36 protein-coding genes are annotated in these 43852 nt (G+C 42.3%); 11 read left to right on the top strand and 25 right to left on the bottom strand.

The window, feature by feature from the left end; translation table 11 throughout:
• Positions 1-62 precede the first annotated feature (62 nt).
• The 10 genes from HQK88_13930 to HQK88_13885 form a co-directional block, all read right to left on the bottom strand.
• Positions 63-683, bottom strand: coding sequence for a 4'-phosphopantetheinyl transferase superfamily protein (locus tag HQK88_13930; protein ID MBF0617901.1), 621 nt, complete (start codon positions 681-683; stop codon positions 63-65).
• A gap of 89 nt (positions 684-772) precedes the next feature.
• Positions 773-1471 carry a thioesterase gene (locus tag HQK88_13925; GenBank protein MBF0617900.1) on the bottom strand — a complete coding sequence of 233 codons (699 nt, stop codon included), beginning with the start codon at positions 1469-1471 and terminating at the stop codon, positions 773-775.
• Positions 1472-1488: 17 nt separating this feature from the next.
• On the bottom strand, positions 1489-1662 hold the full coding sequence (locus HQK88_13920; protein ID MBF0617899.1) for a hypothetical protein: 174 nt from the start codon (positions 1660-1662) through the stop codon (positions 1489-1491).
• The gene (locus HQK88_13915; protein ID MBF0617898.1) at positions 1659-2885 is read right to left on the bottom strand and encodes an ABC transporter substrate-binding protein; all 1227 of its coding nucleotides are present in this window, start codon (positions 2883-2885) and stop codon (positions 1659-1661) included. Before HQK88_13915 ends, HQK88_13920 begins: the two co-directional genes overlap by 4 nt.
• Before the next feature lie 12 nt (positions 2886-2897).
• Positions 2898-3764, bottom strand: a complete 867-nt coding sequence (locus tag HQK88_13910) for a prohibitin family protein (protein ID MBF0617897.1) — start codon at positions 3762-3764, stop codon at positions 2898-2900.
• Positions 3748-5388: a cyclic peptide export ABC transporter gene (locus tag HQK88_13905; protein MBF0617896.1), complete on the bottom strand. Its 1641-nt coding sequence runs from the start codon at positions 5386-5388 to the stop codon at positions 3748-3750. Before HQK88_13905 ends, HQK88_13910 begins: the two co-directional genes overlap by 17 nt.
• A gap of 116 nt (positions 5389-5504) precedes the next feature.
• Positions 5505-6851 carry a sigma-54-dependent Fis family transcriptional regulator gene (locus HQK88_13900; protein MBF0617895.1) on the bottom strand — a complete coding sequence of 449 codons (1347 nt, stop codon included), beginning with the start codon at positions 6849-6851 and terminating at the stop codon, positions 5505-5507.
• A gap of 2 nt (positions 6852-6853) precedes the next feature.
• A complete protein-coding gene (locus tag HQK88_13895; GenBank protein MBF0617894.1) occupies positions 6854-8491 on the bottom strand; it encodes a PAS domain-containing protein in 1638 nt (545 codons plus the stop codon).
• Between the two features lie 2 nt (positions 8492-8493).
• The gene (locus tag HQK88_13890) at positions 8494-9588 is read right to left on the bottom strand and encodes a type II secretion system F family protein (GenBank protein ID MBF0617893.1); all 1095 of its coding nucleotides are present in this window, start codon (positions 9586-9588) and stop codon (positions 8494-8496) included.
• Positions 9589-9677: 89 nt separating this feature from the next.
• Complete coding sequence (locus tag HQK88_13885) at positions 9678-10109, bottom strand: MerR family transcriptional regulator (GenBank protein MBF0617892.1); 432 nt, start codon at positions 10107-10109, stop codon at positions 9678-9680.
• A 269-nt stretch (positions 10110-10378) separates the two neighbouring features.
• Here HQK88_13885 and HQK88_13880 point away from each other — a divergent pair, with 269 nt between their 5' ends.
• From HQK88_13880 to HQK88_13865, 4 genes are read left to right on the top strand one after another with little or no spacing between them, the layout of a single operon-like run.
• Positions 10379-10828 carry a ribosome maturation factor RimP gene (locus HQK88_13880; protein ID MBF0617891.1) on the top strand — a complete coding sequence of 150 codons (450 nt, stop codon included), beginning with the start codon at positions 10379-10381 and terminating at the stop codon, positions 10826-10828.
• A complete protein-coding gene (nusA, locus tag HQK88_13875) occupies positions 10825-11925 on the top strand; it encodes a transcription termination/antitermination protein NusA (protein MBF0617890.1) in 1101 nt (366 codons plus the stop codon). The genes HQK88_13880 and nusA overlap by 4 nt, the downstream gene beginning before the upstream one ends.
• Positions 11926-11949: 24 nt before the next feature.
• Positions 11950-12267: a hypothetical protein gene (locus HQK88_13870; GenBank protein ID MBF0617889.1), complete on the top strand. Its 318-nt coding sequence runs from the start codon at positions 11950-11952 to the stop codon at positions 12265-12267.
• 1 nt (position 12268) lies between these two features.
• A complete protein-coding gene (locus HQK88_13865) occupies positions 12269-13060 on the top strand; it encodes a prepilin peptidase (GenBank protein ID MBF0617888.1) in 792 nt (263 codons plus the stop codon).
• 319 nt (positions 13061-13379) lie between these two features.
• Here HQK88_13865 and HQK88_13860 read toward each other — a convergent pair whose 3' ends face one another.
• Together HQK88_13860 and ligA are read right to left on the bottom strand one after the other, a co-directional pair.
• A complete protein-coding gene (locus HQK88_13860) occupies positions 13380-14090 on the bottom strand; it encodes a hypothetical protein (protein ID MBF0617887.1) in 711 nt (236 codons plus the stop codon).
• Positions 14091-14501: 411 nt separating this feature from the next.
• A complete protein-coding gene (ligA, locus tag HQK88_13855; GenBank protein MBF0617886.1) occupies positions 14502-16553 on the bottom strand; it encodes an NAD-dependent DNA ligase LigA in 2052 nt (683 codons plus the stop codon).
• Positions 16554-16862: 309 nt separating this feature from the next.
• On the opposite strand from ligA, the gene HQK88_13850 reads away from it, so the two are divergent.
• Positions 16863-17105 carry a DUF2283 domain-containing protein gene (locus HQK88_13850; GenBank protein ID MBF0617885.1) on the top strand — a complete coding sequence of 81 codons (243 nt, stop codon included), beginning with the start codon at positions 16863-16865 and terminating at the stop codon, positions 17103-17105.
• A 112-nt stretch (positions 17106-17217) separates the two neighbouring features.
• On the opposite strand, the gene HQK88_13845 is transcribed toward HQK88_13850, so the two are convergent.
• From HQK88_13845 to HQK88_13795, 11 genes are all read right to left on the bottom strand, one after another.
• The gene (locus HQK88_13845) at positions 17218-18486 is read right to left on the bottom strand and encodes a tetratricopeptide repeat protein (GenBank protein MBF0617884.1); all 1269 of its coding nucleotides are present in this window, start codon (positions 18484-18486) and stop codon (positions 17218-17220) included.
• On the bottom strand, positions 18480-20567 hold the full coding sequence (locus HQK88_13840; protein MBF0617883.1) for a CHAT domain-containing protein: 2088 nt from the start codon (positions 20565-20567) through the stop codon (positions 18480-18482). Before HQK88_13840 ends, HQK88_13845 begins: the two co-directional genes overlap by 7 nt.
• Positions 20568-20768: 201 nt before the next feature.
• Positions 20769-22763: a molybdopterin-dependent oxidoreductase gene (locus HQK88_13835; GenBank protein ID MBF0617882.1), complete on the bottom strand. Its 1995-nt coding sequence runs from the start codon at positions 22761-22763 to the stop codon at positions 20769-20771.
• Positions 22764-22791: 28 nt separating this feature from the next.
• Complete coding sequence (locus tag HQK88_13830) at positions 22792-23379, bottom strand: 4Fe-4S dicluster domain-containing protein (protein MBF0617881.1); 588 nt, start codon at positions 23377-23379, stop codon at positions 22792-22794.
• A 13-nt stretch (positions 23380-23392) separates the two neighbouring features.
• Complete coding sequence (locus tag HQK88_13825; protein MBF0617880.1) at positions 23393-25273, bottom strand: SLBB domain-containing protein; 1881 nt, start codon at positions 25271-25273, stop codon at positions 23393-23395.
• Positions 25260-25763, bottom strand: a complete 504-nt coding sequence (locus tag HQK88_13820) for an NAD(P)H-dependent oxidoreductase subunit E (protein ID MBF0617879.1) — start codon at positions 25761-25763, stop codon at positions 25260-25262. The genes HQK88_13825 and HQK88_13820 overlap by 14 nt, the downstream gene beginning before the upstream one ends.
• 15 nt (positions 25764-25778) lie before the next feature.
• Positions 25779-27767: an anaerobic carbon-monoxide dehydrogenase catalytic subunit gene (gene cooS, locus HQK88_13815; protein ID MBF0617878.1), complete on the bottom strand. Its 1989-nt coding sequence runs from the start codon at positions 27765-27767 to the stop codon at positions 25779-25781.
• 79 nt (positions 27768-27846) lie between these two features.
• The gene (gene cdhC, locus HQK88_13810) at positions 27847-30045 is read right to left on the bottom strand and encodes a CO dehydrogenase/CO-methylating acetyl-CoA synthase complex subunit beta (GenBank protein MBF0617877.1); all 2199 of its coding nucleotides are present in this window, start codon (positions 30043-30045) and stop codon (positions 27847-27849) included.
• A gap of 134 nt (positions 30046-30179) precedes the next feature.
• Entirely contained in the window at positions 30180-31523 is a 1344-nt protein-coding gene (locus tag HQK88_13805) for an acetyl-CoA decarbonylase/synthase complex subunit gamma (GenBank protein ID MBF0617876.1), read from the bottom strand.
• Between the two features lie 38 nt (positions 31524-31561).
• Positions 31562-32503 carry an acetyl-CoA decarbonylase/synthase complex subunit delta gene (locus HQK88_13800; protein MBF0617875.1) on the bottom strand — a complete coding sequence of 314 codons (942 nt, stop codon included), beginning with the start codon at positions 32501-32503 and terminating at the stop codon, positions 31562-31564.
• A gap of 76 nt (positions 32504-32579) precedes the next feature.
• The gene (locus HQK88_13795; GenBank protein MBF0617874.1) at positions 32580-33359 is read right to left on the bottom strand and encodes a dihydropteroate synthase; all 780 of its coding nucleotides are present in this window, start codon (positions 33357-33359) and stop codon (positions 32580-32582) included.
• A 280-nt stretch (positions 33360-33639) separates the two neighbouring features.
• Between HQK88_13795 and HQK88_13790 the strand changes: the two genes are divergently transcribed.
• The 6 genes from HQK88_13790 to HQK88_13765 all read left to right on the top strand — a co-directional run bounded on the left by HQK88_13790 (position 33640) and on the right by HQK88_13765 (position 41065).
• A complete protein-coding gene (locus HQK88_13790) occupies positions 33640-34821 on the top strand; it encodes a DUF2079 domain-containing protein (protein ID MBF0617873.1) in 1182 nt (393 codons plus the stop codon).
• A gap of 375 nt (positions 34822-35196) precedes the next feature.
• Positions 35197-35856 carry an HAD-IA family hydrolase gene (locus HQK88_13785; protein MBF0617872.1) on the top strand — a complete coding sequence of 220 codons (660 nt, stop codon included), beginning with the start codon at positions 35197-35199 and terminating at the stop codon, positions 35854-35856.
• 6 nt (positions 35857-35862) lie between these two features.
• Positions 35863-36915, top strand: coding sequence for a pseudaminic acid synthase (pseI, locus tag HQK88_13780; GenBank protein ID MBF0617871.1), 1053 nt, complete (start codon positions 35863-35865; stop codon positions 36913-36915).
• Positions 36916-37196: 281 nt separating this feature from the next.
• Positions 37197-38600: a sigma-70 family RNA polymerase sigma factor gene (locus HQK88_13775; GenBank protein MBF0617870.1), complete on the top strand. Its 1404-nt coding sequence runs from the start codon at positions 37197-37199 to the stop codon at positions 38598-38600.
• A 95-nt stretch (positions 38601-38695) separates the two neighbouring features.
• The gene (locus HQK88_13770; protein MBF0617869.1) at positions 38696-40360 is read left to right on the top strand and encodes a hypothetical protein; all 1665 of its coding nucleotides are present in this window, start codon (positions 38696-38698) and stop codon (positions 40358-40360) included.
• A gap of 9 nt (positions 40361-40369) precedes the next feature.
• On the top strand, positions 40370-41065 hold the full coding sequence (locus tag HQK88_13765; GenBank protein ID MBF0617868.1) for a serine/threonine protein phosphatase: 696 nt from the start codon (positions 40370-40372) through the stop codon (positions 41063-41065).
• A 35-nt stretch (positions 41066-41100) separates the two neighbouring features.
• Here the strand turns inward: HQK88_13765 and HQK88_13760 are convergent, their stop codons facing one another.
• Both HQK88_13760 and HQK88_13755 read right to left on the bottom strand, forming a co-directional pair.
• Positions 41101-43596, bottom strand: a complete 2496-nt coding sequence (locus HQK88_13760) for a response regulator (GenBank protein MBF0617867.1) — start codon at positions 43594-43596, stop codon at positions 41101-41103.
• Positions 43597-43707: 111 nt separating this feature from the next.
• On the bottom strand, positions 43708-43852 hold a 145-nt coding region (locus tag HQK88_13755; GenBank protein MBF0617866.1), incomplete at its 5' end, for a hypothetical protein.

The raw sequence follows: 43852 nt of genomic DNA, 5'->3' as shown, positions 1-43852 counted from the left end.
GACAGCCATTGAGAAACTGGAGCCAGACTGTCTCTCAACTTGCTTTATTTTTTGAGGGTAGGCTAAAATTGGATATTACCGTTTAAGGTGATTTCACACTTGACACAGTTTATTGAATATATCCGAATCCCATCTCCGATTGAAAAATCAGTGGCAGCATAACAAATATAACGGCTGTCTATAAAAACCTCTGTGAGATACCATTTGTAGCCATAAAGTATGGCTTCACCCTGCTTTTCTGTTTTTACATCCGATAGCGGAATGGAAAGCCCTCTGCCCTCTGCTTTAATGACACTTTCTTTCATAGTCCAGTACTTGTAAAAACTCTTGCAACTGCTGTCAGTGGCTATCTCCTTCCACTGCAAGGTATCCATATACTTTTGAAATCCGTCTGTATCAATGGGCTTTATAAATTCTATATCTATTCCTACTCGTCCATCATCGGTTATGATACAGACGACACAGCCATCAGTGTGAGATATATTAAAATCGATTCCTGAGTCTTTGAAAAACGGCCGTCCCCATTCATTTATCAATATGTCATGTAGTGTCAACTTGAAGTCTTTAAAGAATTTATCAATACCTGAAGCTAGCAGCAATCTGCCATAGAGAGCCGCCTCTCTGTCTTGCCACCTCAGGAATCTGCGAATATTTTGCCGGTCCTTTTCAGGTAACAAATTCATATATGAGTCAAAAAGCGCTTCTGGAAGTTGTTTGTTGAAACGGATATATTGTATAAAGATCATATGACAATTTTATTATCAGATTTGAATTAACACTGAATATTTCCAAGCGTATCGGTAATTATTCTCCCTATTTCCGGTAAATGGTCATAGATAAAAAAATGGGAACCGGGAAATTGTAATAATTTTATCTTGTGAACTGTCTCATCCTGCCACCTTAGGACGTCTCTGTAACTTATCTCTTCATTAAGACCTCTCATTACTGTCATGGGCAGATTGAGGGGCGCCGATGGTTCATAGTCATAGGTCTCTACAGCTTTAAAATCAGCCCGTATTATTGGCTCAAACAGCTCCATAAGTTCATCGTTTTGAAGCACCTCATCCGGGCATCCGTCATATTTTCTAAGAAGTGCGATAAATTCGCTCTTTGAGAGTTTGTGGCGGTCACGTCTGCGGTTTTCTATAGACGGCGCCTCACATCCACTTATAAATAAGTGTTCCGGAAGCGGTTTATTTTCCTGAGTCAGCTTCTTTACCAGCAGATAGGCTAACCATCCCCCCATGCTGTGTCCCCAGAAGGCGTACCTGCCGTTTATTTTGTCCTTCATCTGGAGGTACAGCCCCTCTGCCATGTCGTAAATGTTTGTCTGTAACGGAGTGCCGTATTTTCGTCCGCGTCCCTGGAGTTCAAGCGGAGATATTTCTATAAAATCACCAATATGAGACTGGAAATCTCTGTAAGAGTATGAACTGCCGCCCGCAAATGGTAAACAAAACAGGGTAAACATATTTGCGGTGCCTGTAATCAGCAGCAACCTGGTTTTTTCCGTTTATCGGAGGCAAAAAACAGGATTATTCCAATAAATGGTGAAAAAAGAAGAGAAGCAAAAAAATATCCCCAAAATCCAAGCTTTCTGTTAGCTCCAAACATAGCTATAATCAGACTTCCCAATACGTATAAGATTATATACTCAATCATTTTTGAACCTCCTTGTGAATATCTTTTAAGTGTTCATCAAAAAACTTTTTTATGCCTTCATATGTTTCATCTTTATCGTAATTAAGCAAAGTAAACTCACCATTGCGCAATTTCTCAAAGTAAATCCTTTTATCACCTATATCACCATTTTCTTTCATATCATAGTAACCTAAAACACTTTCCCAGCCCTCAATAAATCTGATGTTTGATGCGATTACCTCAGGTGTTGTCGTGCCGCCTTTAGTAAAAGCATAAATTATAAGCTCTACATCGTCATATCCGAGAGCTGCCATTTCATGCGGCTGCCTTTTATATTTTGCCTCAAAGTGTCTTATAAACTCTCTTGTTATTGTATTGTTGTCTTCATGATTAAATTCGGTTGAAGTCACGACACCCTCTGCGGCTTTTCCTGCAATTGTCCAAAGCAGAGGTGAGTGAATGCCGTTTCCTCCTACAAAAGGTGCTGTTAATCCCATCTCCCTTGCTTGCTGTATAAATACAGCCGCATCAGGAGCTGTTCCTGCAATGAATACTGCATCGAATTTGCCCTGTCCTTTTATATTTTCGATAATATACCTGTAATCAGTGTATCCCTTATAATAAGCAAACCCTTTTTCCACATTAAGCCCGAAATCTGTGGCATACGTCTGAAAAGAGATTGCCAACCCTGTGCCGTAGGCCGAGTTGTCGTCAACTACTACGACGTCTTTATACCCCATGTCGTACATATATTTAGCCAGCCACAAAGCGCTATATCCATCCGAGGTTCTATTTCTGAACACGTACCCAAAGCCATGTCTGGTAAGGAGTGGATTTGTCGCCCTTGGTGTTATAAAAACAACACCATTATATTCATACACAACTGATGCGGCAATCGCAACGTCTGTGTTCAGATGGCCAATAACAGCTATTACATCTTCATTATTTGCAAATTCACGCGCTATTTCTATAGCGTTGTCCGGTTTACCATTGTCTTCTCTTTCTATGTACCTCATTTTTCTACCCTTAAAGCCGCCCTTTGCATTGAACTCTTCTACGGCCAGCATAATGCCATCTACCATGTCATCGGTTTGTGTGGATGATCTCACAACCCCAATAACTATATTCCCGCTTAGTTTTTCAGCTTTTACGCCCCTTTTCTCTGTTTTTTCAAAATACGTCTTGCATGAATTAAGCAATGATATAAAAATTAAAACTGTAATTAAAACAAATGTTCTCTTCAAACCCGACAACCTCTATTTCCCTGTATCCAAAAGAACAGGTAAGCCGGTCTTGCCGCCCCCTATGACTATAATCTTTGAATTTGGGGATGTTGACAAATCTTTGGTAGCAGCTATACCCACATATCTTAGTATGTTTTCATTTAAAGTAGCGTTTATAGTTTCGTTATAGACTTTTATACCCTCGGCCTCTATCTTCTTTCTAAAGGCTTCTTTTTTCTCTATATCTACCTTGTAATCATATGCGAGATCCATCTGCTCTTGTTCCATTTTTTGCAAGATGGCTTTTTGTATCTTCTCCGGCAGTGTGACCTTTGTTATCATAACGCTGTCTATCTGAACGAATCTGCGAGATACCTGTCTGAGACTCTGGTTTACTATTGTCTGAATCGCTGCATTTTTGTTGGAATATACATCATCAGCGTCATAATTACCTACTACGGCACGCAAGGCAGCCTCCACCTCAGGTTTTACTATTGTGTTAGCATAATCAGTTCCGACTGCCTGATGCAGCACTCCTAACACCTGATATTCCGGACGGTATCTGATAACAACATCCAGATGTATTGTTAATCCTTGTTTGGTTATTGCATCCACGTTGTGCTGCAAAGTCTGATATCTGACGTTGTACACAGTCATGGAATCCCATGGAAATATCAAGTGTATTCCCTCTCCGTAAACCTTATCTACTACCGTACCGCCGTAAAACCTCTTATACAGCACTCCTGCCTCTCCGGAGTTTACAGAAATAACAATCCGCTGCCAAAGAAACGCTAATAATAGTGCTACCAGTATCAGAGTTACCAGCATCTGCGGGATGTGTTCGCTAAGGTTGTCTCTGAAGCAGGCTATGCGGTTTTTAAGTTTACTTGTGCTGCCCATGATGTCTGTCCTCAGTTATTTTCCCGTAATCCATTTTAAGCACCCGGTCAGCAACATAAAAATACTTGTCATCATGAGTGGCTGCAATAATCGTTTTACCCTCGCTTTGCATTTTCCTTAATATATTGTCGTAAAAGTACTTTCTGAAATGCGGGTCCTGGTCTGCCGCCACCTCATCCAGCACATAAACCGCTCTGTTCTCCATTAAGGATTCAATCAGGGCCAGTCTTTTGCGCTGTCCGGTGGAGAGTTTTATATCAGTAAATTTACCCTCAACGTATGAGGTTTTATCAACCAGTTCCATCATATTGATAAGCTCGTTTAGTTTTATCTCGTCAACATCATCTATCCCATAAAGCCTGTCAAAGACATGGGACTCAGTGAAGATAACAGCAATCAGGTCTCTGTAATATGCGTAATTTGTCATATTAACCGCTATATCATCAACCATAATAGTTCCCGACTGAGGATAATAGAGGCCTGTCAGTATTTTAAGCAGGGTGGTTTTGCCGGAACCGTTTCCGCCAACTAAAAAGACGACTTCACCCCGTTTGATAGTCAGGTCTATGGGCCCTACGGTGAAAGATTGCTTTGCTGGTGTTTCAGGGTACGTAAATATTACTCTTTTGAGAGTTATTGCGTCAAATGTTTCTTTACTTCTTAGGATTGCATCAGGGGCTGTGTGTTTCATATCGTCGGAGTCCTCCAGAAGTTTCTCAAGATTGTCAAAGCGCTCAAGCGACATGTTTGCCTTTAGTATAAGCGGTATGGCTTCTACCACGTTTCCCAGGGGGCCTATTATAAAAAGTATCACAGCGGTTATCTGTCCTACCACCTTCACCGTTACTGACGAGGTCTGAGGCAGCACAAACACTATAGAACCAAGTAGTATGTAGAAAAATATCTGAATAAATATGTAGTTTGCTATCACTCTGTTCTCTGTGCCTATCTGTAGCTCTTTAGTGGAACGAGATATTTTTTCAAGATAATTTCGTAGCAGATCCTCGCTTTTTTTCACATTCATCTTGATTTCCTTAAAACCCTCAAGGATATGATTCATAGTGTCAAAATATTCGCCCTCTTTATTGGCCGCTGCGCGAAGTCCTTCGCTTATTTTTTTTTGGTTTAGAATATAGATTAAAACTGCGCTGCCTATCATGGCTATAGAAAACCAGAAGGCTGTCATAGAAAGTATGGCTATATAAATAAAGCAGAAAACCAGCATTACTATCTGGGAGATTCCGTTGACCATTTTTCTTGACGCCTCATAGACAATTTCCGTGTTTTCAGCCATAGTGGTATATATTTGTGTTTTACCGATTGTCTCCAGAGACATGAGAGATGTGCGCCTGATTTTATCAGAAATCCGCATATTGGCTCGATACATGGCCGTGCGCACTGTTGTGGCAGTTTCATAGAGTGAATATTTTTTTGTAACTACATACAGTAAGATGCACAGAGAAAACATTAGAAGGGATCTGAAATTAAGCTCTGAAAAATCCTGAGCGACGTTGTTTATGATTACTACTACCATTGCATTGGCAGAACCTGCCAGGGTGGACATCACAATGACCCTGGTGCTTCTGAGGTCAGTCTCAGCAGTTAAGAAATCTAAAAGTCTCATGTGTCAGTATTTACTCCGGTATCTGAAAATCTGGTGTTTACAAACGTCTGATTGGCACTCAGGCATTTTAACACTTTTGATTATACAAGCTGGTACAACAAAAATGCAATCCGTTGTTAATCAATACCATACTTTTTAAGTCTGTGTCTGAATTGGCGAAACGATATGTTTAGCACTTTTGCCGCCTCTGTTTTATTTCCGGCGGCTGTTTCAAGTGCTTTTTTAAGATACAGTTTTTCTGTTTCCATCAATATGTCATCAAGAAACACCCCGTCAGGTGGAAACTCTACCGATATGAGCTGCTCTCGGAGTTCCAGTGGGAGCTCCTCTGCAGTTATTATCTCTTCCTCGGAAAATGTAAGTACCCGGTCAATCATGTTCTCAAGTTCTCTTACGTTTCCTGGCCATGAGTATTTCATCAGGGCGTCAATGGCGTCATTTGAAAACCTTCTGTTGGTTATATTGTTCTTCTCCAAAAAGTAGTCTAATAGAATCGGGATGTCGTCTCTTCTGTTTCTTAAAGGTGGAATGTGAATTGGAATAACGTTTAACCTGTAGTACAGATCTGTTCTGAATCGCCCTGTAGCGGATTCATCTTTGAGGATTTTATTTGTAGCCGATATTACCCTTACATCGGTCTTTAGGTCTTTAGTGCCGCCAATTCTTCTGTACGTACCATCCTCAAGCACTCTGAGCAGTTTTGCTTGCAGCGCAAGGGGCATATCACCTATCTCATCCAAAAACATGGTGCCGCTGTCTGCCACTTCAAAAAGGCCCTCTTTGTTTGAGGATGCCCCTGTAAAAGAGCCCTTCATATGCCCAAACAGCTCACTCTCTAAAAGCCCCTCCGGAAGGGCTGCACAGTTTATAGCAACAAAGTCTTTATCTGCCCGTTTGCTTAGCTTATGTATGGCATGGGCAAGCAGCTCCTTGCCACAACCGGTTTCACCGGTCAACAACACGTTTGAATTGCTCTCTGCCACCCTTGGCACTGCCATAAGAAGATCTCTCATACATTTACTTTTGCCTATTATATTTTCAAAGCGGTAGGTGCCGTCCAATTGGTCTTTCAGATTTTTAACTTCTCTGCTAAGATGCCGTTTTTCAAGCGCTTTTTTTATGATTAACCGTATTTCATCTATTTTAAATGGTTTATTTACGTAGTCGTAAGCCCCGGCCTTCATTGCCTCAATAGCGTCCTCTGTGGTTCCAAAGGCTGTTATCATTATCACGATTGTCTCAGGACTTTGTTCTTTCACCTCCCTTAGAACCTCAAAGCCGGTTTGCACAGGCATCTTAATATCTGTAAGCACTATGTCAAAGATGTCTTTCTTTACAGCCTCAAGCCCCTCCCTGCCGTCATATGCTGAAACAACCTCATACCCCTCTCCCTCTAAAAGCATCCTTAGAATTTCGTTCATACTCTTTTCGTCTTCCACTATAAGGATTTTTCCATACTCCATTTCTATCCGCCTCCGGGTAAAAAGATGTCAAACGTAGTTCCTTTTTGGGGAAAACTAACCACCTTTATTTTCCCCGAATGCTCCTCTATTATCCTGTAGACTATGGCAAGCCCTAAACCGGAGCCCCCTCTTTTGGTGGTATAAAAGGGATAAAATATCTTCTTTAAAACATCACTATCAATACCCGTACCGGTATCGCTGAATGTTATTTTAACAAAATCACCGAGACGTTTAACAGAAATACTGAGAGTTCCGCCCGCTGTCAACGATTGCAAGGCATTTATACCAAGATTCAAAAACACCTGCTTAATTTTATCCTCATCACAATGAACATTTAGCGAACTCTCCGGTTCGTCATAGTTAATGCTTATATGCCTGCTGCCCTCAGCATAGGTTATCACAGAGGTGCGGAGCATGTCCACACTCTCTCGCAGCACCTTGTTTAAATAAACCGAGGTAAGATTGGGAGGTTTTGGGCTTGAGTATATGAGAAAATCAGTTATAATTTTGTTGAGTCTGTCCATTTCCTTAATTGCAATGTCCATGATGCGGGTTGTACGCTCTGGTTTTAGTGTGCCTGAAAGACTGTCCTCCCGAAGCATCTCTATTGAAGTCCTGAGCGCAGCAAGAGGATTTCTTATCTCATGGGCTATGTTTGCGGAAAGCTCTCCTATGGCTGCTAATTTCTCCTTTTCCTTCATATCCCTCTGTAGCTCAGTTATTCTGGTCTGGTCCTCAAAGGCTGTAACAAATCCCAGCAGTTGACCTGAGTTATTTGTATGGGTTGAGATTTTCATTTCTATAATCTTTTCACTATCATCTGTATAATCCGTAATAGTGCCTTTAAAAATTCCGGTATCCATTTGAACAGGTACAAATTTAAAGATGTCATACAGTGTCTTATCGGTTGCTGTTTCTCTTGAAATGCCTGTTATCTTTTCAGCTGGCCGGTTAAAGAGCATAATTTTACCGTCCTTATCTGTGTAAATCAAGCCAGCCGGTATGTTTTCTATCACCTCCTGATGAAATGAATAGAGGTCTTGAAAATTACTTTCAGCTTGTTTAAGTGTGCTTGAGGTTTTCTCAAGCCTGATAAGGAGATGGCGGCTTAAATAAGCGGTTAGAAAAAGAGCCGTCATGTTTGCAAATATGTTGTAAAAGAAGTCCTGGCCAATCAGAGTCGCAGAATATGGAACTTTCAGTATCTGGTAAAATTGCAGCACGATGACTGTACCGTAACCGATTGAATTTAATGATGCCATTATCATAATTGGGGCCCGGCCAAGTGTGACCCCGGCAGAAATAACATTTACAAGCAGCAGAAAGGAAAACCAGCTGTCTATTCCCCCTGTTATAATAATCAGAAAAAAAATAATAAAGGAATCAAAAACAATCTGAAAATAAGTAAATAAATGAAACCTGCCGGTGGTTTTAGAATCTGGGGTTTTCTGCAGTCTTTTAAGTACTAGCAGGTAAAGAATCGTAAGGATGAATATAAACACAGCCAGATTGGAAAGCAAATCAGGGTATGGAAAAACGGCAAACTTTCCGCCATAGAGAAAAAACGATGCAAGTAAAAGATATGTGATGCCGACTCTGAGAAGAATCAGAGCACGGATTTTTCTTATTTCAACAAACAAGTTTACTTAATAAGAGTGACCATCTTAAAGATGGGCAAGTACATTGCAACTACAGTAAATCCAACAGTTCCGCCCAGAAAAACTATCATGAGAGGTTCCATGAGGGCTGTCAGATTTGAAACGGTGTTGTCAACCTCTTCGTCGTAAAAGTCAGCTATTTTATTTAACATAGCATCCAGCGCTCCGGTTGACTCTCCTATTGCAATCATGCTGGTGACCATGGGCGGAAAAACCCCTGCCTTGCTAAGAGGATCTGATAACGGCAACCCCTCTGTTACTGCGCTTCTTACCGAATAAATTGTTCTTTCCACAACTTTATTGCCAGAGGTTCTTGCGGTGTTTTCAAGTCCCTCAAGAATAGGCACTCCACTTGAGATAAGTGTGCCAAGGGTCCTCGTAAATTTAGCAACAGCCACCTTTCTTATAAGAATACCAAATATGGGCATTTTTAGGAATATCTTATCGGTTATGTACTTACCGTTGTCTGTACTTCGAATTTGCTTATAGACAAACACAGTTGCTACAAAAACCACAACAATCATAAGACCGCCCCAGCCGGCTATAAAGCCGCTGAGTGCTATGATTACCCTTGTGGGAGCCGGCAGCGTGCCGCCCAATGAGGCAAACATCTTAGCAAACGTCGGTACCACAAATACCATTATAACGCCTATACATATGACCGCTATTGAAATGATAACTATAGGATAAGTCATGGCCCCTTTTACTTTCTTTTTAAGTCTCATGGACTTCTCAATGTAGTCGGCAAGCCTCTGAAGCACCGTATCCAAAATACCGCCGGCCTCTCCTGCCTGAACCATATTGGCGTAGAGTTCGTTAAACACTTTCGGATATTTTTTCAGTGCATCGGAAAACGTAGAGCCGCCCTCGACCTCTAATTTCATTTCATATATGATGTTCTTAAATGTGGGGTTTTCCGATTGCTCAGACAGTATGTCAAGTGACTGGACAAGTGGGAGACCGGCATCAATCATTGTTGAAAACTGGCGTGTAAACACCACCAGGTCTTTATCTGATACAGAACCACCGAATGATAAACTTTTTTTCTTTAGCTGCCCAGTCGTCTTTTGCCCTGCCATACATCTCCCTCCTTAAACAAATAAGAGCACTATTGTATATTATACTAAAACTAAAGAAATTTTCTTGTACATGTTTTATTTTATGTTATTTAAGGTTTTTTGAAAGCTTTTAAATAGACTATACAGTCATCACAGTTGTCGCCGTTTTCCTTAATGCACCTCTTTTTACTCAACTCCCAACAGGACATGGATTTGTTGACATAGGCTGAACACATGCTTTTCTTTTTTTCCGGACAGTTAGTTATTTCCCAGCATGGAGCGTAGTCAAGGAGGAGTTTTAATCCCTCAATACTTATCTTTCTGTTGTGAATCAAATCTCTTATACACTGGAGCCACTTTACATCGTTTTCCGAGTAGTATCTGTTTTTATTTCTCCGTGTCGGCTTGATTAGTCCGTGTTTTTCATATAATCGCAGTGTTTGGTCAGTTATACCTACCAACTCGGCTGCCACTCCGATTGCATAAAGCGGCATGTCGTTTCTGTGCACAACCAACCCCTTTTTCATATCTGGTGTTTTCATACCTTTCCCTTCATGCGCCTGTAGTAATGTATTTAGTAATTGCCGCTATCAACATCAGTACTAATAGTATCTTAATTAAAATTAAAAAATCAAGATTTTTTTTGTTTTGTTTAACCAAAATAAAAATAACCACAGGGTTTGAACCGCCTTTATTTGACATTTACAATTAAAAATGCTATAATGCTATTTAGTGGTAAGAGTGATGTTATGTGCTCTTTATTTAATTTAACGAGTGGGCTTAACCCACTTTTTTGTTTTTTATGATGGAAATGCAGAAGAAATTAAGAAACCTCGTAGAGGAGGTAGCACTGAGAAACGGTGTGGATATAGTCGGGGTTGAGGTAAAGGGCCGCGGCAGCCGTACACTTTTGAGATTGACGTTGGATAAGGAGAGCGGAGTTACTCTAAGTGACTGTGAGAGGGTTAGCCGTGAAGTAGGTGTGATGCTTGACGTAGAGGACATGTTTCCTGAGTCATATACACTTGAGGTGACCTCTCCCGGCATAGACAGGCCGCTTAAGGGCAGGACAGATTTCTTAAAGAATATCGGGAAACTTCTCAATGTGGTAACAGCAGAAAAGATAAGTAATGAGAATTTTTTCAGGGGACGCCTCCAAAGCGTCGAGGAGGATTCGATAACCCTTACGGTTGATAAGAGAATTGTGGCAATCCCCATTGACAACGTATCAAGAGCTAAAGTGGAGATAGAGATAAGATGAGCAAAGAAATCCGGTACGTAATAGAGCAGATAAGCAATGAAAAGGGGATATCGAGGGACCACCTGAGAGCCACAATAGAGTCGGCGATGTTGACGGCAGTGAAGAGGAAATTCGTAAGGAATGAAAACATAGGGCTGACTATAAGTCCTGAAAGCTATGAACTCAGAGTATTTAAGACAAAAACAGTAGTAAATAATGTTGTTGACCCACATATTGAAATAACACTTCCGGATGCTCTTCTGCTTAATAAAAATGCAAAAATAGGCGATGAGATACAAGACCCTATTGATATAAAGGACTTTGGACGTATTGCAGCTCAAACAGCCAAACAGGTGATAATGCAAAAAGTGCGGGAGGCTGAAAGGGACGTAATTTATGATAAATTCATCGGTAAGGTGCATACAATTGCCTCAGGTGTGGTGCAAAGAAAAGAAAAAGGGATGTACTTTATAAACATCGGGAAAGTGGAGGCTGTGCTGCCGATAAGGGATACGTTGCCCAGAGAGTATCTTAAGTCGGGGGATACGATAAGGGCGTATATTGCGGCTGTTAATCCCTCTTCAAAGGGGCCTCAGATAGTATTGTCGAGGGCTTCTGCGGAATTCGTATCGGAGCTTTTTAAGATGGAGGTTCCGGAGATTAATGACGGGATAGTTACAATAAAAGACCTGGTCAGAGAGCCAGGGGAGAGAACAAAATTAGCCGTGTTTTCCAGTGATCATTCGATAGACCCCGTGGGAGCATGTGTTGGGATGAAAGGAACCCGTGTGCAGGCTATAGTGAGAGAATTACGTGGAGAACGTATAGACATTATCCACTGGACCACTGATATAAGGGTCTATATAGCCAAGGCGCTGACGCCTGCCGAGGTGGATAAAATCGGTATCAATGAAGAGGATAAAACAGCTATGGTCGTTGTTGATGACACACAGCTCTCTCTGGCTATCGGTAAAAAAGGGCAAAACGTAAAGCTTGCCATGAAACTTACCGGTTGGGATATAGATATTATAAGTGAGACTCGATACTCAAAGATGCGTCTGGATGGCACAGATAAGGACTTTGACGATATTATACTGGAACAGAGGCAAGGCAGCTAAAGTTGAGGGTAGGGGGGGTGTGAATTGTGGAGTGACCTTAAAGAAGATTTGGCGCGTGGGATAGAAAAAATTAAATGGGTCTCCGTGTTTGTTTCCGACAGATTGAAAACAGATATCGCATTATTTAAACTCCTTGAAAAAATAACAGAGCTTGAAAGGTCAAAGACTTCACTGTATGCTGAGATAGGTGAGAAGGTATATGAATTAAGCTCTGCCGAAAATCCGTCTAACGTTTATACCCATCCGGAGATTTCAAGGAATCTGCGGGATGTTACAGAGCTTGACAACAAGATTGAAGAATTAAAGAAACAGGCTTCAGCAGTCAGCACACCAGAGGGGTAGGGTGTTTCCTTATATAGTGGTTTTGACCTTTGGGCTTGTTGTTGGCTCATTCCTAAATGTCTGTATTTACAGACTGCCGCTGGAAAAATCTATTGTGAGTCCGCCCTCATCGTGCCCGCACTGTCACACCCGTATTTTACCGTGGGATAACATCCCAGTGTTAAGTTATTTGATACTGCTTGGCAAATGCAGACATTGCAAGGAAAAAATCTCAATACGATACCCATTAGTTGAACTACTGAACGGGCTTTTGTATGTGCTTACGTTTTATAAATTCCACCTGACCCCGTATTCAATATTTTATATGGTATTTGTATCGTCTATGATTGTGATAATCTTTATTGATTTTGACCACATGATTATCCCAGATGTTATAACAATCCCTGGCGCCATAGCAGGTCTCATCGCCAGCGCTTTCATACTGCCCGATGTATTTAACACAAGCCAGAAACTCGGTATTGTAAACTCAATAATTGGATTGGCTGTTGGATTTGGGGTTTTTTATACGATAGCTTTTTTGGGTGAAAAAATCTTGAAAAAAGAGGCTATGGGCGGCGGTGACATCAAGATGATGGCGATGACCGGCGCTGTCTTAGGCTGGAAAGCCGTACTTATGGCAATGTTTGCCGGTAGCTTTATCGGCTCAATCTATGGCATCTCGGTGATGATTGTAAAGGGCAGGAATTGGCAGTCAAGGATTCCCTTTGGCCCCTTTTTAGCAATCGGTACGCTTCTTAGCCTGTATTTTGGACGGGAATTGCTGTTTTTATATTTACACGCAGGAAGGCGGTAGGGAGGAGATGCAAGTATTAAGGGAAAGGACTCTGTCCTTTCCCTTAGACCCTATCCTGCACGGGGAATGATTCCCCGTGACCCCCGGTTCTTTGATTGCGATTGTGTAGTTTAGTTTCATGTTTTGTTGGTGTGCTTGTGGGTAGAGAATTTTTCAACCGGCGTTCCGCCGCTTAAAAAGTTTCAATGAGAGCTCCGCCCTCAAAACAGATGAACAGATGAAAAGATTTAATAGTATAATCTCTCAGTGTTAGCTAATCTTTAGAATTCTGTAGCCTTAATGGTTATCTTGCAAGTGGCCTCTTAAATTACCATCTTTATCATAAGTGATCGCGACGAGGTAATCCACAGGCATTCCATAGTGTGTCAAAAGTTGGCGTCAAAAGTTTTTCCAATTCAGTTTTTTCTAAAACCGTCGAATAGTCATCAATTAAAATGTCTTGAAACATAAGCATGTCTTTGTCTATAGGTTTCGGTGTCTCTGTATAATTATTGTCAATTTTTAAAAGAACACCTTTTACATCCAACAATGTGATTACAACAATCATAGGACATTGCATATTTATTTTTTTGAGAAAAGTTACGTACTTCAAAACAGCATCAATAATTATGTTTTTAAAAGCACTATAAGGTATAAATATTTCTTCTTTTTCTTTATAGATTATGTCAGATTCAACTGATTCTATACACCCGGTTCTGAATAGCTGGCAATAGCTTGAGGTATCAATACTGGAGTGAGCTAGAAAGGCATCGTTGTTGGAATCATGAGTTAACGGTTTTATTCTCATCAAGCTCAGGTCATATAATTGAGGAGAATCAAAAATTTTAGGGATTGATTGAGAAGCAAAAGAAGCAATGGGCAATATATGTAAAACGACCTTAGGTCCTTTATCAATTTCAAAGGGGAGATCATCTAATTTAAAAATTCTATCAAGCCGTTCACTTATAAAACGCTTCATTTCTTCAGTTGTAGGGTCAAGCTGATTGTCTGTCATACATGTTCCTTTTATAAACCAATGAATTTTTTTCATATAGGTAAAACCATCTTGTATATTATTTTAAAACCATAAGGATTGTCAATAATTACTCAGTGATATTTATATAAAAATAGACGCTTTTGTCAGACCGAGTAAGTAACGAAATGGAATCGGGCATCCATGCCTAAACAATAAGATTTGTACTGTTATGTCTGATTGCACTGGTATATATAGAACGGTAATACGTATAAATCTTTTAATCTGCTCGTCTGTTGTGCGGGCAGAGCTCGCATTAAAACTTTTTAAGCGGCGGAACGCCGGTTAAAAAATTCTTTACTAACAAGCAAACCAACTCAACATTAGATTAAACCACCCAATCGCAGCAAAAAAACTTAGGGTCAAGGGAGCTGGCTCCCTTGTGGGAGAGGGTTTTTAAGGGAGAGGGCAAAGCCCTTTCCCTTAATACTACTTATCCATCAGTTTGAGAAATTCCTCATAGGTTATGATTTTAATGTTAAGTATTTTTGCTTTGTCAAATTTGCTACCGGGTTTGTCACCGGCTATCACGTACGATGTCTCTTTGGATACAGCAGAGGCCACTTTGCCTCCGTTTTCTGAGATTAATGCCTCAAGCCGTTTACGCTCAACCGGCAGAGTTCCGGTGATTACAACCTTTAAACCATCCAGTGGCAATTTAGCGCCAAAAAGCCCGGGCTGTACGTCCTCGCTTGAGACGTTTGATTTATAGTCGGGATTGCTTAGCTGAACGCCTTTATTTAAAATCTCTTTTATTGCTTGTATGTTTTTTTCGTCATTAAAAAATTCTGCAATGCTCTCAGCTATGATTTCGCCAAGTCCTTCTGTCTCAACAAGTTCTTCATGTTTTATGTGATACAATTTATCTATGCTTTTGTAACGGACAGCGAGAACCTTTGAAACAAACTCCCCGGCATGTCTTAACCCAAGAGCGTAGAGAAACCGTGCAAGGGTCGCTTTTTTACTGTTTTCTATGGATATAAATAAATTATCCACCGATTTTTCGGCAAATCCGGGAAGTCCGTATATTTTAAAAGCCTCTAATTTATAAATATCCGTGATGGACTTAATCAACCCCTTTTCATAAAACATCTCTATTGTTTTCCTCCCAAGTCCTTCAATATTCATAGCAGCCCGTGACACATAGTGCTTAAGGCGACCGATGGCCTGAGCGCTGCAATTTAACCCTATACACCTGTATGCCGCAGCCTCTGTGGTTTCATCAGATGCCGCCTCTTTGACCACATCAGAGCCGCACACAGGACAGGCAGAAGGTGGTGGAAATTCAGTTTCTCGTTCGGCGCTGTCACGATATAAAACCTCAACAACGTGTGGTATCACATCCCCTGCACGCTCCACGATGACCGTGTCTCCCGGGCGGATGTCCTTTCGTCTTATCTCATCCCAGTTGTGCAGAGTTGAACGAGATACGGTAACTCCTCCGATTGAAACAGGACTAAGGATGGCAACAGGGGTCAGCGTTCCGGTGCGTCCAACGCTAACTGTGATTTCCCGTATTTTTGTTACCCCTCGGTGTGCCTGATACTTAAAGGCAATTGCCCAGCGCGGTTCTTTTGTCCGTGCTCCAAGAGTTTCTCTAAGTTTAAAATCATTTACCTTTATCACAGCCCCGTCAATGTCAAAGGGCAACGATTCTCGGATTTTACCAATGTGTTTAACCACATCCAGAGCTTTTTCGATGTTTGGCACTACTTCAAAAATATGCGGTGTTGGAAACTTGTTATCTCTGAGCCAACCGACAAGCCCATCCTGTGTGCTGAATGGTATTGCAGAGGCAAACCCAAGCCCGTAGCACGCTATTTGAACCTTTCTTTGTGCCGTGATGTTGGGATCCAGTTGTCTTATGGCGCCTGCTGCTGCGTTACGAGGGTTAGCAAATGGCTGGTCTCCTTGAGCTATCCTGAGTTCGTTTACTTTGATAAAATCATCGCGTTTCATAAAGATTTCACCCCGGATTTCTATTTCCTCCGGCACATTGCCGCCGGGAATTTTAAGAGGAATCGCCTTTATGGTTTTTATGTTTTGTGTTACATCCTCACCTGTTAAGCCATCTCCTCTGGTTGAGCCCCTTACAAGTGTTCCCCGTTCATAACTTAATTCCACGGCAAGTCCGTCGTACTTTACCTCCACACTGTAGCAGATGTCAGAAGGTGTATCCAGCAGTCTCTTCACGCGCCGGTCAAACTCAATGGCCTCTTCAAATGAAAACGTATCGTCAAGGGAGAGCATAGGGATTCTGTGATGGGCTTTTTCAAATTTATCCAGAGGTTTGCCGCCTACTCGTTCTGTTGGAGAGTCATTTGGTACATAACCGTATTTTGTCTGAAGTTCCTTGAGTCTTCCGTACATGAGGTCATATTGCTCATCGGTAATCTCAGGGGCATCCAGCACATAGTACTTGTAAGAATGGTAATTAAGCTCCTTTACGAGCGCCTCTATTTCAGCTTTTGCATCTGCCATATGTGACTCATAATACCAATTCGTTTTCAAAAAGGTAAATTAATAAAAGGAATAAACCACAGATAAATATAAATTAACACAAATTACAGTTGTTTAATTGACAGTTGTAAGCGTTTAGTAATTCTGATTTAGGATTAGACCTACCCCTCTATCCCTGCGCTCTTTGACATCTGTGACTTTACTGAGTATTTACATTTGAGTTAAGATAACATAATGGTTTGTGATGGCAATATTTGGGGCGGTTAATGATAATATTTCACCCTCATGCGAAGGAGCGGTTAACAGAACGAGGAGCTACTGAACGGTTTTATGAAAATAAGCTACGATCCAAGATACAACATTGCATATTTACGTTTGCATGAAGGTGTGGAGCCTGCCGGTGTGGAGACAATAAAGATGAGTGAAGAGATTAACATTGATATGGCACCTGACGGTACAATCTATGGCATAGAACTATTGAATGCCAATGCACAGCTTAATAAAGCTGACAAAGGGAAACTTCTGGTCGTTAATGAGGCAACAGGAGAGGAGTCGGAGTTCGCTATCTTTTAGGAATTTTATCTGCGTTCATCTGCGTCATCTGCGGAAAAAAAGCTTTTAAAAGATCTCTATCCGCAGATTGCGCAGATTTTCGCAGATATGAAGGGCGAATAATTATTCGCCCCTACCCCTCTATCCCTGCGCGCTTTAATGCCTGTGACACTTCATAACTCTTTAACGTCTTATTGATTTCTGTTACATCTTTTAGGCACTGTGCCGATTCCGCAGGTTTGCCAGTCGCTTCGTATAACGCCGCAAGGTTAAAAAGAGCGTTCGCAACACCAAACGTATCGCCAATCTCCTTACTGATTTTTAAACTCTCAAGGAGATACTGAAGCGCTCTGTCATAATCGCCTTTGGCGTCATATATCTGGCTGATATTATTTAAAGCAGCCCCTTCCTGTTGCTTGTCGCCTATCTCTCTCGCTATTTTTAAACTCTCAAGCAGATATTTAAGTGCTTCGTCATAATCGCGCTTGGCATCATATATCAGGCTAATATTATTTAAAGTGATCCCTTCCTGTTGTTTATCGCCAATCTCCTTACTGTTTTTTAAACTATCACGCATATACTTAAGCGCTGAGTAATAATCGCCTTTTACTCTATAAATCTCACCGATATTATTTAAAGTAACCCCATCCCCCTTTTTATTATTAATCTGCTTACTGAGTTTTAAGCTATCAAGCAGATACTTAAGAGCGCTGTCATAATCGCCTTTGACATGATATATCTGACCAATATTACTTAAGATAGCCCCTTCTTGTTGTTTATCGCCCTTAGCCTTTGTAATTTTTTCGACCTCTAAAAATATCTTTAGTGCTCCGTCAAGGTCGCAATATAATTGAAGAATTAACCCCAGATAATTTAAAACATGTAAATCTGACTCCAACCCGAGTAATTCATAAACGGCTTTACAATAATGGAAGGCTGCTGAATACAATGAGCTGTCATAATAATAGCGAGACAGTCTTGAGCCGATTTCATTAATCTTTTCTTTTACTCTGGCTTTGTGGTAGTGATAGAATGCCTCCTCATGTTCCGTTAAACCGCCATCAAAATTATTAACAACATCATCGTAATAATCACCAGCGAGTTTATCGGAAAAGTTGACTTTAAGGGAATGGATTCCTGCTTCCGCAGGAATGACAGAAAAGGAAGTGATCCCCTCTTTGTCATTCCCGGGGCTCAGCGACCCCATGCAGAGCGGGAATCCAGTCTTTTTCAGTGTATCCTCATTTGACATTAAGCCGTCATGTTCTTTCAATAAATCGGCGATTATCGGCGTTACGAAATAGTATTTAACTGTCTCTGTATCGTCTGTCTTAACCGTTGAAATCTCAATAAGAGTCAGATTGCCCAGATATGAAAGAGCGCTATCTAAGTCTGTTAGCACTTGTCCCTCAGGCTGCACTTGGACGCCTTAAGTTGAACCGGAATCCTGAAATTGGAAAGCAGATACAAAACCCGCTTTTGACCAGCGTTAACCAGCTTTAGTAATTCTCTAAAAACAAGATTCAGCGCCATCTCAGATTTTATGTCAGTAACAGCTGCAGCTAAAACCGCTTTCATACTTTTTATCGTTTTAAGAGATTCTGTGATTTCTGTTCGCTTATTCTTATAAATCTCGTTAAAGAATTCAAGCGCCCGGAAATTCCCGCCTAAGCTTTCATACAGAAATTTAACCAGATCGACAAATTCGGCCTCTTGCTTATCAAAAATCGTATCTAAATAGAATTTCTTGTTTAGCTCATTATGAATTTCAAACAACTCCAGATATTGGCACTTTTTCCAATAATCGTTAAACCCGATGTTGTTTAAGTTGACCTCAATTACATTTGCAAGTCCGGGAATTGAGTATCTGCCGGTTAAAACCAACTGTAAGATTTTCTCACTACACAGATGCTTTATAACCTCGTAAATGTCATTATATTCTGCTTTAAACAAACCTGTTGAAACATCCTGAAATGTTTCAAGGTTGTCAAACACTAAAACGGGGTCATAGTCTGTTGCAAAAACTCTCAATATTGTATCAAGCCGAAGTATCGCCTCTGGAATAGATTTTGATGTTATTGTAATATTCACCATTTTTTCAGAGCCGGTTTTTAACATTGCAGCTTCTATAACTTTTAAAACATCGTCAATCGAGCGCACCTCATGAGTGATAATAACCGGAACGGTCTTAGCAGGATCCTTTGTTATAGCCCGTTGAACCATATATTCGGCCATTGTGCTTTTACCGACTCCTCCCTGACCCTTCAGCATTATAGGTTTCCGATCAAAAAACGGTTCAAATACTTTTGCTTTCTCAGCCCTGCGCCCGACAAACATAAAACCCGCCTTGTGAGCTAACGATATTTGTTTGCCCTCGGTCACATATTGATAGTTTGTCAATTTCAAGGGAACAGGAGCGCTATCCCAGTCCACGAGTTTTTCAATTTTACGTGAGACGTAGAGATTTGGAATCATCCATTGTTGTGTTACATAGCCGCCATTGGCAGCTTGTTGTTGCTCATGAATTTTCAGGCGTTTCATAGCGGTTGAGAAAGCCTCAGGGATAGACAGCCCGTTTGCGAGTTCTGTGTAAAGCTCTGCTGTGAAACGTATTGCATGTCTATCTGACACAGACATTCCCATTGAGATAACAGACGGTGTTTCAATATTTATAAGCTTGTTAGTTACACCGCTTAATATCTTTTCTGAATTGCCCTGAGCGGTCTTACACGATGACAACACAACAAGTGGGATTTTATAATCGGGTTTTGCATTAACCGCCTTTGCAAAATCTAAATCTGTTACAGGTACACGCGTCTCTTGTAAAGTATTATGATCTTCAAGACACAATGTCCCCTGTGAACCCTTAAATGAACCGTGTCCGGAAAAATGCAGAATGTGGTATTTGTTATCTTTGTTTTTAAGTTTTGACTCTAATGCCTCAAGGGAACCGTCATCAGTATAGTCAATTTGCACATGGCCGGTTTTAAGCAGCGGTTCAAATGCTTTTAAAATACTGTACTCCTCATCTTCATATGAGAGACGCTGTTCCAGTTTTAAATCAGTTGGCGAGGAAATCATAATCAGGATTTTTAATGGCGCTGCTACTTGTGGTGTAAAATCAGAATAATTTTTATCAAATATCGGAGTTGGTGTTTTTACTATATGCAGACTTTTGATGTCAACAAGCTGTTTAAAGTGATTTGTTTCCCTTACAAGCGGCCACGGGAGATTTAGGATTTCATTATCTTTGTCAATCAGCCGCAACACATAATGGTTATTGTTTTCATAAGCGTCTTTAAGATTTGCTCTGACTTCAGTGTTGGCATTGATAATCTCTGTAAGCTCTTCTGTAAGAGACACAGGGACATCACATTTGATTAGCCCCTTATTTTCCATCGCATCGGTAAATTGTGCACCGAGTTGTTTTAAGCGCGTTCGTTGTTTGTCAGAAATATTAAGCGTAACGTCTTTCCATTGCATAGCTCTCGTCCTCGTTATCCCAAGAATTTACTATCCAAATTATAACTTAATGTGTGGAGGGGATTGCAAGGGCGCTTTGCTCCTCGCAATGACGGCTTGGAATGATCGCTAACACCAAAACCGGGGGTCAAGGGGTTTAAAACCCCTTGTGGGAGAGGGTCTAAGGGAGAGGGCAACGCCCTCTCCCTTAAGAATCTTATCTCAACTAACTGCTACTTTTTGTACTTCTTTAAGCCAGAAAAGCCTTGAGCCGTTAACAATGTGAGCTTGTATAAGCTCCTCTATTTCAAGAGAAACAGCGTGTAAATCTGTTCGTTTTTCAAATGGTGCGGCTTTTACCTTTACAGTTTCTTTTGCCAGCGATTCTATCTCGGAGGCACTTATTGATATATCTTTTCCTGCGGCTTTGGCAATTTCAGTGAATATTGCTGCAACCGGTTTTGCCTGGCCGAGGGGTTCGACAGTTTTTGAGAGCTTTTTAAGCCGTCCCTGATAGTCAACGATTGTGCCGTCAGTCTCAAGGTATGCCGCCATTGGAAGCACAATGTCAGCCTCCTTAACCACATCTGTCATGTTTGTAACTATGGCTGCCCAAAAGTCCACTTTAGGTCTTCCGGGTAAGGGCCCATGTCCGACAGTGAGTAGTGACGAAACTTTTCCTTCAACCATATCTGTACACTTCAAACCTTTACTCTGAAGCCCCATCAGTGTTACCCCTTTGGAGTTGGCCTCATAGCCGACAGAAACCGCACCGCCTTTAAAAAGCGCAAGATTTGCCGCAGCCTGATACAGTTGAGGGGTTGTTATAACAACCGGTGACTGAGCGTTTTTAAATAATTCGGCAGCTTTTGTTATATCCTCAGATACACTTGCTCCCAATACATCTAAACCAGCAGGCAGGGCAAGCCCGGCATCTGCAATGGCCTTTGCCAGTGACTTTAACAAAGAAGCCTCATCGCCACTAAGTACTACATCGGCAATCTCGGCGATTTTTGCGTCCTCTGAGTTAATCACCACAAGCTTTGCTTTTCTGTCAGCTTTTGTTCTGATAAGCGCATCTATGGATGGAAGGAACCGTGTCCATTGGTTAGGGTTAAGTCCTGCTACTATCATTAAATCAGCGTTTTCCACATCTACCGCATCTCCAATGAGAGAAGCCTTATCGCTATAAGAAGACACTGAGGCAACTAAGTTCTCAACCCCTGCTGCTTCATAATAGCCCTTAATAGCCAAAGCATCCTCATTAGTAATCGAGGATACCGTTAGAATTCCGGAGCCGGCACCTTTTATTTTTTCAGAGACTATTTTTGCAGCGTCAGCCCATGTTGTTTCCTGAAGCGTGCCGTCAACTTTTTTAAGAGGATTCAACACTCTGGTTTCTGCGTTAAGAGAGTCAAAACCGTATCTGCCAAGGGCGCAGATAAAGTGCTCAGCCATAGCGTCATCGCCACCGGCACACACCTTTGCCACATCACCCTTATGCGTGCTGACTTTTATATCACAAGCGCCTGCGCAATAAAGACAAACCGATTCGGTTTTTTCGTACTGCCATTCACGTCCCTTTCGCCATCTGTCAGCCTCTACTATGGCATTTACCGGACAAACGTCCAAACAGGAGCCGCAAAACGTACAACCCGAATCCTGAAGTGGTTTATCGGCGGCAGTGGTCACTCTTGAGCCGACCCCTCTGCCGTAGAATTCCAGTACGGATGTCCCCTGCTCCTTACATACCCTTACGCATCTGCCGCAAAGTATACAGTAATCAGGGTCTCTCTTAATAAACGGATTTTTATCGTCTATCGGGAAGCCAAACTTCTTTCTGCTAAAGGATGATTCCTTAATCTCAAACTCATAAGCATAGCTTTGTAACTCGCACACTCCAGCCTTCGTACAGGTCATACAATCAAGGGGGTGCATAGAAAGAATGAGGTCAACGACAAACTTACGCGACTCCTTTAGTTTCTCACTATCTGTTACCACATCCATACCGTCTTTGGTTTTCATGATACAGGCGGTCATAGCACGGCCATTAACCTCAACAAGACACATCCGGCAGGCTCCAATCCCCTTCATGCCTTTAAGATAACAGAAATTAGGAATATGCACCCCAACACTCTGAGCGGCATCTATGAGATTAACTCCCTCCGGTACTTTGTGTTCTGTACCGTTTATCTTTATTGTTATCAGATTAGCCATTAAAAAATCCCTCCATCTCTTTTTTATTTCAAGCCTTAACCGCTAAGGTGTCTTTTATGTTGACGACTTCTATTGCCCCGTACTTACAAACCTCTGCGCACTTTCCACAACGTGTACACCTGACATCCACTACCTCATAAGAATAGTAGCCGGAAAGATATGGTTTTCTCTTCTCTCCCAGTATGGCAAAGTCCTTACAGGCAACCTTGCACTCATCACACGCCGTGCACTTATCACCGATAACCCTGTAGGCTGTCAGCTTTGCACATTCTTTGTCGGGGCAGTTGCCATCAGTGTGTGCCTCATATACTCCCGGCAGGTTTTCTAAAGTGTCAATAATAAACTTAGCCGTGTCTTTGCCCTTTTTACACATGGACGCTTCAAACATAATCGGAGCTATGTTTTTTATGGCCTCCACATCTGCTAAGGTTCCCTGCCCCTCAGCAAGCCGTTTACAGCGCACTCTCATTTCATATGATCCCATAGGACAGGGCAGGCATTTGGCACACATTGGGCCCTCTATGAACTCATCCAGAAACAGTATAGCTTTTTGTATCGGACACCGGTATTTACTGGTATCCTCGGTTATTGTCTTAATGTCTTTCTCGTCAGCCATTTCAACGTTCTCCTTATTTGCGGGCGGCTTTTGCCGTGCCCTTTCCCACTTTTACCGCTCCTATCGGGCAGGCCATATAACAGGACTTACACTTTGTGCACATATCCTGGTCTATGAAAAACGATCTTCTTGTCTCCTTAACGGCGCCAAATGCGCAGGCCTGTTTACAAAGTCCACACAGGAAACACTCGCTGTGGTCTATCGAGTAAGTGCCAAGGCCGCTGCACACCTTTGCACGGCAGTACTTATCATGGACATGCTCCTCGTACTCCTCTCTGAAGTATTTTAGTGTGGAAAGAATAGGGTTTGGAGCACTCTGCCCAAGACCACAGAGAGAACCCTTTTGCACCTTACGGCATATCTGTTCAAGATTATCTAAGTCCGAGGGTTCACCATGCCCCGATGTTATCTTTTTCAATATCTCAAGCATCTGGTACGTGCCTATTCTGCAAGGAGGACACTTTCCGCACGACTCCTCTTTGGTAAATGACAAGAAGAACTTTGCCACATCAACCACACACGTCTCCTCATCCATTACAACCATACCGCCGGAACCCATCATGGAACCAACCTTACGAAGAGAGTCAAAATCCACCGACAGGTCCAGATACTCCTCCGGCAGACATCCGCCTGATGGGCCTCCCGTCTGCACAGCCTTAAATTTTTTCCCATCTAATATTCCGCCGCCTATTTCAAAAATTATCTCTCTCAGCGTTATTCCCATAGGGACTTCAACCAGTCCGGTGTTTTTGACCTTACCGGTCAGAGCAAACACCTTTGTACCCGGCGAATTCTCTGTCCCTATGCTTTTAAACCAATCCGCTCCTCTTGAAATTATATGCGGTACACAGGCAAAAGTCTCAATGTTGTTTAAATTACTGGGATAGCCCCATGCGCCACCCCCGATATCCGATAGCCTCGGAGGACGTGGACGCGGGAACCCTCTTTCGCCCTCCATAGAGGCGATAAGCGCGGTTGACTCACCACAGACAAAAGCCCCGGCGCCCTCTCTTACATCAAGTGTAAAGCTGAAGCCGGTTCCCAGTATGTTGTTGCCAAGCAGCCCCATCTCCTCGGCTTGTTTTATAGCAAGTTTAAGATGGACAACTGCAAGCGGATACTCATGGCGCACATAGACAAATCCGTACTGAGCGTCTATTGCATAAGCACAGAGCAGCATTCCTTCTATCAGGCCGTGTGGGTCTCCCTCCATTATAGAGCGATCCATAAAGGCCCCAGGGTCTCCCTCATCACCATTAGCTATTACCAGTTTTATTTTACTTTTAGCTTTTTTAGTGTGTTTCCATTTCTCGCCGGCAGGGAATCCTGCTCCGCCGCGCCCTCTGAGATTGGCTTTATCCACCTCATCCAACACCTGCTCAGGGGTCATCGTCTCAAGAGCCTTAACTAAAGCCGTATAGCCACCCACCGCAATGTAGTGGTTTATGTTTCGAGGGTCAATTAGCCCGTTATTGTGCAGTGCAACTCTCATCTGTTTTTTATAAAACGGCAGAGTCTCCATGATTTCTTTTGGCTCACTCAGGATGTTGTCCCTGTAGAGCAGATTTCTTACAGGAAAACCTGCTGAAAACGTAGTGCCAACGATGTCGTGAGCATCTGCCGCCCTGACTTGCTTATAATAATAACCGTAGGGTTCTGCTTTCATAACAGGCCCTTGCTGGCAAAATCCCTGACATCCGGTCTTCACTATGTCAATGTGCTTGCCACTGTGAGCGGCCTCCTCCTCCACTTTATTGATGACGCTTTGCGCCCCGGTAGCCATACAAGCAGTGCCAGTGCAGGTGCGAAGACGGGGAACGCCCTCCTTAAAGGTTTCCTCTTTAAGGAGCAGTTGAAGGTTCTTAAAAGCCTCAAGGCTATTAACTTTTTCCATTATCGTCACCCTCTTCTATGTCGTGGATTAGTCCTTTAAGTTTTTTAGGCCCGACAGCGCCGACTACCCCTTCATTGACTGTAACCACAGGAGCAAGTCCACAACATCCCACACAGCCTACAGTTTCCAGAGTTAATTTTAAATCCTCTGTGGTCTCACCGGCTTTTACGTTAAACCTGTTCTGCAGGGCGTCCACCACCTTGGCAGACCCCCTTACGTGGCAAGCCGTACCAGTACACACTCTGACTATATTTTTTCCTCGGGGGGTAAAATGAAATTGCTTGTAAAAACTCGCCACACTGTAGATTTCGGCAAGCGGAATGCTCAACTTTTTAGAGAGCAGTCTTAGTAAATCCTCAGGCAGATAGCCGTTTTCCAACTGCATCTTATGCAGAGTGGGAATCAGTATCCCACGCCTGCTCTCACTGGATGTGATAATGCCTCCTATCACACCTATTGATGATTTAATATTTATATTTTCTATATCCATTTTCCCTCCTAAGGGCTATTTTTTAGCCGTCTCTTTTTCGAGCTTACGTCTGTCTTCCATAGTCATCAGCACTCTTTCCGCTCCAAACTTTCCGGGCTCGTACTTCTTTAGCTTAAGAGCGTCACGTTTAGCATCTATTGCGGCAAGCGAGGTGACAAAAATTTCCTTTGCATCGGAAATAAACTCAAGTTTTGCACCCATTCTCTTTTGCCACAGCTCATGTTTTATAGCCTTAACAACGGAACTTGCCTCAACCGGACTTTCCGAGCCAAATATTACATGAGCACCGGAGGCAACAAAATAAACTCCGATGGCTAGAGCCTTTTCACTCATCCACTCGGGAGCTATCCCTATGGCTGGCAGATCGGATATGTCATCCCCAAGTCCGCCCTCTTCTGTCATCTGGGTCATAATGGTCAGAATCCTTGAGTTATCCACACACGAGCCCAGATGAAGCATAGGAGGAACCCCTATGGCCTCGCAGACCTCCCTAAGCCCAGGGCCTGCCTGCTCAAGCGCCGTTTCAGGAGTCATATACCCGGCCTTTGCAAACGCTGCCGCACCACAACCGGTTGACACCACTAATACGTCATGCTTTATAAACTCTGTAGCCAGATAGTCAAAGAAACTGTCCTGAGCCGTCCGTGGATTATTACATCCGACAAGGGCTGCAACTCCACGTATCCGTCCTGCCATTATGGCGTCATTTAGCGGTCTGAATGAGCCTCTGAAAGCTCCCCCCTGCATATAGTTAATGTATTCGTGAGAAAACCCGGCAATAACCGGTGAGGCAGCAGAGGCCATTTGTCCAAACCCGGTTCTGTTTTTGTAATTATCACAGCCAAGCCTTATGATTTCCCGCGCTATATCTTTTGCCCTATGCTCATCGTACTGAATGTGCATGGCATCTATCATTTTACCCTTATAGGATGTAGTTATAACCTTAGTATGGAATTTTTTCTGAACCTGCCCGATAGCCGGCATTATACACTGCACGTCAACCACAATGGCCTCAGCCATGCCGGTCATGAGGGCCAGCTCCTGGTTTAGAAATCCGCCTGCGGACGGTATGCCGTGTCTGGTCAAAATTTCGTTAGCCGTACAGCACATGCCAACCAGATTTATTCCCTTCGCTCCTTTACTCTTAGCATAATCGAGCAACTCTTTTTCCGAGCTTACATCCACCATCATCTCGGCAAGTGTGGGCTCATGGCCGTGCACAACAATATTGACCTCATCGGTTTTCATAACGCCAAGGCTTGCCGTTGAATGCACAGGAGACGGAGTGCCAAAGAGAATATCTGTTATATCAGTGCTTAACATGCAACCGCCCCAGCCATCAGCCAGAGAGACTTTCATGGCGGCCATCATCAGGTTTTCCGGGTCCTGGTCAACTCCCATATTGGTTCTGTGCATAGCCTCGGCTATCTCTCTGTCTATGCCGCGAGGGACAATACCCCACTTTCGCCAGATTTCCTGCCGCTTCTTTGGCGCTCTCTTTATGTAGGAGAGCTCTCCTTTTTGTTGCCCGAAGTTGGTGATTATCTTTAAGGCCACCTCTTTACCCAATTCGTTTTTAGTTTTACCCTCTGTGGGTATATCTAAAATACCGGCTACTTTCCTTAATTTCTTTTCATCCTTTATCTTTATATCCGGAGCCTCTCCTGTTGCTGCCTCAAGCAGTGTAAATGCCATATCCCGTGCATGGTCGCTGTGTGCTGAGGTTCCGGCGGCACACATTCTGAGAAAATTCCTTGCCGATACAACCGGCAAAGTGGCTCCGCACACACCAGCAGCCTTTTCCTCGGCATCGGGACCCACCAGCCGGCACGGTCCCATGAAACATATCTTACAGCAAGCGCCGGAATGGCCTATCGGACACGGTTTTAAGTGCTGTGCCCTGTCAAAGGCCGTGCTCATATCATGAGCATGACCCCAGTCCAGTATCTCTTTTGCGACCTTATCAGCGGTCTGAGCATTGTTTCCTTGCGTCTCTTCTATCATAATTGTGTCTCCCTTAGCTCATTAAAGCTCACACAGGTTAAAACCTGAGTTATTTGACAACAGAGTTTCCATTAAGTGCTTAAAACATGGACTCCATGGTAAGAGCCGGATGCCCAACACTTGTAAGAAACTCAAGCAGCTTTTCAGAGTCCTCGGCAATGGTTTCATCCGCTATCATATCAAGCAGGTTTGGCACTCCCTCCTCAGCTGCTCTTATGTCAAAGGAATCCTTTATCCTTTCCTTTAAAGCCTTAGTCATCCACACAACCCTCTTTAACCCGCCATCGGCAAAGAGAAATTTCCGGCTTGTTACAAAGTTTACCCCTATTCCCATAAATCCGGGACTCTGCACACCACCGCCTACAGTTCCGGCAAGCGATGAAAACTTCATACCTATTGGAGTCATCCCTGTGTGTCCTCTTTGCACTATCATAACTCCATTAGCCTCCGGCACCACTGCCAGTATGCACTCAAAGCAGCCGCACGAGGTCATAGGGTTTTCCATAATCGTGTATGCATTAAATGACTCCACGGCGCCGCCGGTTGAAGCTACAATGTACTCATCCACACCAGTCCATCTGCCATACTTAGGGTCAAGCGTTTCACCTTTGGGAATCGGCTGATTACCTCCGGTCGGATCAATACCAAAAGCCGCTTTACAGTCAAGCCAGTTGTAAGCGCCGCACAGCCCCAGTCTCTCAGGGGTTATAACGCACGTGTGTGTCGGGGCAAAAGACTGGCACAGCAGACAGGAGTAAAAAGTGTCCACGTTTTCATCTGTCATGGAGCCCAGTCTGTCATCTCTTTCTTTCCAGACTCGTCTGGCTTCATCACGATGAGCCAGTACATCGGCCTCATCCATAAACAGCGTAACCTGCACCTTATCCACAATGGCCTTAAACCTGCTGTGGGTCATAGTGTGATGAATCTTTGCAATGTCTTCAAGAGAGAATCCCTCAGCCTTAGCAGCCTTGCTGATTCGTATCCAGTTAATGTCACGCTGTCCCATGTGCCATATACCCTGGCCCTCGTTTATATTATGATGGAGTTTTCTTTCCATTATAGGCTCATAGTCGGGCTGCATCTCTCTGCCTGCCACCTCTACCAAAATACCGATTGGCATAGCGCCTCCGGCCTCGTACCGAGCCTGCCAGTTTTCACCCTTTATGATTATCTTACCGTCTTCTATTTCATCAAGCTCCCTGTTTTTCAAAAACTCAAAACCAGGAGTCCTGTTACCGCCAAACTCTATAAAAGTGTCCTCTTTTCTGATTCTCTCGCCCTCAAAAGCCGGCCCGTAAGCAATGGGAATCGGCGGTTTGTGGGATACAATCTTAAGGCCTCTCACCTCAATGGCCTTTGAGACTATCTTTGTGTGGTCAAACTCCTTGTCAACCTCCTCATAGGTACAAACACCAGTAGGATGAATGACAGGAACATCGGTGTCACAAACTGCAGGGAATCCCATGTTAATGGCTCCGGCTCCCGTAGCCCATTTTATGTCATCAAGGGGACCAAGTGGCAGAGCGAAGGCAAACACACGGTCTTTGGTATATTTGAGGTTACCTGCGAAATCTCCGGGTTTTATTCCTCCGTAGATCATTGAGGCCCTTATTGCCCAATCAAGCGCATACAGTGTGTGTTCAGTTTTTGTGCCAAGGGGAACCAGATACGTATCCCAGCCAAGCTCCACCTTTTTTCTCAGTAACTGCCGGGTTATCGTCTCACCGCCTGAGGTGCCGGAGAGAAAGACCAGAATGTTTTTTTCCTGTATCTCTCTTACTATCCTGACTGCGGTGTCGTCATCCGGGGCAGCCCCAATTATTGCTGCAAACCCGGGCATTCTGCCGTCAACCAGCTGAATTCCGAGATTTCTCTGGATTGTATCCGTAATAAATCCGTTATAGACATATCCGGTTTCGGGATCTTTTTCAGGCTCAAGCCCCTCCAGGTATCTCATCGCAAGCCATATTTCCTCCGCAAACAGTGTTGCCATACCGGAGTCAAGAGCCTCGCCTAAGTAGGGCGTCCACTCCTTTGCTACCGGTTCCGGGTGAAGATATCCCCTTGTCATTTCAAGGGCATCTTTCATATCTTTAAGTGTCCGAACGGCAAAGCCCGTCATAGCGTATATCATGGGAAGGTGATATGCCGTATCAGGAAACTCAAAGACAAAGTCTCCACCCTTTTCCGCTATATGCTTTGATAGCAGAGCTTCGGCATTTTTAAACACAGTTTGGGCACCTCTTATAGCAGCCGAGGCTATAATTTTAGACATCTTGACCTCCTTAACATCTATTTAGGACTAAATTTATCCTTAACAATTTGTTCTAAAAATCTTTTTATCCGTAGATTGCGCAGATGTTAACAGATTTTTTCTATCTGCGTTCATCTGCGGATTAAATCCTTTCTCTAAGCGCTCCTTGACTTTAAGTACGTAGGGATAGCGTTAGCCTCACGCGGGCCAACTGTGATTTTCCAGCCCTCAAGTTTTTCCTCAAGAGCGCCGCTAAGTATGGCTACATAGCCCGGAATTATCAGCTCCTTGTTTGATATCTTATCTTCAATACCGCTTTCTTTAATAAAAGCGGCAATCTTACCCGCTGTAAATTTCCCTGCCGCCCATGCCGTAAGCACCGACAGCCCCTCGCAGTCCATGACGGCAAGCCACGTGGAAACTTTGCTGTTTTCCACCTCTCCGGCAACTATAAAGTAGGTAAGCGAAAAATTTGTGGTTACAATCAGCGGGGAATCTGGCGCAGGAGTTCCAATTTCGTAAATCTTTTGCTGCACCTGCATAGGCACCTGAGGATCTGTGTAAATGTTCTGTCTTAGTGTGAATGTGACAAGATTTTTCCACTTTTCAGCACTGCTTAGCACCACAATTGATGAGTACTTAGCTATACCAAGCCCTACCATCAGAGTCTCCAACAGGTTGTCGTCTCTCATCATAAAGTTAATAATGGGAAACCCGACAGATTTATTGCCTTTTTTGATAGCAGCCCGTCTTAGCACCGTGTTATTCTCAAGAATCTCCTTAGCCTTCTTAGCCCCTGAGTCCATAACGATGTCTTCAATACCGGCAGCTTTTGCCTTTTCGGTTAAATCAGTAAGCTCATCGAGGTTTGAGGCAGTAACGCCAAGTGCTGCACCGTTAGCCTTCGCAAGCGCTGCCATCTCAGCGACATTTGCCATTGTTGCCCCATAAAGAAGCGCCTTTTTGCCTTTAAACAGTGCAAGGGCAGCCGAGGCAGCATCCGTGTTACCAGCACAAACTATAGCTGGAACATCAGCAGCTTTTTCAGCAACCTTTTTGGCAAGGGCTTCAAATTTCGCCTTGTCACCGGATTCGTTTATTATGGCAATAGCATCAACTTTTAGCTTTTGGCCGACTCTTTCAATTTCCGAGGAAAGACACTCGGAGATTTTTTTGTCTTGAACAGCCGCATCATCGGTGTCTTTAATACCGATAGCAAAAGCGCAGGGATTTACAAATTTCTTTTCATGGCGGAAAAGCACTGTTTCCTCGCCAAGTTTAACGGCCTTTGCACCAACTCCCAGCGTGATTGGCCTTATGGGCGGGGCCGAGGCTTCGCCAAGGGTTGCCTTAGCAGCGTCTGAGACATCAGGGCAGGCATCTAAGGATGCCTTGCGGCTGGCCAACTGCATGGCAAAAGCCAAACATGTCGGAAACCCGCATTTTTTACAATTCGTCTTTGGTAATAGTTTAAATATCTCAACTCCGGTTAATGCCATTTCTTCTTAGACCTCCACAATGTATATTTTCATTTTCTTTACATCAACTCGTCAATGAAAGCCTCAACAGCCTTTACGGCCTCAGGGTGCCTCATGATAAGAAGCCCTGCTCCTGAGAGCATAAGCGAGGCTGCAGTTTGTGCCTCCCATGCAATACCCCGTTGTGTAAGAGCGCCCCACTCAGGCAACGTTTCCTCTGAGGCGGTAACCTCCTTGATTTTCCACACATACATGCCGACATCGCCAAGCATCGGCTGCTGCATTGTGGTATCGTTTTGGGTTAAAGCGGCAAGACGGATTCTTTCCATAACCGTGTAAGTGTATTCAAGTCCATAGCCAAGCGCTGAACACATAGGGTCTATGATGACTTTTTCTTTGGTAAATCCAAGTTGAGTTATCATGATGTTAAGCTGCTTGGAGAGATTTATGTCAAGCTCCGACATGGCAATAAGCATGTGCCCGTTTGCCATAGCAGAGGCTGCAACTGTTTTGTAGTTAGCCTCCTGTGCCTTACCGATAATGCAAGTGTGGCCTTTGGCTGCCTCAGAGACTTTTACAAGCACATCGGTGTCTTTTTCGGCGTGGTTACTGCCTATAATTATAAGAGGCACATTTATAGCGGCAAGAACGTCCCTTACAACTGAAACGGCTTCATCGGCAGACTTGTTGCCGTTATCGGGATGAGTGCCGTAGAGCCTTAGCGCAATGGCTTTTGCCTTCAACACCTCTTCACAGTACTTAGCCCACTTTACAGGATTATCAGAAACCGCAGCATAGGGCTCTTTAACTTTTTCCGGCCACTCTGTCGGAGGCACATCCATTATTTCGTACGCAATCAACGGCCTGTTGGGAGTTGTCCCTTCAAATGAATGAAAGGGAAGCACGTTTTCTCCGCCAAAGGTGACTGCTTTGTCACCGCTGCCTATAGTTACCGGATATACCTTACCGGTGTATGTCTCTTTGGGTAGTGTGAATGCCATTTACCCCTCCTCTGATTTTTTTAATTTTATCTATAAACTGCTTAAACTTTCGTATTCTCTCTATACTAATATAATACTACATTTCAAGATAAGAATGAGCATACAAGGTGTTATTTGTCAGAGCATCTATAGTCTTAACGGTAGTGATAATTTCGTGGGCGTCTGCGATGGCTGCCGTCAGTCCCTCGTACATCAAAAGGGCGAGAAAGTGGTTGTTGAGAATAGGCCTTACGTGCTTTGGACAGCCGTTAGAGATATTGCTGAGACCGACAACGGTTTTCATAGGCGGGTCGTTTAACTCCTGAAACATTTTAATGGTTTGTACCACTTTGAGGGCCTGGTCCTGGGTGGTGGCAATCTGAAGGACAAGCGGGTCAAGGTACATGTTTTCTACCGGCAGCCCATACTCCATAGCTCTTGCCATCATCTCAGCGGCGATAGCGGAGCGTTCCTCGGCATCGGCAGGCAGCCCTCCCTTACCCACGGTGAGTGCTATAATGTCACAGTTATACTTTGCGGCAAGCTCAAGGATTGGAAAACGCTCAGGGTCGTTTGATGTAGAATTTATGAGTGGCTTTCCCCACTCGCTATTGTGCACTTTAAGTCCCTTTTCGAGAGCGTCATAGTTAGTCGTATCAAGACATATCGGGGCTGGCACCACCTCCTGAATGGTTGTGACCATCCATTCCATTAGATCCTCCATACCCTCGGCTGGCCCAATGTTAGCGTCAATCATCCCGGCTCCGGCTGCAAACTGTGCCTTTGCTATCTCCTGAATCGGACCCTTATCTCTTTTGTTCATGGCCTCACGGACCCTCTTTGCTATTATGCTTAACTTTTCACCTATTATCAGCATGCACATCTCTCCTTATAAAATAAAATTTTGCTTTAATCTTAACATAAGTTAAACACAACCGTAAAGACCACAGACTGTAAAAATACTATCTTTTGACATATTATTTCCACAAGATTTTTGCTTATTTTAATTAAATATTGTTATGAACTTATAAATTTTATTTATATAGAGATAAATTTTTTGTTATTTACAATTAAGTTGATATAAATGCCAGAGATTGCATTAAAAAGGTAAATGAATTATACTTTTAAGGGCATTTTAATTCTTTTGTTTTTTTAAGATGAAAAAAGTACTAACAATATTAGTGATTATTGTTTTGCCTGTCTCTCTGTACGCTTCTAAAGGGGGAGATTACCTTCCAATTACCGCTTTCAATAAAAACATAGTAGCTTACAGATATGTAATTATACCCTTGTTGGGTCTTTTAACAGGGTTTGTTTTCTTTATGCTGGCTCTTAAAAATAAGCTAAATATGCCTGATAGTGTCAAAGAGTTTTTATCTGTTCATTACAAAAAAATAATTGCGCTGATTGCCATAACTATTGGAGCATTAGCCAAGGAGCCTTATATAGCCGGAGCGTTCTTTTTCTGTCTGTACGCAGCTTTTGGAAAAAGAGGGAGACGACCTGCAATTATATTTGCGGTGTTTTTTTTAGCGCTTGCCTCGATGGCATTATTTCATGCCTTTATGTTTTATCATACCGCTCTTACCACCCCATCGCATAAGGCTGCCGGGTTAATAGTTCAATCAGAATATATTGACAATTTCTTATATCTGAAAGATGCTCTGCATAAACCATCTGTTTTATTTCACAGCATTTTCTTGTACATTGACAGAAAGAGCTTTTTTATCATTTTTCAGTTTTTGCCGTTTCTGTTTATTCCTTTTTTGCGTTTAAAGGAGCTGATTCCAACGATTCCGTTTTTTGCTATATCAATTTTGTCCATAAGACCGCTGCACTCAGCTTTGGACTGCCAATACAGTGCTGCCTATATCGCACCAATTCTGGTCTCTCTCACGGTTGCTCTGAAAGGACTAAACGACAGATATGGAAAAAACTTTACCGGTTCAATTTTGCTGTTTATATTAATCATGGTGGTTACTGTTAATATTGCACACAGTCCGTCTCTTGTTTCATTGAACTTTCTCAAGGAGGGGTGGTCAGACACATGGCACAGGAAAACTTACATAATTGGAAAGCACGAAGAGGCTTTGCGTAAGGCTCTCGATTTAATCCCAAAAGACACGGCTGTAAAAGTTGTCTGCCAAAACAACACATACGGAGGAGAAATTGCAAACAGGGAGTTCAGTGATGTGTTTCCGAGAAAATGGCAAGATTCCTACTACATTATTTTGGATTTGAAAAAACCTCTTTTTCTTGAAGACAATATAAACCCTGCAGGGTTTATGATTGAATTTGAAAAACTCAGACAATCGAAAAATTTTCAGCTCACTTTATGAAGTAGATAAAGTATATGTGTTTAAAAACAGCAAACTATGACGTATGCCTAAATCCGCTATAGAGGTGTGAAAAAAAGGGTAAAACAATAAAATATGGAAACAATGAGAGGGGTTTGTTTAAAAATGACTATAACGGAGAAAATACATAATGATTTAAGTGTTATCGAGGATATGATGAAGTTTTAGGACTAAAAACAAGGGATAGGTCTGCTGTAACCTGAAATTTCCCCCCAAAACCCTTTTATCGGGGAACTACATTTCCTATCTCGGATTTCGGATTCTTTAAAAATCTTGACATATACTAAAAAAACAAATTAAAATTCTCAGGCGTATGGACTTAACCGTAAGACAAATAAACGGCTTATCTTGACCCCAGTGAAAGCAGCACTTTTTGATCTTGACGACACACTTTATCCAGAGATGGATTTCGTAAAGAGCGGCTTTAGAGTTGTCTCAGAGTACCTTAGCAGGGAATTTTCACATGATAACGATTTTTTATTCAACCAAATGCTTGAAATTATCAAATCTGACGGGCGCGGCAAAGTGTTTGACGGCATTCTTTATGAAATAGGTAAATTCAGCAGTGAAAACTTGCTAACACTCATATATCTATACAGAAACCATAAGCCGGACATTCATCTCTACGCTGATGTGGTGCCGGTTATAAAAAAACTCAGGGATTCCGACGTAAAAACTGCCATTATTACAGATGGAATGGCCTCAGTCCAGCAAAATAAGGTTAACGCTCTTGGGCTTCAATCCCTGTTTGATGTAATTATTTACACGGACACACTTGGCTCAAAGTATTGGAAACCGTCGTATATGCCTTTTCAGGTTGCGCTTAATCTTCTTAGTTTAAGTACATCCTCAGAGTGTGTGTATGTTGGGGATAATCCGGCAAAGGATTTCATCGGTGCTGAGGCGCTTGGCATTCAGGGGATTCAGATACTAAGAGATGAAAAGACCGCAATTGCACCTGTAAATTCCGGAGGGCAGCGTGTTATCATAAGTAGTCTTGCTGAGTATTTTCGTTAAACTGATATGCACAATATAACCATAAGCGGCAGAAGTGTGGGGGCAGGCGACCCTGTCTTTATTGTGGCTGAGCTATCTGCTAACCACAGACAAGACCTTGGCATTGCACTTAAAACCATAGAGGCGATGAAAGACTCCGGTGCTGATGCGGTCAAATTTCAAACGTATAAATCCGACACGATTACCATAGACTGTCACAACGACTATTTCAAAATTAAGCAGGGAACGATTTGGGACGGTAAAACCCTGCATGAACTTTACTCGGAGGCATTTACCCCGTGGGAGTGGTTTCCGGCATTAGTGGAAAAGGCGCTTGATGTGGGGCTTATATGGTTCTCTTCACCGTTTGACAAGACATCGGTGGATTTTCTTGAAAACCTGAACGTGCCCGCCTACAAGATTGCATCTTTTGAGATAACAGACTTGCCTCTGATTAAGTACGTTGCCAGTAAGGGAAAGCCAGTAATAATCTCAACCGGTGTTGCAATATTTGATGAGATAGCGGAGGCACTGGAGACTTGCAAAGAGGCGGGAAATGACAAAGTAGCTTTCCTTAAGTGTTCAAGTGTTTATCCAACACCGTATAGCGAGATAAATTTAAAAACCATCCAACATATAAGAGAAACGCTAAACACAGTGGCCGGGCTTTCTGACCACACACCGGGCATAAGTGCGCCTATAGCGGCGGCAGCCTTAGGAGCACACATAATAGAGAAACATTTCATATTGGATAAGATGTTGGGAGGGCCTGATTCGGCCTTTTCTCTTGAACCAGCAGCATTTCGCCGTATGGTTAACGGCATAAGGGAAACAGAGGCAGCCATTGGCACAGTTACGTATGACCTTTCATCAGCCGTTAAAAAAAGCCGTGAACATGCGCGTTCCCTGTTTGTTATAGAAGATATCACAGCTCATGGGGCATTCACAACTGAAAATGTAAAATCCATAAGGCCAGCCTATGGGCTTGCGCCCAAACATCTGGCTGAAATACTCACTAAACGGGCTAAAGTGGATATTAAAAAAGGTACACCACTATGCTGGGATATTGTTGAGGATTGATACCAGGCAGCAGTCATTCTCCTACTTCTATGGCTTAGCCTTTAGCAACTCATCGCAATATTTGATTAACTGTTTGCATAAAATTACCGATAAATAAAAATGTTTCAGAAATTTTTTTAACATTATGCTATAATAGGAGTTTGTGTTTGATATATAGATTGTTTTTACAGGAGGCATTTAAGACATATAGACTGTTGATGAGGATACAAAGAGAAGGCCTGGGCAGCGTCCCTAAATAAAATCATCCTGAAAATTTTTTTTTATTTTGGAGAGCAATAACAATGAAGGAAAAGGACATATTTGAAGAGATAATAAGCATAGGTAAGAAACGTGGTACGTTGACTTTTGACGAGATAAATGATGCGTTGCCCTCGGAGTACTTTTCACCGGATGAGATAGAGGATCTGATGGACCTTCTGCAGGACATGGGAGTGAAGGTCGTAGATCAGGAAAGAGCTGCTGCCATGATAGAGGCCGAGGAGGAGGTTGAAGGATATGAAAAGACGGAGGACCTCGTACAGGCTTATTTTCATTCAATGGGTGATATCTCAATACTGAGCAAAGATGAAGAGACCGAACTAGCAAAGAGCCTTGAGGAGGGGCGTGAAATTATCAAAGAAATCGTGGTATCGCTTCCTCTTTTTAAGAAATTTGAGGATGGCCTTGACCTCAGTGACGATACTCTCCTTGAAGATGAACGAGCCGAGGAGGCCCTTAAGATGACACTTGAACGTCTTGAGGAAATTTCCGAGGCAGTCCGGATTCTTGAAAACACAATTAGTACACATGGCTCACTAAAGGAAATAAAACGGCTTGTCGCCGCAAAGCAGTTTGAGGGACAGGAGCATGAACAGACACTTAAGGAAATAATCGGTGAGTGTAAACGAATGGAAAATGAGATGGGTATTAAGATAGACCTGTTTAAAAAACACTGGGAACGGCTATCACGCGCCCATGAGTTGGTAAGCAAAGCTAAGAATGAGCTTATTACAAGAAATCTGCGGCTTGTTGTAAACATTGCAAAAAACTACGTGGGCAGAGGACTGCCTCTTCTTGATTTAATTCAGGAGGGTAACATCGGGCTTATGAAAGCTGTGGATAAGTTTAAATACGAAAAAGGTTTTAAATTTAGCACTTATGCTACGTGGTGGATAAGACAGGCTATAACAAGGGCACTGATTGATCAGACAAAAACAATCCGGGTGCCTGTTCACATGATGGAATTTTACAACCGGGTAACTAAGGTATCAAGGGAGATAACCCAGTTATTGGGGCGGGAACCGACAAATGAGGAAATAGCACAAAAACTCGATGTGCCCCTTAAAAAAGTGGAGGAGGTTTTCAGAGCCATACAAGACCCCATTGCGCTTCAAACTCCGGTCGGGGACGAGGACACCGAGCTTGAGGATTTTATAGGGGACAAAAACAGTCCGTCTCCGTTTACAGATGCCGAAAAAAGTGAGGCATCTGAATATGTTCAAAAGGTGTTGAGAACTCTTTCGGCAAAAGAGGAGAAAGTTATAAGGATGCGCTTTGGTATTGGCGTTGACAGAGACCACACGTTAGAAGAGGTTGGACGGCATCTTTCTATAACAAGGGAGCGGGTCAGACAGATTGAGGCTAAAGCACTGAGAAAGTTAAAACACCCAAGCAGGCTGAGAGCGCTTAAGATTTTGACATCCTGATAATGCACAGTCTGGCTCATCGGCTGTCTTTATGATAAAATGGCACAGGGCTTTAGCTTAGCTTTTGTGTGTATTATGAAATAGGTACGTGGAGTATGTTCAAACATTTTACAGCTAAGGATAAAATTATACTCCACAATACAGTAATAACCTTTTTAGCAATAATTCTTACCACCTTGTTGTACAAGTTGCTAAAGTATCATATTAGTCTTATCGTCTATCCCCACCAATTAGAACTAAGAGAGGGAGGCATGGTGCTTTCCACGGATTTTATTCTAAGGGGCGGAAATCCCTATGATTTTGTTAACCATCCAATGTATATGAATGTGTATGGCATTATGTATAATTATATAGTAATACCATTTTACAAGTTGTTTGCTGCCATAGGTGTTCACCGTGATAAGTTATACTTACTTGCCCACAGATGTGTATCCGGAGTTTTCATTTTTCTTTCATGTATGATTGTTGTTTTGATTATGCTTCGCCTGAAAATTAAGCTTATCTATATATACGGTGCACTGATTATACAGTACGCATCATTAATTTATTCAATGACCTCGCTTTCAAGACCTGACAGTACGGGGCTGTTTTTGTTTTTACTTTGCATTTATATCCCATGGCGCTTTGGCTATTCAATGAAAACGCTTGTATGGAGCATTTTAATTGGAATTTTAAGTTTTTATACAAAACCATATTTTGTTTTAGGAATTCTTATAATGATATCGTATGTGTTTTTCTATATTTCTAAAGAAAAAGGGCTTAAGTGTATATTAGTTTTGTTTATTAGTTTTCTATTGTCGGCAATTTGGGTAAATAAGTATTACGAGTCTTATTTTTACGATTGTCTGTTTCTCCAGTTAAACATAAACAACTATCATATGGACTACCTTTTTTCTCAACTCCTTCAGTTTGCAAAGCACCTGTCGGGGCTGATTTTATACCTGGTTTTTTTATTACTCATAAATTTTGGTATTTATAAAAGTAACATTCTGAGTTATTATAAAGATGTTAAAATTAACATCAGAAAGATAAAAGAACCGTTTTTTTCAAAAGAAATTTCGTTGTTTACTTATTGTGTATCCACATCGTTATGTACATTAGTGTTAAAAATGGGCGGCACTGACGGAGCCTGGATGACCTATTTTTTCCAGCTTTTTTTGCCTTTTTTTCTGATATATACGCTTAAGTTAACAATCAACAATAGTAATCTAAAATTTGAAACAATCGTTTTCATGTTCCTAACCATTTATACCAGCTATTGCTACAGTACGTATTTGAATATTACATCGTTTGCGTATATCTTTTCTTATGACCCATCTGAAGTGTTCAGGGTAAAGGCTCTGGATGACCAATGGCAACGATACAATAGCCTTATACAGCAAAATGAAAATGTTCTTTTAGCAGCGCCTTTTAGTGTTAGCGCAATTAACAACGGAAAAACAGTATATGATTCAGGGTTCACTTGTTACCGTGACAGTGTGATGCCAAATAATCCAATAATTAAAAAATTATTCCCTAAAGATTTTCACAGCTTAAATGAAAAATTTCTTGATTATATTGAAAATCAAATATTGGAGAAAAGATTTGATGTAATAATTTTAAAAAAACAGGAAAACATAAACAGAATTGATAATCTAAACCCAAACATAAGAAACAGAGAAACTCTTGAACTGAATTATGAGGTTTTATTTGATACTCACTTATTTTTACAGCACACAAGGCAATCTTTTGAATTTGCCATATACTATCCCAGGCGGTAAGATTCCAGATTGCAAAATAATTCGTTATTTGTTATAACATATGTGGTGGGTTTTAAAAGACAAATAGCTATCGGGGACATTCACGGCTGCTATGATGTTACAGTGGAGCTTGTGGAAAAGGTGGTATGTTTTGACCCTGGCTCTGATCAGTTGATATTCATAGGAGACTATATAGACCGTGGCCCGGATAGCAAGAAGGTGGTCAGCTACGTCTCAGCGTTGAAAAACAAATACCCGCAGCAGATTGTATTACTTGCCGGCAATCACGAGTACCTCGCCCTTGAAGCCTTTAAACTCAGAACTACAAATCACGTACAGTTGTGGTTTATAAACGGGGGAATCAGCACTATTCAAAGTTACGGCAGCTATGAAGCCGCCCAGAGTGCACTCGTTCCTTTTGTTGAAACTCTTGAGTTTTATTATGAAACTGAGGATTTTATCTTTGTCCATGGCGGCATTCCTATCGGGGATACGGTTACAACGGCAACTCCTAAATCATTGCTTTGGGAAAGAAACTACGCCATCTATCACGGTAAAAGTGCCATAGTAGGCCATACTCCTCATAAAAAGGTGCATAAGTACAAGCATGCTATAGTAATAGATACCGGAGCAGTGTTCTATGGTAAACTCTCTGGCTATGATGTTGTCAATGACAAAGTTTACGAGGCTGTTGATGCAGTGATTGCAAAAAACCCCAGGGGATAGCCACTATATAACTTGTGTCAAGCTCCTGATACTGTTTAAGCGATTGTGCCTGCTGGTTTTGCAAGGTTTGTTTTTATATCCCTTAGAACTATATCGAGCTCAATCCTGAGTCTTTCCATAAAATATAAAACCGTTGCTTTCTCTGCATAACTGAAATCTTCACTGATTTTTCTGAGAGCCAGCTCCATCCTGAAAGACTCACTCTTAAGGGCTGTGGCACCTATTTTTACAGACATATTTTTAATCAAACGCACTTGTGGTTTAAGGCTGGATATGTCTCCTGTGTCATATAATTCTGTCAGAATTGCCATCTGTTTTGGCGCATCACTTACAAATGTAGTCCATATATCCCGGAGAGACTCCTCGTCAAACTTAAGACGCTCAAGAGTTTCCTTTATGTACAATGACTTAGCAGAGGTCCTTGTTGATAGCTGCTGGGTTGCCATGGGGGTTTGTAAGGATAAGGGAAGTTTTTCCGAAACTGTGGAGGCTTTGAAGACAGGTGAGTCTTGTATTGCCTGTGGCTCCGGTTCTTTATGGCCAAAGGCGATATATTTTTCAATCAGTTTATATAAATCATCAGCCCTGAGCGGTTTTGAGATATAGTCATTCATACCGGCTGCCAGACAGAGCTCCATGTCCCCTTTGAGTGCATGAGCGGTCATGGCTATGATTGGGATTCTGGAATTCATCTTAGCATCTTTTATGTTTCTTATGGAACGCGTTGCCTCTAAACCATCCATCTCAGGCATCTGTACGTCCATTAGGATAAGATCGAAGCTTTGCTTTGACAATAGGTCCAAAACCTCACGCCCGTTTTCAGCTATAGAAGGAGTGTAGCCCCGTTTCTGCAGAAGTCTGACGGCAAGTGTTTGATTTACTAAATTGTCCTCAGCAACCAAAATATTTTGAGGCCCTCTTAACTCACGCACAGTGTGGCGTGTAATAAGCGGTGCGCCAGGATCATCCCCTCTCTCTATTGCAATACTCAGCACCGCCACCAAATCGGACTTGTATATTGGCTTAACCAAATACCCTGACACCCCGATTTCCCGGCACATGGTCGCATCACCTATTAATCCCGCAGACACAAGCATTATTATCTTAACTGAGTGAAGCCCAAGCTCTGATTTTATTTTCCTTGCCAAATCAAATCCGTCTGTGTCGATCAGTTGAAAATCTAAAACAACTCCATCAAACCTTGCCTCCGGTTTACTAAGTATGCTGATAGCGCTTTGGCCGTTTGGTGCAGTATTAACAACAAATCCATCGCTTTTTATCATTTCTGCAAGCCCCGGCATCGAGAGCGGATTACTGTCCACAACCAGAATGCGTTTGCTTTTGACCTCTGTCTTTTCAATATGTGGCAGTGTTACGGCTACTGCCCTTTGCAGTGAAAATCGTGCTGTAAAATAAAACGAGCTGCCTTTGCCGGGCTCGCTTTCTACCCATATATCACCGCCTAACATATACAAAACCTTTTTCACTATCGCAAGTCCAAGTCCCGTTCCCTCGTACTTTTTGGTCATAAAAACCTCGCCCTGCGTAAAACTGTCAAATATCAATTCATAATTTTCCTTTGGTATTCCTATCCCTGTATCGGATACAGAAAACAGCAGACGAGTCTCTTTGTCTGATACCGTAGGAAAAACTCTCTTGTTTAAAGTTGCAGGGGCAACACCGACTTTTAACTCTATGTTGCCGCTTTCTGTAAACTTCAGTGCATTCCCCAGCAGATTGACAAACACCTGTTTTAACCGTCCGACATCTCCCTTAAGTAACACAGGTACGTCTTTTGAAATCACGGTACTTAGCCTTATCCCCTTTTTCATAGCTTGAACTAAAAACGGCTCAACAATATCGCTTATCATTGATACAAGATCAAAATCAACCTCGTCAATTTCAATTCTGCCGGCTTCTATTCTGGAAAAATCAAGAATGCTGTTTAAAATGCCAAGTAAATAACCGGAGGAGTTTTTTACCATCATCATATACTCTCTTTGGTCCGGATCCAGGTTGGTATCCAGTACAAGCTCGGTCATTCCAATTATCCCGTTTAAGGGGGTACGGATTTCATGACTCATATTGGCTAAGAATGCGTTTTTTACCCTGCATGTGCCTTCTGATGAAATCCCTGACCTGATTCGTTCCTCCTCCGCCTGTTTTCTTTTAGTTATATCAATGGAAATTCCACACACTGCATATATGGCCTGTGATTTATTAAATAGCGGGAACCTTGTGGTAAGATATGTGGCTGAACCATGAGGGTGATGTATGGTTTCCTCGGTTTCCTCCGGACCTCCTTTTTCGATAACCCTTAAGTCACTAATGTGAAACGGCTCTCCGTATGAGGAGCCAAAAACCTCTCTGTCCGTTTTTCCTGAAACTGTTTCTTTTGATTTTTTGAATATTTCCACAAAGCGGCGGTTAACCATAATATATTTGCCGAGTGTGTCTTTAATGTAAATGACAGCATTAGCGTTATCTGCAAGTGCCTCAAGCAGTTCACAGCTATTCTGTACTTCTAACATCGGCATGTCCTACTCAAATAATCCATTACAAGTATCACAGACATTGTACTAAAGTAGCATTTTTTTAACAAAAAGACAAGCAGCTCGTATTCCGATATAAAGTAGAAATATTTAGACAATCCTCCCTAAAAACTCCTTCAGTTCATCTATTGAATCAGCTTTTTTGATAAGGTTTTTAAAATCCTCTAATTTATCGATAGTATTTATAGCCCTAACTATATTCATCAGTTCAAGTCCGGCAAAACTATATTTGAGT

It is taken from the genome of Nitrospirota bacterium (assembly GCA_015233895.1).
Taxonomy (GTDB): domain Bacteria; phylum Nitrospirota; class Thermodesulfovibrionia; order Thermodesulfovibrionales; family Magnetobacteriaceae; genus Magnetomonas.
This window is presented reverse-complemented; position numbering and strand designations above follow the sequence as displayed.

Coding starts and splice junctions, on each gene's coding strand:
- nusA (MBF0617890.1), top strand. CDS start 10,825: ATGAGCAAAGAAATCCGGTACGTAATAGAGCAGATAAGCAATGAAAAG.
- HQK88_13860 (MBF0617887.1), bottom strand. CDS start 14,090: ATGAAAAAAATTCATTGGTTTATAAAAGGAACATGTATGACAGACAAT.
- HQK88_13850 (MBF0617885.1), top strand. CDS start 16,863: ATGAAAATAAGCTACGATCCAAGATACAACATTGCATATTTACGTTTG.
- HQK88_13890 (MBF0617893.1), bottom strand. CDS start 9,588: ATGGCAGGGCAAAAGACGACTGGGCAGCTAAAGAAAAAAAGTTTATCA.
- HQK88_13840 (MBF0617883.1), bottom strand. CDS start 20,567: ATGCAATGGAAAGACGTTACGCTTAATATTTCTGACAAACAACGAACG.
- HQK88_13920 (MBF0617899.1), bottom strand. CDS start 1,662: ATGATTGAGTATATAATCTTATACGTATTGGGAAGTCTGATTATAGCT.
- HQK88_13880 (MBF0617891.1), top strand. CDS start 10,379: ATGCAGAAGAAATTAAGAAACCTCGTAGAGGAGGTAGCACTGAGAAAC.
- HQK88_13825 (MBF0617880.1), bottom strand. CDS start 25,273: ATGGAAAAAGTTAATAGCCTTGAGGCTTTTAAGAACCTTCAACTGCTC.
- HQK88_13835 (MBF0617882.1), bottom strand. CDS start 22,763: ATGGCTAATCTGATAACAATAAAGATAAACGGTACAGAACACAAAGTA.
- pseI (MBF0617871.1), top strand. CDS start 35,863: ATGCACAATATAACCATAAGCGGCAGAAGTGTGGGGGCAGGCGACCCT.
- HQK88_13900 (MBF0617895.1), bottom strand. CDS start 6,851: ATGGAGTATGGAAAAATCCTTATAGTGGAAGACGAAAAGAGTATGAAC.
- HQK88_13930 (MBF0617901.1), bottom strand. CDS start 683: ATGAATTTGTTACCTGAAAAGGACCGGCAAAATATTCGCAGATTCCTG.
- HQK88_13805 (MBF0617876.1), bottom strand. CDS start 31,523: ATGGCATTAACCGGAGTTGAGATATTTAAACTATTACCAAAGACGAAT.
- HQK88_13760 (MBF0617867.1), bottom strand. CDS start 43,596: ATGTTAGAAGTACAGAATAGCTGTGAACTGCTTGAGGCACTTGCAGAT.
- HQK88_13790 (MBF0617873.1), top strand. CDS start 33,640: ATGAAAAAAGTACTAACAATATTAGTGATTATTGTTTTGCCTGTCTCT.
- HQK88_13905 (MBF0617896.1), bottom strand. CDS start 5,388: ATGAGACTTTTAGATTTCTTAACTGCTGAGACTGACCTCAGAAGCACC.
- HQK88_13830 (MBF0617881.1), bottom strand. CDS start 23,379: ATGGCTGACGAGAAAGACATTAAGACAATAACCGAGGATACCAGTAAA.
- HQK88_13910 (MBF0617897.1), bottom strand. CDS start 3,764: ATGGGCAGCACAAGTAAACTTAAAAACCGCATAGCCTGCTTCAGAGAC.
- HQK88_13820 (MBF0617879.1), bottom strand. CDS start 25,763: ATGGATATAGAAAATATAAATATTAAATCATCAATAGGTGTGATAGGA.
- cooS (MBF0617878.1), bottom strand. CDS start 27,767: ATGATAGAAGAGACGCAAGGAAACAATGCTCAGACCGCTGATAAGGTC.
- HQK88_13775 (MBF0617870.1), top strand. CDS start 37,197: ATGAAGGAAAAGGACATATTTGAAGAGATAATAAGCATAGGTAAGAAA.
- HQK88_13885 (MBF0617892.1), bottom strand. CDS start 10,109: ATGAAAACACCAGATATGAAAAAGGGGTTGGTTGTGCACAGAAACGAC.
- HQK88_13770 (MBF0617869.1), top strand. CDS start 38,696: ATGTTCAAACATTTTACAGCTAAGGATAAAATTATACTCCACAATACA.
- HQK88_13800 (MBF0617875.1), bottom strand. CDS start 32,503: ATGGCATTCACACTACCCAAAGAGACATACACCGGTAAGGTATATCCG.
- HQK88_13795 (MBF0617874.1), bottom strand. CDS start 33,359: ATGCTGATAATAGGTGAAAAGTTAAGCATAATAGCAAAGAGGGTCCGT.
- HQK88_13925 (MBF0617900.1), bottom strand. CDS start 1,471: ATGTTTACCCTGTTTTGTTTACCATTTGCGGGCGGCAGTTCATACTCT.
- ligA (MBF0617886.1), bottom strand. CDS start 16,553: ATGGCAGATGCAAAAGCTGAAATAGAGGCGCTCGTAAAGGAGCTTAAT.
- cdhC (MBF0617877.1), bottom strand. CDS start 30,045: ATGTCTAAAATTATAGCCTCGGCTGCTATAAGAGGTGCCCAAACTGTG.